This is a genomic window from Pantoea sp. X-Soil-OKNW-556, assembly GCF_059730695.1.
Map to the genome: position 1 here is coordinate 2,129,240 of NZ_AP035990.1, position 57,485 is coordinate 2,186,724.

General features: G+C 55.3%; 55 protein-coding genes (2 of these 55 running past the window's edge). 25 read left to right on the top strand and 30 right to left on the bottom strand.

The genetic code is table 11. The features are described from left to right. From AC6I8T_RS09880 to AC6I8T_RS09935, 12 genes are all read left to right on the top strand, one after another. Window positions 1-544: the 3' portion of a sugar ABC transporter ATP-binding protein gene (locus tag AC6I8T_RS09880; protein WP_208725437.1), read on the top strand. 983 nt of this gene lie to the left of the window's left edge; only the last 544 of its 1,527 coding nucleotides appear in the window; its start codon lies off the left edge, out of view; it ends in the stop codon at window positions 542-544. Window positions 545-566: 22 nt separating this feature from the next. Next, window positions 567-1,667: an ABC transporter permease gene (locus tag AC6I8T_RS09885; protein WP_021183289.1), complete on the top strand. Its 1,101-nt coding sequence runs from the start codon at window positions 567-569 to the stop codon at window positions 1,665-1,667. Continuing rightward, window positions 1,664-2,764, top strand: coding sequence for an ABC transporter substrate-binding protein (locus tag AC6I8T_RS09890; protein WP_021183288.1), 1,101 nt, complete (start codon window positions 1,664-1,666; stop codon window positions 2,762-2,764). Before AC6I8T_RS09885 ends, AC6I8T_RS09890 begins: the two co-directional genes overlap by 4 nt. After that, window positions 2,764-3,591, top strand: a complete 828-nt coding sequence (locus tag AC6I8T_RS09895) for an SMP-30/gluconolactonase/LRE family protein (RefSeq protein ID WP_208725538.1) — start codon at window positions 2,764-2,766, stop codon at window positions 3,589-3,591. Before AC6I8T_RS09890 ends, AC6I8T_RS09895 begins: the two co-directional genes overlap by 1 nt. 276 nt (window positions 3,592-3,867) lie before the next feature. Then, on the top strand, window positions 3,868-4,866 hold the full coding sequence (gene yiaK / locus AC6I8T_RS09900; protein WP_497833771.1) for a 3-dehydro-L-gulonate 2-dehydrogenase: 999 nt from the start codon (window positions 3,868-3,870) through the stop codon (window positions 4,864-4,866). Window positions 4,867-4,880: 14 nt separating this feature from the next. Further along, window positions 4,881-5,357, top strand: a complete 477-nt coding sequence (locus AC6I8T_RS09905; RefSeq protein WP_021183285.1) for a NanQ anomerase/TabA/YiaL family protein — start codon at window positions 4,881-4,883, stop codon at window positions 5,355-5,357. Continuing rightward, complete coding sequence (locus AC6I8T_RS09910; protein WP_021183284.1) at window positions 5,354-6,649, top strand: MFS transporter; 1,296 nt, start codon at window positions 5,354-5,356, stop codon at window positions 6,647-6,649. The genes AC6I8T_RS09905 and AC6I8T_RS09910 overlap by 4 nt, the downstream gene beginning before the upstream one ends. Beyond that, a complete protein-coding gene (locus AC6I8T_RS09915) occupies window positions 6,646-8,127 on the top strand; it encodes an FGGY-family carbohydrate kinase (protein ID WP_208725439.1) in 1,482 nt (493 codons plus the stop codon). The genes AC6I8T_RS09910 and AC6I8T_RS09915 overlap by 4 nt, the downstream gene beginning before the upstream one ends. Next, complete coding sequence (ulaD, locus tag AC6I8T_RS09920; protein WP_208725440.1) at window positions 8,124-8,780, top strand: 3-keto-L-gulonate-6-phosphate decarboxylase UlaD; 657 nt, start codon at window positions 8,124-8,126, stop codon at window positions 8,778-8,780. Before AC6I8T_RS09915 ends, ulaD begins: the two co-directional genes overlap by 4 nt. Further along, window positions 8,777-9,637: an L-ribulose-5-phosphate 3-epimerase gene (locus tag AC6I8T_RS09925; RefSeq protein ID WP_021183281.1), complete on the top strand. Its 861-nt coding sequence runs from the start codon at window positions 8,777-8,779 to the stop codon at window positions 9,635-9,637. Before ulaD ends, AC6I8T_RS09925 begins: the two co-directional genes overlap by 4 nt. Next, window positions 9,634-10,332, top strand: coding sequence for an L-ribulose-5-phosphate 4-epimerase (gene araD / locus AC6I8T_RS09930; RefSeq protein ID WP_497833772.1), 699 nt, complete (start codon window positions 9,634-9,636; stop codon window positions 10,330-10,332). The genes AC6I8T_RS09925 and araD overlap by 4 nt, the downstream gene beginning before the upstream one ends. 169 nt (window positions 10,333-10,501) lie before the next feature. After that, a complete protein-coding gene (locus tag AC6I8T_RS09935) occupies window positions 10,502-12,763 on the top strand; it encodes a TonB-dependent receptor (protein WP_208725442.1) in 2,262 nt (753 codons plus the stop codon). 40 nt (window positions 12,764-12,803) lie between these two features. Here AC6I8T_RS09935 and kbaY read toward each other — a convergent pair whose 3' ends face one another. The 7 genes from kbaY to kbaZ all read right to left on the bottom strand — a co-directional run bounded on the left by kbaY (window position 12,804) and on the right by kbaZ (window position 19,592). Further along, a complete protein-coding gene (gene kbaY / locus AC6I8T_RS09940) occupies window positions 12,804-13,661 on the bottom strand; it encodes a tagatose-bisphosphate aldolase subunit KbaY (protein WP_497833773.1) in 858 nt (285 codons plus the stop codon). Beyond that, window positions 13,661-14,821: an SIS domain-containing protein gene (locus AC6I8T_RS09945; RefSeq protein WP_021183277.1), complete on the bottom strand. Its 1,161-nt coding sequence runs from the start codon at window positions 14,819-14,821 to the stop codon at window positions 13,661-13,663. The genes kbaY and AC6I8T_RS09945 overlap by 1 nt, the downstream gene beginning before the upstream one ends. Before the next feature lie 86 nt (window positions 14,822-14,907). Continuing rightward, a complete protein-coding gene (locus AC6I8T_RS09950; protein WP_497833774.1) occupies window positions 14,908-15,270 on the bottom strand; it encodes a hypothetical protein in 363 nt (120 codons plus the stop codon). Continuing rightward, entirely contained in the window at window positions 15,245-16,228 is a 984-nt protein-coding gene (locus AC6I8T_RS09955) for an IS110 family RNA-guided transposase (protein WP_497833775.1), read from the bottom strand. Before AC6I8T_RS09955 ends, AC6I8T_RS09950 begins: the two co-directional genes overlap by 26 nt. A gap of 525 nt (window positions 16,229-16,753) precedes the next feature. Then, entirely contained in the window at window positions 16,754-16,990 is a 237-nt protein-coding gene (locus AC6I8T_RS09960) for a hypothetical protein (protein ID WP_021183275.1), read from the bottom strand. 181 nt (window positions 16,991-17,171) lie between these two features. Further along, window positions 17,172-18,299 (bottom strand): N-acetylglucosamine-6-phosphate deacetylase, encoded by a 1,128-nt coding sequence (gene nagA / locus AC6I8T_RS09965; RefSeq protein ID WP_497833776.1) that lies wholly within the window; start codon window positions 18,297-18,299, stop codon window positions 17,172-17,174. A 12-nt stretch (window positions 18,300-18,311) separates the two neighbouring features. Then, entirely contained in the window at window positions 18,312-19,592 is a 1,281-nt protein-coding gene (gene kbaZ, locus AC6I8T_RS09970) for a tagatose-bisphosphate aldolase subunit KbaZ (protein WP_497833777.1), read from the bottom strand. Window positions 19,593-19,906: 314 nt separating this feature from the next. Here kbaZ and AC6I8T_RS09975 point away from each other — a divergent pair, with 314 nt between their 5' ends. Continuing rightward, on the top strand, window positions 19,907-20,713 hold the full coding sequence (locus AC6I8T_RS09975) for a DeoR family transcriptional regulator (protein ID WP_208725448.1): 807 nt from the start codon (window positions 19,907-19,909) through the stop codon (window positions 20,711-20,713). A 33-nt stretch (window positions 20,714-20,746) separates the two neighbouring features. On the opposite strand, the gene AC6I8T_RS09980 is transcribed toward AC6I8T_RS09975, so the two are convergent. From AC6I8T_RS09980 to AC6I8T_RS10010, 7 genes are all read right to left on the bottom strand, one after another. After that, a complete protein-coding gene (locus tag AC6I8T_RS09980; RefSeq protein WP_208725449.1) occupies window positions 20,747-21,910 on the bottom strand; it encodes a Gfo/Idh/MocA family protein in 1,164 nt (387 codons plus the stop codon). Between the two features lie 16 nt (window positions 21,911-21,926). After that, window positions 21,927-22,697 carry a transcriptional repressor AgaR gene (agaR, locus tag AC6I8T_RS09985; RefSeq protein ID WP_021183270.1) on the bottom strand — a complete coding sequence of 257 codons (771 nt, stop codon included), beginning with the start codon at window positions 22,695-22,697 and terminating at the stop codon, window positions 21,927-21,929. Continuing rightward, on the bottom strand, window positions 22,694-23,611 hold the full coding sequence (locus AC6I8T_RS09990) for an ROK family protein (RefSeq protein ID WP_208725450.1): 918 nt from the start codon (window positions 23,609-23,611) through the stop codon (window positions 22,694-22,696). Before AC6I8T_RS09990 ends, agaR begins: the two co-directional genes overlap by 4 nt. 5 nt (window positions 23,612-23,616) lie before the next feature. Next, window positions 23,617-24,741, bottom strand: coding sequence for an ABC transporter ATP-binding protein (locus AC6I8T_RS09995; protein ID WP_208725451.1), 1,125 nt, complete (start codon window positions 24,739-24,741; stop codon window positions 23,617-23,619). 23 nt (window positions 24,742-24,764) lie between these two features. Continuing rightward, on the bottom strand, window positions 24,765-25,547 hold the full coding sequence (locus AC6I8T_RS10000) for a carbohydrate ABC transporter permease (RefSeq protein ID WP_415173561.1): 783 nt from the start codon (window positions 25,545-25,547) through the stop codon (window positions 24,765-24,767). A gap of 98 nt (window positions 25,548-25,645) precedes the next feature. After that, window positions 25,646-26,581: a carbohydrate ABC transporter permease gene (locus tag AC6I8T_RS10005; RefSeq protein WP_208725452.1), complete on the bottom strand. Its 936-nt coding sequence runs from the start codon at window positions 26,579-26,581 to the stop codon at window positions 25,646-25,648. 81 nt (window positions 26,582-26,662) lie between these two features. Beyond that, complete coding sequence (locus tag AC6I8T_RS10010) at window positions 26,663-27,928, bottom strand: ABC transporter substrate-binding protein (RefSeq protein ID WP_051337939.1); 1,266 nt, start codon at window positions 27,926-27,928, stop codon at window positions 26,663-26,665. Window positions 27,929-28,381: 453 nt separating this feature from the next. Here AC6I8T_RS10010 and AC6I8T_RS10015 point away from each other — a divergent pair, with 453 nt between their 5' ends. Further along, the gene (locus tag AC6I8T_RS10015; protein ID WP_497833778.1) at window positions 28,382-30,052 is read left to right on the top strand and encodes a DUF4091 domain-containing protein; all 1,671 of its coding nucleotides are present in this window, start codon (window positions 28,382-28,384) and stop codon (window positions 30,050-30,052) included. 89 nt (window positions 30,053-30,141) lie between these two features. Here AC6I8T_RS10015 and AC6I8T_RS10020 read toward each other — a convergent pair whose 3' ends face one another. Continuing rightward, a complete protein-coding gene (locus AC6I8T_RS10020; protein WP_208725454.1) occupies window positions 30,142-31,062 on the bottom strand; it encodes a carbon-nitrogen hydrolase family protein in 921 nt (306 codons plus the stop codon). 86 nt (window positions 31,063-31,148) lie between these two features. Between AC6I8T_RS10020 and AC6I8T_RS10025 the strand changes: the two genes are divergently transcribed. Then, window positions 31,149-32,075 (top strand): LysR family transcriptional regulator, encoded by a 927-nt coding sequence (locus AC6I8T_RS10025; RefSeq protein ID WP_208725455.1) that lies wholly within the window; start codon window positions 31,149-31,151, stop codon window positions 32,073-32,075. A gap of 78 nt (window positions 32,076-32,153) precedes the next feature. On the opposite strand, the gene AC6I8T_RS10030 is transcribed toward AC6I8T_RS10025, so the two are convergent. The 8 genes from AC6I8T_RS10030 to AC6I8T_RS10065 all read right to left on the bottom strand — a co-directional run bounded on the left by AC6I8T_RS10030 (window position 32,154) and on the right by AC6I8T_RS10065 (window position 42,567). Next, entirely contained in the window at window positions 32,154-33,401 is a 1,248-nt protein-coding gene (locus AC6I8T_RS10030; protein ID WP_208725456.1) for an NAD(P)/FAD-dependent oxidoreductase, read from the bottom strand. Between the two features lie 4 nt (window positions 33,402-33,405). Continuing rightward, window positions 33,406-33,753: a RidA family protein gene (locus AC6I8T_RS10035; protein WP_021183257.1), complete on the bottom strand. Its 348-nt coding sequence runs from the start codon at window positions 33,751-33,753 to the stop codon at window positions 33,406-33,408. Between the two features lie 11 nt (window positions 33,754-33,764). Continuing rightward, a complete protein-coding gene (locus AC6I8T_RS10040) occupies window positions 33,765-35,264 on the bottom strand; it encodes an amidase (protein ID WP_497833779.1) in 1,500 nt (499 codons plus the stop codon). 44 nt (window positions 35,265-35,308) lie between these two features. Continuing rightward, on the bottom strand, window positions 35,309-36,520 hold the full coding sequence (locus AC6I8T_RS10045; protein ID WP_208725458.1) for an MFS transporter: 1,212 nt from the start codon (window positions 36,518-36,520) through the stop codon (window positions 35,309-35,311). 189 nt (window positions 36,521-36,709) lie between these two features. Beyond that, window positions 36,710-37,642 carry a LysR family transcriptional regulator gene (locus tag AC6I8T_RS10050; RefSeq protein ID WP_208725459.1) on the bottom strand — a complete coding sequence of 311 codons (933 nt, stop codon included), beginning with the start codon at window positions 37,640-37,642 and terminating at the stop codon, window positions 36,710-36,712. 17 nt (window positions 37,643-37,659) lie between these two features. Beyond that, window positions 37,660-38,388: an amino acid ABC transporter ATP-binding protein gene (locus tag AC6I8T_RS10055; RefSeq protein WP_021183253.1), complete on the bottom strand. Its 729-nt coding sequence runs from the start codon at window positions 38,386-38,388 to the stop codon at window positions 37,660-37,662. Beyond that, a complete protein-coding gene (locus tag AC6I8T_RS10060; RefSeq protein ID WP_497833780.1) occupies window positions 38,385-39,617 on the bottom strand; it encodes a M20/M25/M40 family metallo-hydrolase in 1,233 nt (410 codons plus the stop codon). Before AC6I8T_RS10060 ends, AC6I8T_RS10055 begins: the two co-directional genes overlap by 4 nt. After that, window positions 39,610-42,567: an FAD-dependent oxidoreductase gene (locus AC6I8T_RS10065; protein WP_208725461.1), complete on the bottom strand. Its 2,958-nt coding sequence runs from the start codon at window positions 42,565-42,567 to the stop codon at window positions 39,610-39,612. The genes AC6I8T_RS10060 and AC6I8T_RS10065 overlap by 8 nt, the downstream gene beginning before the upstream one ends. 88 nt (window positions 42,568-42,655) lie before the next feature. Here AC6I8T_RS10065 and AC6I8T_RS10070 point away from each other — a divergent pair, with 88 nt between their 5' ends. The 6 genes from AC6I8T_RS10070 to AC6I8T_RS10095 all read left to right on the top strand — a co-directional run bounded on the left by AC6I8T_RS10070 (window position 42,656) and on the right by AC6I8T_RS10095 (window position 47,872). After that, window positions 42,656-43,552, top strand: coding sequence for a dihydrodipicolinate synthase family protein (locus AC6I8T_RS10070; RefSeq protein ID WP_021183250.1), 897 nt, complete (start codon window positions 42,656-42,658; stop codon window positions 43,550-43,552). A gap of 36 nt (window positions 43,553-43,588) precedes the next feature. Further along, a complete protein-coding gene (locus tag AC6I8T_RS10075) occupies window positions 43,589-44,419 on the top strand; it encodes an ABC transporter substrate-binding protein (protein ID WP_208725462.1) in 831 nt (276 codons plus the stop codon). Window positions 44,420-44,436: 17 nt separating this feature from the next. Further along, window positions 44,437-45,186 (top strand): amino acid ABC transporter permease, encoded by a 750-nt coding sequence (locus AC6I8T_RS10080; protein WP_021183248.1) that lies wholly within the window; start codon window positions 44,437-44,439, stop codon window positions 45,184-45,186. After that, window positions 45,183-46,598, top strand: a complete 1,416-nt coding sequence (gene hydA / locus AC6I8T_RS10085; RefSeq protein ID WP_497833781.1) for a dihydropyrimidinase — start codon at window positions 45,183-45,185, stop codon at window positions 46,596-46,598. The genes AC6I8T_RS10080 and hydA overlap by 4 nt, the downstream gene beginning before the upstream one ends. A 45-nt stretch (window positions 46,599-46,643) precedes the next feature. After that, a complete protein-coding gene (locus AC6I8T_RS10090) occupies window positions 46,644-47,327 on the top strand; it encodes a GntR family transcriptional regulator (protein ID WP_021183246.1) in 684 nt (227 codons plus the stop codon). Window positions 47,328-47,512: 185 nt separating this feature from the next. Next, on the top strand, window positions 47,513-47,872 hold the full coding sequence (locus AC6I8T_RS10095; protein ID WP_208725464.1) for a cupin domain-containing protein: 360 nt from the start codon (window positions 47,513-47,515) through the stop codon (window positions 47,870-47,872). Window positions 47,873-47,924: 52 nt separating this feature from the next. Here AC6I8T_RS10095 and AC6I8T_RS10100 read toward each other — a convergent pair whose 3' ends face one another. The 7 genes from AC6I8T_RS10100 to AC6I8T_RS10130 all read right to left on the bottom strand — a co-directional run bounded on the left by AC6I8T_RS10100 (window position 47,925) and on the right by AC6I8T_RS10130 (window position 55,008). Next, window positions 47,925-48,818 (bottom strand): hypothetical protein, encoded by an 894-nt coding sequence (locus AC6I8T_RS10100; RefSeq protein ID WP_497833782.1) that lies wholly within the window; start codon window positions 48,816-48,818, stop codon window positions 47,925-47,927. Window positions 48,819-49,235: 417 nt separating this feature from the next. Further along, window positions 49,236-50,072: an urea carboxylase-associated family protein gene (locus AC6I8T_RS10105; protein ID WP_208725466.1), complete on the bottom strand. Its 837-nt coding sequence runs from the start codon at window positions 50,070-50,072 to the stop codon at window positions 49,236-49,238. Next, the gene (locus tag AC6I8T_RS10110; RefSeq protein WP_021183242.1) at window positions 50,072-50,794 is read right to left on the bottom strand and encodes a GntR family transcriptional regulator; all 723 of its coding nucleotides are present in this window, start codon (window positions 50,792-50,794) and stop codon (window positions 50,072-50,074) included. Before AC6I8T_RS10110 ends, AC6I8T_RS10105 begins: the two co-directional genes overlap by 1 nt. Before the next feature lie 9 nt (window positions 50,795-50,803). After that, on the bottom strand, window positions 50,804-52,312 hold the full coding sequence (locus tag AC6I8T_RS10115) for an amino acid ABC transporter permease/ATP-binding protein (protein ID WP_021183241.1): 1,509 nt from the start codon (window positions 52,310-52,312) through the stop codon (window positions 50,804-50,806). Between the two features lie 23 nt (window positions 52,313-52,335). Beyond that, entirely contained in the window at window positions 52,336-53,151 is an 816-nt protein-coding gene (locus AC6I8T_RS10120) for an ABC transporter substrate-binding protein (protein ID WP_208725468.1), read from the bottom strand. Between the two features lie 179 nt (window positions 53,152-53,330). Further along, window positions 53,331-53,867: an NADPH-dependent FMN reductase gene (locus AC6I8T_RS10125; RefSeq protein WP_021183239.1), complete on the bottom strand. Its 537-nt coding sequence runs from the start codon at window positions 53,865-53,867 to the stop codon at window positions 53,331-53,333. Window positions 53,868-53,883: 16 nt separating this feature from the next. After that, window positions 53,884-55,008, bottom strand: coding sequence for a porin (locus AC6I8T_RS10130; RefSeq protein WP_208725470.1), 1,125 nt, complete (start codon window positions 55,006-55,008; stop codon window positions 53,884-53,886). A gap of 241 nt (window positions 55,009-55,249) precedes the next feature. Here AC6I8T_RS10130 and AC6I8T_RS10135 point away from each other — a divergent pair, with 241 nt between their 5' ends. The 4 genes from AC6I8T_RS10135 to AC6I8T_RS10150 all read left to right on the top strand — a co-directional run. Further along, window positions 55,250-55,465: a DUF1471 domain-containing protein gene (locus AC6I8T_RS10135; RefSeq protein ID WP_415174219.1), complete on the top strand. Its 216-nt coding sequence runs from the start codon at window positions 55,250-55,252 to the stop codon at window positions 55,463-55,465. A gap of 230 nt (window positions 55,466-55,695) precedes the next feature. Then, window positions 55,696-56,532: an alpha/beta fold hydrolase gene (locus AC6I8T_RS10140; RefSeq protein WP_497833783.1), complete on the top strand. Its 837-nt coding sequence runs from the start codon at window positions 55,696-55,698 to the stop codon at window positions 56,530-56,532. 297 nt (window positions 56,533-56,829) lie between these two features. Then, complete coding sequence (locus AC6I8T_RS10145) at window positions 56,830-57,198, top strand: hypothetical protein (RefSeq protein WP_021183236.1); 369 nt, start codon at window positions 56,830-56,832, stop codon at window positions 57,196-57,198. Window positions 57,199-57,465: 267 nt separating this feature from the next. Then, window positions 57,466-57,485, top strand: the 5' portion of a protein-coding gene (locus tag AC6I8T_RS10150; RefSeq protein ID WP_208725473.1) for a response regulator transcription factor. Its footprint extends 601 nt past the window's final position; only the first 20 of its 621 coding nucleotides appear in the window; its start codon is at window positions 57,466-57,468; its stop codon lies off the right edge, out of view.

Genomic DNA, 57,485 nt, shown 5'->3' on the forward strand with positions numbered 1-57,485 from the left:
ACAGGCGATGGCGGCTGGCGTGTCGCTGGTGGCGGGGGACCGCACCGGCGAGAGCCTGGTGATGTCGATGAGCGTGCGTGAAAACCTGTTTCTTAATCCCTGCGCCAGTGGTCATCGGCTTTTGTCACGCTACGGACGGCGTGCCGAAATCGGTGCCAGCTGGTGGAAAGTTCAGTTATTCGATGTGCGTCCGAAAGACGTCAATCTCGACATCAGCGCCTTATCGGGCGGCAACCAGCAGAAGGTGGTGATGGCGCGCTGGATGCATCTCAATGCGCCGCTGCTGATTCTGGAAGACCCCACCGCAGGCGTCGATGTGGGCGCGCGCGAAGAAATCTATCACCTGCTGAATAAAGCGCTGACCGAGGGCGTGGCGGTACTGGTGATATCCAATGACCTCGAAGAGATCGCCCATATCTGCAACCGCGCGCTGGTGTTTAACCGTGGTCAGGTGGTCGGCGAATTAAAAAATGAACAGGTTAGCTTTGCCGGTTTGCTGGAGCTGGCCTCTGCCAGCAGCGCTGCCCCATTAACCACCGTCTGAAAAGGAAGGCAGGAGAAAAATTATGTCAAAAACATCCGTCAAATCCACCGCGCTGGAGCAGCGGGTCAGCCTTGCGCAACATGGCTTTGCCCCCTGGTCGATGCAGATAATGACCCGCTACGGCCTGTTGCTGTTATGTGTGGTGTTAACCCTGTTGTTCTCGGCGCTGTCACCGTCGTTTGCCACCATGCTGACCTTACAGGCGATCCTCGCCAGTAAAGCCAAGATTGCGCTGCTGGCGCTGGCGGCGACCTTGCCAATGATTGTCGGCAAGATCGACCTGAACGTCGGTTTCGGCATTGTGCTGTGGCATATCCTCGCCATTACCCTTCAGGTGGAGTACGGCTTCTCATGGCAGATGGCGGTGCTGACGGTGCTGGTGATCTCGGCGCTCTACGGGTTACTGAACGGCATCCTGGTAGCGCTAGCGGATATTGACAGCTTTGTCGCCACCCTCGGCTCCGGCACCGTGCTGTACGCCGTGGCGCTCTGGCACTCCGGTGGTCGGCAAATTGTTGGCGATCTGCCGGATGCCTTTAGCGCGCTGCATCATACCGAGTTGTTCGGCATTCCCATCGGCGCGTTTTATGTGTTGATCGTTGCGCTGGTGCTGTGGCTCGTCACCGAACATACCCCGTTGGGCCGTTGCATGTATGCGGTAGGTGGCAACCCCACTGCCGCGCGCCTCAACGGCATTGCGGTGAATAAATACATCATCGGGACCTTTATCGCCTCCAGCGTGTTGACCGGTTTCAGTGGCGTACTGATTGCGGCTGAACAGGGCGTAGGCCAGGCCAGCGTCGGGATGGATTATCTGTTGCCAGCGCTGGTGGGGGCTTTCCTCGGTAGCACCACCATTCGTCCGGGACGGGTGAACATCTGGGGCACCGTGGTGGGTATCGCCATTCTCGCCATCGGTATTGCCGGGATCCAACAATTTGGCGGCGACTTCTGGGTCGAACCGTTATTTAACGGCGCGACCTTGTTGCTGTCGATTACGCTTGCCGGTTACGCCCAGCGTCGCCGCCTGCTGAACCAAAAAGCCGTGGTGCGCAGTCAGAGCGCACCGACCTCTGCACCTGACCATAAACAAAAAACCATCACACCAGGGAATTCATTATGAAAAATCAGGCATTGAGTCTTACCTTGGCCGCTTTGCTGGTGGCCTCCGCCTCCGCGCAGGCTGACAGCTACCTGGATCAGGCGACCGCTGCCGTGGCGAAGGCCACCGCCAGCTCGAGCACCTGGGATGGGCCGACCACCGGCCCCAAACTGCAACCGAACAAAAAAATCATTTTTATCGCCTCTGATATGAAAAACGGTGGGGTGCAGGGGGTGCAGCAAGGGCTGAGTGAAGCGGCGAAGGTCGCGGGATGGAAACTGGAAACTCTGGATGGTGGCGGTTCGGTGAAAGACCAGCTCGCGGCGCTGAATCAGGCAATTGCCCAGCGCCCGGATGGCATCGTGATTGGTGGCTGGAACCCGAACGTGGCAAAAATCCCGCTGAAGAAAGCCAAAGAACAAAAGATCGTGCTGATGGCCTGGCATGCTGAACCGCAGCCGGGACCGATTGCAAAATATGGCGTGACGGACAATATCACCTCCGATTCCAATGATGTGGCGCGGCTGGCGGCGCAATATGCCGTGGTGAAATCCGGTGGTAAGGCGCAGGTGTTGATCTTCACCGACTCGCTGTACCAAATCGCGCTGGACAAGGCCAATACCATGAAGCAGGAGATTGAGAAGTGCAGCGGCTGCAAGGTGGTGGAATTTATCGATACGCCGCTGGCGGATACCGCCAACCGTATGCCTTCCATGACCTTCAGCCTGTTGCAGAAATACGGCGATCATTTCCAGTACGCGCTGTCGATCAACGATCTCTATTTTGACTTTATGGCTCCGTCGCTGAAAACCGCGGGTAAAGGGGGCAGCAATGCGCCTTTCAATATTTCTGCCGGTGACGGTTCCATCTCAGCTTTCCAGCGTATCCGTAACAGCGACAGCCAGATCGCCACAGTAGCTGAGCCGCTCAAGCTGCACGGCTGGCAATTGCTGGATGAGTTCAACCGCGCCTTTGCCGGTCAACCTTCCTCTGGCTATGTAACGCCGGCGCATCTGATCACCAAAGACAATATCGCCAACGACGGCGGCCCGGAAAACAACTACGACCCGGCGAACAACTATCAGGGACACTACAAAACCATCTGGGGCGTACAGTGATGCAGCCGGAAAAACTCTGTTCACCCGCCATCTGGGCCGAAGGCCCGGTATGGCTGCCGCAGCAGGATGCGGTGGTGTTTAGCGATGTCAAAGGCAACCGGATGTTCCGCTGGCAGCGCAACGGTGAGTTGAGCCTGTGGCGCGCCAACGCCAACTATGCCAACGGTAACGCGCGTGACCTTGAGGGGCGAGTGGTGAGTTGTGAACATGGTCGCCGCGCCATCAGCCGTACCGAGCATGACGGTAGCGTGACGCTGTTGATTGATAAGGTCGAGGGCAAACGCTTTAACTCACCGAATGATGTGGTGGTACGTTCCGATGGCACCCTGTGGTTCACCGATCCGCCGTACGGGATCGTCAACGATGAGGAGGGGTATCACGCCCACAGCCAGGTGATCGGTTGTTATCTCTACTGCTTCGATCCGGCCAGCGGGCAGCTCAGTATCGCCGCCAGCGATCTGCAACGTCCCAACGGCCTGGCGTTTTCGCCCGATGAAAGCCTGCTGTACGTGGCCGATATGTCGGTGGTGGATTTCCCCACGCTGGGGCGTCGCCAATTGCGCGTCTACAAGGTGGATGGTCGCGAGTTGATGGCGGGGCAATTCTTTGCCGAGGTGGCACCGGGTTTTCCTGACGGCTTCTGTGTCGCGGCGAACGGCGATATCTACTGTAGCTGTGCCGACGGCGTGATCATCTTCGACAGCAGCGGTAGGACGCGCGGCAAAATTGCGTTACCGGAGCGGGTATCGAACTGTACGCTGGGCGGCCCGCAGGGTGACGAGCTGTATATCACCGCCACCACGTCGTTGTATCGGGTGCGTTTGTAACGGCGCGATTAATCGCGCGGATTTTTCCGGCATCGCGCGATAAATCGCGCCGCTACGCATCGGGGCAGGATCGTCTGTCCCGGCTTCCCCACGTCTGAAATCTGGCCGATTTGCGGCCGATCACAAAAGTCGATCAAAGTTTTATTTGATTGATTTTAAACGATAAATTTTCCAGCCATTTCTTTGACTCCTCTTTGCTTTCGCCATACGATTTATTTGGAACGACATTCCAACATATGAAATATAGAGCGTAGCGCTGGGGAGACAGTAGCCGTTATGAGAATCAGCTATCAGCAATTATATGAAGAATTCCTGCGCGTCTTGCTGAGTCGCAAGGTGCCAGAGGAGAAGGCCACCGCGTGTGCCGCCATGTTTGCCGAAACCAGCCTGAATGGTGTCTATTCCCACGGCGTGAACCGTTTTCCCCGTTTTATTCAGCAACTGGATGCCGGACATATCGTGCCGGAGGCCACGGCCAATAAAGTGTTGTCACTGGGTGCTATCGAGCAGTGGGATGCGCACCGCGCCATCGGCAACATTACCGCGCGCAACATGATGGATCGTGCCATCGAACTGGCGACCGATCACGGCATCGGCCTGGTTGCCTTGCGTAATGCTAACCACTGGATGCGCGGCGGCAGTTACGGCTGGCAAGCGGCAGAGAAGGGCTATGTTGGCATCTGCTGGACCAACTCGATTGCGGTGATGCCGCCGTGGGGGGCGAAAAACTGTGCTATCGGCACCAACCCGCTGATTGTTGCGGTACCGGGTGAACCCATCACCATGGTGGATATGTCGATGTCGATGTTTTCCTACGGCATGTTGGAAGTGAATCGCCTGGCGGGCAAAACCCTGCCGGTGGATGGCGGTTTTGATAACGACGGCAACTACACCCGCGATCCCGCCACCATCGAAAACAACCGTCGCATCTTACCTATGGGTTACTGGAAAGGCTCGGCGTTGTCGGTGGTGCTGGATATGCTCGCCACGCTGCTCTCCAACGGCGCGTCGGTGACCGAGGTGACCGAAGACAACGGTGACGAATTTGGTATCTCGCAGGTGTTTATCGCTATCGATGTCGATCGCCTGATTGACGGCGCCACCCGCGACCACAAACTGCAACGCATTCGCGCCTCGATTACCGGTGCCGAACGTGCCGACAGTCAACAGGCGGTACGCCTGCCGGGTGAGCGCTTCCCGGTGCTGCGGGCGGAAAACCTGCGTCTCGGCATCCCGGTGGATGAGCGTGTCTGGACGCGTATCCAGGCGTTGTAACGGAGGATAACCCCATGATTACCGGACATATCGCCAACACCGATGCACGCCACTATCCGCCCGCTATCGCCCGCGCCATTGCGTATCTGGCCGGTCACGATCTGGCAACGATGGCCGCCGGACGCCATGTTGACAGCGCCACCGGTTGGCAGGTGCAGGTACTGGATCTGCAAACCGCACCGGCTGAGGAAAACTATCCTGAAGCGCACCGCCACCATATCGATGTGCAATATCTGGTGTCGGGGGCGGAGGTGATTGGCGTGGCGAATCAACCCGCCAGCCTGGCGGTGCACCAGCCGTACAACCCCGAACGCGACATTATTTTTTACCAGCACGCAGCGGATGAAACTCTGATTCGCATGGTGCCAGGCACCTTTGCGGTGTTCTTCCCGCAGGATATTCACCGACCCAACTGCGCACCGGATTTGCCGGGTGCGATCCGCAAAGTGGTGGTGAAGATCCCGACAACCGCGCTGGAGGAGGTCGCATGAGTCTGACATCAACCGCACTGACGCGTGAAGGCGTTCCGGCACTGCGCTGGCTGCGCATCATCCCGCCGATTTTGATCACCTGCATCATCTCCTACATGGATCGCGTCAATATCGCGTTTGCCATGCCGGGCGGGATGGATGCAGAGCTGGGCATCAGCGCTTCGATGGCTGGGTTAGCCGGTGGCATCTTCTTTATTGGTTATCTGTTCCTGCAAGTACCGGGCGGCAAGCTGGCGGTGTACGGCAACGGCAAACGTTTTATTGGCTGGTCGTTGCTGGCATGGGCGGTGATCTCGATCCTCACCGGGTTAGCCACCAGCCAGTATCAGTTGTTGGCGCTGCGCTTTGCCCTCGGCGTCGCGGAAGGCGGCATGTTGCCGGTGGTGCTGACGATGATCGGCAACTGGTTCCCGGATAAAGAACGTGGTCGCGCCAACGCCATCGTCATTATGTTCGTCCCGATTGCCGGGATCATTACCGCACCGCTGTCAGGCTGGATCATCACCAACTGGGACTGGCGCATGCTGTTCTTTGTTGAAGGGGTGCTGTCGGTGTTCGTTATGGCCTTGTGGCTGTTCACCATCAGCAACCGCCCGCAGGAAGCGCGCTGGATTTCACCCGCCGAGAAGCAGTATCTGATCAAGACCCTGCACGATGAACAACTGATGATTAAAGGTCAGAACACGCGCAAAGCCTCGCTGAGCCGGGTGATGCGTGAGCCGGTGATGTGGCGTCTGATCCTGGTGAACTTCTTCTACCAGACCGGGATTTATGGCTACACCCTGTGGCTGCCGACCATCCTCAAAGGGCTGACCAACGGTAATGCCGAGAAGGTAGGGATGCTGGCGATTCTGCCGTATGTCGGGGCGATTTTTGGCATGTTCCTGTTCTCGGCGCTGTCCGATGCCAGCGGTCGCCGCAAGATTTTCGTGGCGCTGCCGCTGGCCGGGTTTGCCCTGTGCATGGCGCTGTCGGTGCTGCTGAAAGCACACATCTGGTGGTCGTATGCCGCCCTGGTGGGTTGTGGCGTGTTTATCCAGTCGGCGGCTGGTGTGTTCTGGAGCATTCCGCCACGCCTGTTTAACGCTGAGGTCGCCGGTGGTGCGCGCGGTCTGATCAATGCGCTGGGTAATCTCGGTGGGTTCTGCGGTCCGTATATGGTGGGCGTCCTGATTGCGGAGTACAGCAAGGATGCCGGGGTTTACAGCCTGGCGATCTCGCTGGCGATTGCCTCGCTGCTGGCACTGACGTTACCGGCGCGCTGCGACTCCGCCAAAGGGGAGGCCGCATGAAGAGTTGGTTAGGGCTGGACTGCGGCGGCACCTTTATTAAAGCCGGGTTATATGACGCCCAGGGGCGCGAGCTGGCGGTGGCACGACAAAACCTGCCGGTGCTGGTACCACAGCCGGGCTGGGCGGAACGCGACATGACCCAGTTGTGGCAACAGGCGGCGGCGGTGATCCGCGAAGTGCTGCACCAAAGCGGGCAACAGGCGGCGCAGGTGGCGGGTGTCGGGATCTCTGCTCAGGGCAAGGGGCTATTTCTGCTGGATAAGCAGGGGCAGCCGCTGGGTAATGGCATCCTTTCCTCGGATCGTCGCGCGCTGACGCTGGTGCAGCAGTGGCAGCGTGACGGTATGCCACAACAACTCTATCCGCAAACGCGGCAGACGTTGTGGACCGGCCATCCGGTGTCGTTGCTGCGCTGGATCAAACAACATGAGCCACAGCGTTACGCGACAATTGGCAGCGTACTGATGGCTCATGATTACCTGCGCTTCTGCCTGACCGGTGCGCTGGCCTGTGAAGAAACCAATATCTCCGAATCCAATTTGTATGACATGCAAAGCGGTGGCTGGTCGGCGGCGTTGGCTGAAACCTTAGCGATCAGCGAAATCGTCCCGGCCTTACCACCGATTATCGGCCCGACCGAGGTGGCCGGGTATGTCACCGCGCAGGCTGCGGCCTTGTGTGGACTGCGGGAAGGCACGCCGGTGGTTGGTGGGTTGTTTGATGTAGTGTCGACGGCCCTGTGCGCCGGATTGCATGACGCGACCCGCCTGAACGCGGTAATGGGGACCTGGTCCGTCACCAGCGGCATTACCGACCGCATCATCGCTGAGACCGATTACCCGTTTGTCTATGGCCGTTATGCCATCGACGATCAGTTCATCATCCATGATGCCAGCCCGACTTCCGCCGCCAACCTTGAGTGGTTCTGCCAACAGTGGGGCATCGAAGATTATCAGCAACTGAACGACTGGGTGGCTGCTCTGCCAGCGGCTAGCAGTTCGCTGTTGTTCCTGCCTTTCCTCTACGGCTGCAACGCCGGGACCGACCTGCACGGCAGTTTCTTTGGTATGCAGGCGGGGCACACCCGCGCGCATCTGGTGCAGGCGATCTATGAAGGCGTAGTGTTCTCGCATCTGACCCATCTCAACCGGATGCGTCAGCGTTTCCCGCAGGCCAGCGCGTTGCGTCTGAGCGGCGGGCCGACCCGTTCTGCCCCCTGGATGCAGATGCTGGCCGATGCCAGTGGCTTGCCGGTTGAGGTGCCGCAAATTGCCGAAAGTGGCTGCCTGGGCGCGGCGCTGGTCGCGCTCACCGGCACCGGTGCCTATGTCTCGCTGCAACAGGCGCAGCAGGCGCTGAATCCCGACATCGTCACCTGGCAACCCGATGACACCCGGCACGCCCGTTATCAGCAGAAATATCAACGTTATCAGCAACTGGTCAATGCGCTGGCGGCTGCACAAGGAGTTAACCCATGAGCCTTCCTTTGCTCCAGCTGGCGCTGGACCACACCGACCTCGATGCCGCGCTGAGTACCGCGCAGCAACTCCATCAGGAGGTCGACATCATCGAGGCAGGCACCATTTTGTGTTTCAGCGCCGGGATTGAAGCGGTACGCCGCCTGCGTCAGCAGCATCCGGCGAAAACCCTGGTGGCCGATTTTAAAGTCGCCGATGCCGGTGCCACCCTGGCCAGGATGGCGTTTGACGCCGGAGCCAACTGGATGACGGTGATCTGCGCTGCGCCGCTGGCGACCTTTGCCACCGCACTGGACGTGGCGCGCAGCTATCAGGGCGATATCCAGATCGAGCTGTTTGGTCACTGGACACTGGAAGATGCCCGCCAGTGGCGCAGCCTGGGCCTGACGCAGGCCATCTACCATCGCGGACGTGATGCACAGGCCAGCGGTCAACAGTGGAGCCAGCAGGATCTGGCGGCGATGCAGGCGCTATCCGATATGGGGTTTGCCCTGTCGATCACCGGCGGTATCACCCCGGAAGAACTGCCGCAGTTCCGCAATATCGACGTCAAGGCATTTATCGCCGGACGCGCATTGAGTGACAGTGTCACCGGCATTGCCACCGCTAACCAATTTCATCAGGCCATTGCCAACATCTGGGGAACCGCATGAAACGCCAGCATCCACTGGGAATTTATGAAAAAGCACTGCCGGCCCATCTCACCTGGCCAGAGCGACTGGCCCTGGCGAAAGCCTGTGGTTTCGATTTTGTCGAGATGTCCGTCGATGAGACTGATGAGCGTCTGTCCAGGCTGGACTGGAGTAAAGAACAGCGCCTGTCACTGGTCAACGCGATGATTGAAACTGGCGTCAGCATTCCGTCGATGTGCCTGTCCGGCCATCGCCGCTTTCCGTTCGGTAGCCATGATGCGCAGACACGTCAGCGTGCCGATGACCTGATGGATCGGGCGATTCAACTGGCGAAGGATGTCGGCATTCGCACCATCCAGTTGGCAGGTTATGACGTCTACTACGAACCGCACGATGAAGGCACGGTGGCGCGTTTTGCGGCGGGGTTGTCCCGCGCGGTGGAGCGTGCCGCAGCCGCACAGGTGATGCTGGCGGTGGAGATTATGGACACCGAATTTATCAACGCCATCAGTAAATGGAAGGTGTGGGAGCAGCAACAGGCGTCGCCTTGGTTCTCCGTCTATCCCGACGTTGGCAACCTCAGCGCCTGGGGCAATGACGTTGCCGCCGAACTGACGCTCGGTATTGATCGCATTGCCGCTATCCATCTGAAAGACACCCAACCGGTCACCGCCAGCTCGCCGGGGCAGTTCCGCGATGTGCCTTTTGGTCAGGGCTGCGTTGATTTTGTCAGCGTGTTCCGCACCCTGAAGCAGCTGAATTATCGCGGGGCGTTTCTGATTGAGATGTGGACCGAAAAAGCCGAGGAGCCGGTGGCGGAGATTGTGCAGGCACGGCGCTGGATTGAACAAAAAATGCAGGAAGGGGGATTATTGTGAGCGTATTAACCTTGAAACAACAGGTACTGGAAGCCAACCTGGCGTTGCCGCGCCATCATCTGGTTACCTTTACCTGGGGCAATGTCAGCGCCATCGATCGTGCCAGTGGTCTGGTGGCGATCAAACCCTCCGGCGTGGAGTACGACGGCATGACGGTGGAGGATATCGTGGTGCTGGAGCTGGAAAGCGGGCGTATCGTGGAGGGCAGCAAGAAACCTTCATCGGATACCGCCACCCATTTGGCGCTCTATCGCGCGTTTGCCGACATTGGCGGCATTGTGCATACCCATTCGCGTCATGCCACCATCTGGTCACAGGCCGGGCAGGATTTACCGGCCTGGGGCACCACCCATGCCGATTACTTCTATGGCTCCATCCCCTGTACCCGGCTGATGACCGAGCAGGAGATCGTCAATGACTACGAATACAACACCGGACAGGTGATTATTGAAACCTTCCGCACCCGCGGCATCAGTCCGACGGCGATTCCGGCGGTATTGGTCAATGCCCACGGTCCCTTTGCCTGGGGCAAAGATGCCGACAACGCGGTGCATAACGCCGTGGTGCTGGAAGAGATTGCCTATATGGGAATTTTTTCGCGCCAGCTAACGCCGGGGATCAAAAGCATGCAGCAGGATCTGCTGGATAAACATTTTCTCAGAAAGCACGGCGCAAATGCCTATTATGGGCAGTAACTTGTTTACGTCGCGGCGCGATAAATCGCGCCGCGACGGGGCATACTGAACGATTCGGTTATATTTGCTGGCAAAAAAATTACGCAGAAATTACCAGACCAAAACAGAAAATAAAGCTAATCACTCTCATTATCATTCATCTTTTTTGACACCAGTGATTACTTTATTCATGAATAATAAACCTGTTCTTATGCGCGGGAAAAAGTTCCCTGCGCCCAGCAGCCTGGCGATGATGATCAGTGTCTGCTGTAACTTTGCGGTGCACGCTGCATCAGCGGCTGACACCACCACGCAGGTGACTCCGGCGAAAAAAGTTCCACAGGAAAACACCCTTACCGTCACCGCCACCCCGGTTAACCGCTTCAATCCGGGCGGCGACGCGCTGGTGCCGGCGTATCTTGACGGGCAGGTTGCCAACGGTGGACGCCTTGGCATCCTTGGCGAACAAAGTGCCATGAACGTGCCGTTCAGCATCGTGGGTTACACCAATAAAGCCATTCAGGATCAGCAGGCGCGCTCGGTGAGCGATGTGGTGCGCAACGATGCCTCGGTCGCGACCGGTTATGGTTACGGCAACACCCAGGAAATCTATAAAATTCGCGGCTTTGAGCTGGCCAGTGAAGATATCTCATTTGGTGGCCTGTATGGCGTATTGCCACGTCAGTTTATGCCGGTGGAACTGGCCGATCGCGTGGATATTCTGAAAGGCGCGAGCGCGTTCCTTAACGGTGTGCCGCCGGGCGGCACCGGCGTGGGTGGCACCATCAACCTGGAACCGAAACGGGCCGGGAGCGAGCCACTGACCCGCGTCTCCCTTGACTACACCTCGAAATCCCAGGTGGGCGGGGCGCTGGATATTGCCCGTCGCTTTGGCGACAACGATCAATGGGGCATTCGCGTCAACGCGGTGCATCGTGAAGGGGAAACGGCGGTGGATAATCAGAAACGCCGCCTGACGCTGGGCACCATCGGCCTCGATTATCATGGTGATCGCTTCCGAGCCTCACTGGATGCCGGTGCGGAAAAGCAGACGGTGCACGGTGCGCGTTCGGTGGTGTACACCAGCGGTATGACCAGCATTCCCAAAGCGCCGTCGGCCACCACCAACTACGGCCAGAAATGGGCCTTTACCGACACCAGCAGCCAGTTTGCCATGCTGAAAAGCGAATATGATCTCAGCGACAACTGGACGCTGTACGGCGGTATTGGCGGCAACCATACCCATGAATACGGTTCTTACTCCTCACCGACCGTTAATGACAGCAACGGTGATGCCACTATGGGGCAGATGCGCGTGCCGTATTTCTCCGACGGCCTGTCAAGCCAGGCCGGGATTCGCGGCAAGTTTGACACCGGGTTTGTAAACCACAGCATCAACTTTGGTTACTCCAGCACCTGGAGCCGCATCCGCAGCTCGTATGCGATGTCTTCCGCCAGCATCAGCACCAATATCTACGATCCAACCTATGTTGATGAACCAACCGATGTGGCTTATACCGGCGGCCATATGGACGACCCGCGAGTCACCAGCCGCACCTTCAACAGCGGTGTGTCGCTGGCCGATACCATGTCGATACTGGATGATCGCGTGCAGCTGATCACCGCGCTGCGCCGTCAGTCGGTCAACGTTACTAACTACGATTACGATGGCGTGCAGTCGGCCAATTTTAGCCAGATGAAAGTCACTCCAGCATTTGGTCTGGTGTTGAAACCGTGGAAAAACATCTCCTTCTACGCCAACCATATTGAAGCGTTGCAGGCCGGTGAAACCGCCAGCAGCAGCTACGGCAGCGGTACGGTGGTGAACGGTGGTCAGGTCACCGGTATCGAAACCTCCAAACAAAACGAAGTAGGGGTGAAAGCCGATTATGGCCGTATCGCCGGTTCAATCGCCGTGTTCGAGATCCGCAAACCGGTAGCGACCTATCGCTATCTCGGCAACAGCAGCGGCACCGATCAATATGAATACGGTAACTACGGCGAAGAACGTAACCGTGGTCTGGAACTGAGCCTGTTTGGAGAGCCGGTGTACGGCGTGCGCCTGAACGGTAGCGCCACCTGGATGGACCCGGAACTGACCAAAACTCAGGACGGTACCTATGATGGCAAAGACGCGATTGGCGTACCGCGTTATCAGTTGGTGCTGGGCGGGGAATGGGATATTCCGGGCTTGCAGGGCGTGACCGCGACCGGGCGCGTGATCCGCACCGGTTCGCAATATGCTGACGAAGCGAACACCCTGAAAGTGGATGGCTGGACACGTCTGGATCTTGGCGTGCGTTACGATATGCAACTGCCGAAAAACAACATCGTCTGGCGCGCTACGGTGGAGAACGTCACCAACGAAAACTACTGGGCATCTGCCAGCGATGGCTACCTGACGCAGGGCGACCCGCGTACCCTGAAACTGTCGATGACCGTGGATTTTTAACCGATAAAGGTTCCGGCGCGATAAATCGTGCCGGAACGCATTATTTCAGTCGATCCGCAGAACCACATACCAGGATCTTATCGCGCACCACAGCCTTCATCGCGTCCATACCGACCCGCAGGTAATAACGGGGATCGTTACCTTGCGGATTCTCGCCGAACCAGTTTTTTACCGCCCCGGCAAAGGCAATTTTCAGCTCGGTTGCCACATTGACTTTGCACACCCCCAGGCCGATGGCGCGGCGCACATAATCATCCGGCACATCGCTGGCACCGTGTAACACCAGTGGGATAGTGACGCGCTGATGGATCTTTTCCAGCCGTTCAAAGTCAATCTTCGGCGTATGAGTATAGAGGCCATGCGCGGTACCAATCGCCACCGCCAGGCTATCAACGCCGGTTTGATTGACAAATTCCAGCGCTTCGTCGGGATCGGTCAAAAACGCGCTTTCGTCACTGACCGCCATATCATCTTCCGCACCACCCAGACGGCCCAACTCGGCCTCAACGCTGCAATCATGACGATGGCAGAAGTTGACCACTTCGCGCGTCAGTTTAACGTTATCGGCAAAGGGGACATGACTGCCGTCAATCATCGCGCTACGCACGCCAGCGTGGACTTTGTTGCTGATATCCGCCAGCGTTTCATGGTGGTCAAGATGCAACGCCAGTGGCAGGCCATAACTGCGCGAGTAAGCCTGGCACAGGGCAAAAATCTCCTGGAAGGCGATATGTTTAAAGGTTCCCGGCGTGCCCGCCAGAATCACCGGCGATTGCATCTCTTGGCAGACATCAAGGATCGCCTGAATGGTTTCTGCGTTGTGGATATTGAACGCGGGCACGGCATAGCCATTGGCCTGAGCATCCAGCAGCAGATATTTGGTGGAGATAATGCCCATCAGCGTACCTCCGGCCAGCTATGGATCACCACGCCTTGCACCACACGATTCACCGTCCCACTGGCAGAAGGGGTGTCCGGGGTGATACCCGCTTTCAGCGATGCGGTCAGGGCAAAGATCTGTGCGTAAACCAGGAAGCAGAAGGCCAGCTCGATATCGTTAAAGGTGCGCGAGGCAGGCAGGTAGAGATGTGGACCGGCTTCCATGACCGTTGCTGGCGTATCGCTAATCGCAACCACGCGCAGCGCAATGTTTTCCCGATGCAGCTCAGCCAGCAGATCAAGATCGTATTGGCGGGTATAGGGATGGCTGGAGACAAACACCACCACCAGGGTTTCATCATCAACCAATGATTTAGGACCATGACGGAAGCCCACCGGCGATTCGTAGAAGGCCGCCAGTTGCCCGGCAGTGAGCTCCAGCACTTTGAGGGCAGACTCGCGCGCTGCTCCCTGCAAGCCGCCGCTACCGAGATACACCACGCGCCGCCAGTTGAGATCGCCAAACGCCGACTGGCTGAAATCGCCGTGGCTGGCAATGATCGCCTCACAGCATGCCGCTACGCTGGCAAAGCTGTGGCTGTTGAACAGTTGAGGGGCAAAAATCGCCAGACAACTCAGCATCATGGTGCTGATGCTGCTGGTCATGGCAAAACCACGATCGTGAGTCTCTGCGGGCATCAGGCGCACCCGCGCGTTGTCATGCTCGCAGGCGTAATGATACAGATCGCCGGTCGCGTTGCAGGTGATAATCAGGTGACGGCAATTCGCCACAAACTGATTTGCCAGTTGCACCGCAGCCACGCTTTCCGGACTGTTGCCGGAACGGGCAAATGAAACCAGCAGCAAGGGTTGCTCAGCGTGAAAGTAATCCATCGGGTTGGTGACGAGGTCGGTGGTGGGGATGGCCACCACGTTGGCTTGTAACTGACGTGCCAGGCAAGGCGCGATAATGTCGCCGATAAAGGCGGAGGAACCCGCGCCGGTCAGAATAATTTTCCCGCCAGGTTGCGCATAGAAGGTGTTCAGCCAGTCATCCAGTTCTGCACGCTGGGTGTCGAGATGGTGCAGGGCGGTCATCCAACTGGTCGGTTGCTGGCGAATCTCTTCTTCGGTCCAGGTTTGAGTGCCCGACGTGTTGGCCGCAAGGGTTTCATTCATAACACTATCCTTAAGATTAAGCCGTGACAGAAAGGCAATCAGATGGTTTCACTACCTTTCTTTTTGCGGTGTTTTTGTTATTTCAATTAATAATGCAATCTACAAGAAAGAAAGTGAAAGCACAACATGAAAAAGGAAGAAAACGAAAGGTGATAATAATTAGGATGTGCCGAAACCGCGTGATAAATCACGCCGCTACGGATCATGCGGAAGTAGCGGCGCGATTTATCACGCAACGCCGTGAGATGCAGCCAACAATTGTAGCCGCGCGATTTATCGCGCAACGCCGTGAGATGCAGCCAACAATCGTAGCGGCGCGATTTATCGCGCAACGCCGTGAGATGCAGCCAACAATCGTAGCGGCGCGATTTATCGCGCAACGCCGTGAGATGCAGCCAACAATCGTAGCTACCGTCTTGAACGTCAAGCGGTAGCTGCGTAATTTTCATCCCACTTCATCCGCGTTTTCAGCACCCCGAAGCACTGATGAACCAGCTTGCGCATCACCGCTCCAGGCGCGGCCTTGCTGGCTTTGCCCTTCGCGATTAGCCTCTGGTACAGCGCCTTCGCCGGGGCATTCCACCTGATCGCTACGATCGCCGCCATATACAGTTTCGCCCTTACGTCTGCCGGGCCTGTTTTTGACATCCGCGCACGCCCCCTGACTGAGCTCCCGGACGTTTTTTCCACCGGTACCACACCCAGCCACGCAGCGGCCTGTGAAGCACACCGGAACGGACACGAGCGCAGCACCGACAGCATTGTCGTGCCCACCACGCTGCCTATTCCTTTTATCGATTCCAGCAGCTCACGGTCTTCCTTCAGACCCGGATGATTATCTGTGTGGTCTGAGATGAGCGCTTCAATACGCTTCAGCTCGTCCCTGTGGGCTTTCAGGGTTCTCTCCAGCGAGTCAATGATTTCAGGCGCTGTGCGGGTTGAATGGGCTTTTTCCAGTCGGTTCTCCGCCCGCTGGACATCAGCCTGAAGTGAGTCCCGCAGACGCACCAGCTCCCGAAGTTTACGGACCTCCGGGGAGGGTGGCACCCAGGCATCAGGCTGTTTCAGCTCGCCATAACGGGCCAGGATGTAAGCATCAACGGAGTCGTTTTTAGTCAGGATAGCCATTCCACGGGCGAACTCCCTGACCCGCTGAGGATTGCTGATGCAGACCGTGACGGGGGTATTTTCATGAAGACTGAAGGCGACGTTTTCGTGATAAATGCCGGTCGCTTCGAGCACCACCATCACCTGTTCAGGATGGCATTTTTGCCTGATTAACCAGTCATTTATCTCCCGGCCGGCGTCGGGATGATTTTTGAGGGTTTTGGTTTTCTTTTTCCCGTTGCCGGGCAACAGGCAGAGGTCGAGTTTGTTTTTACTGACATCAATACCGAGATAAATCATAAGACAGCTCCCTTTCACATGAACCATCACGCCATCTTGCCTTGTACATACGAAGTCAGAGCTTCTGGTTACCGTTCAGAGTAGATGCTGGCGTGAAAGGAGAAACGGAGGACTTTAAGCTACGGCACAAGATCGGGTCTTAAGCGGCGCGACAAGCTGCCTCCGTTTCGTGTAACGGGTAGCTAACCAGTTACAACTTCAAGATACAAGCGGCGCGATTTATCGCGCAACGCCGTGAGATGCAGCCAACAACCGTAGCGGCGCGATTTATCGCGCAACGCCGTGAGATGCAGCCAACAATTGTAGCCGCGCGATTTATCGCGCAACGTCGTGAGATGCAGCTAACAATTGTAGCGGCGCGATTTATCGCGCAACGCCGTGAGATGCAACCAACAATCGTAGCGGCGCGATTTATCGCGCAACGCCCAATGGAGAGAAAATAATTAACAGGCAGGCAAAGGAGAAATAATAAATTATTATATTTAACCTGGCGATAACAATATCACCATAATAATTTCGTATTGATTAACGGGTAATGAACAATAACCAACTCATAATAGTAACTGCCGACGTCAGAATATAGCCGATGCCTTCACCCGTCATATATCGGCGCATGGTCATATGCATATGACCCACCTGAATTTTTTCACGCTTCTCTTCGTGCGTGGCGTTGACGATGGTACGGAACGCGGCAATACCATTGGTCAGCAACAGTGAACAAAAAGCAGCAACGGCGAGGGTTAGCATGTTATGCATGGTCATGGATTTCATTAATTCTGTCAGTCAAAGCGGAAGGCTATTTTATTTCAAGTGCCCGTAGATTGCAGGTAAAAATTAACTATCAATATCATCGTCCCAAACTTCAATAAATATTTTCGCGATAAATCGCGCCGCTACAAAGTGTTATGTCGCGGCGTGATTTATCCCGCCTTGCCGTATTCAGTCAGGCAACCGCAACGCCTTTTACCCAGAGCTGCTGTGGAATCAATTGATTATCCAGCGCCAGAATATTGGCCTGTTTTCCAGGCGCGAGGGTGCCCAACTGGTGAGACAGGCCCAGCAGACGTGCCGGATGCAGGCTTGCCATGTGAATCGCCTGTTCGCTACTGACGCCGCCATAGCTCACCATATTGCGCACCGCCGCATCCAGCGCCAGTGTACTCCCCGCCAGACCGCCCGCTGCGCTGCGCACCACGCCTGCACGCATCTCCACGTTGTGGCCGCAGATGGCGTATAACCCATCGGGCATGCCCGCGGCGCGCATGGCATCGGTTATCAGGATGATGCGGTGCGCGGCGCACTGGCAGGTGACACGCATTACCGCCGGATGGACATGATGACCATCCGCAATCAACTCCAGCCAGGCGCGGGAATCACTCAACCCGGCTCCGACCATACCAGGTTCGCGATGGTGTAAACCACTCATACCGTTGAAGCAGTGCACCAGCCCATCGGCACCGGCATCCAGCGCCGACTGCGTCTGAGCGTAACTGGCGGCACTGTGGCCCAGCATCACGCGAATACCCCGCGCTTTCAGGTGGCGAATTGCCGTCAGTGCATCAGGTTTTTCCGGTGCCAGCGCCACCATACGCAGCGTGCCTTGCGCGGCCTCGATCAACTGATCAATTTCGGCCACCGCCAGCTCGCGAAACCACTCAGGCAGATGCGCGCCACGGTTTTCGGGCGTAAACCACGGCCCCTCGAGGTAGCTGCCAAGTAACTGTGCACCCCGGGGATCATGCCGGTAAACGGCAATCCGTCGTAACGCCGCGTCAATTTCCGCCAGCGGGGCGGTGACCGTCGTCGCCAGCCATGCCCCCACACCTTCACACGCTTTGTGTCGTGCCAGGGTGGTGAGCACCGCCGGATCGTCATCCATCACATCGACGCCCGCGCCGCCGTGAACGTGGGTATCGATATAGGCCGGACTTAACAGCTCGACATCGCGTCGGCTATCGCCCACGGCAATCGGCTGAATGACGGTGATGATGCCATCAACGATATGGAGTTGCTGATCGTCGCGCCAGCCACCTTCACACAGCAACCGCCGCGCGCGAATGATCTGTTCCATCAGTGGATCTCCTTATGCTGGCTGACAGGCCTGGTGATACTGCTGCAACACATCCTGGATATGGTCGATCAGCAGGGCATGGGGCGTTGCCGCCAACTGGCCCTGGCGCACCTTGCCATACTGTAACGGCAGATATTGGCTGATCAGCGGTAACGGTAGCGCGGTATCGGCCAGATTGCGGATCAGCACCTTAAACGCCTCGGCAATCTGCGCATCTGGCCAGTAATAACGCACGCGGTCTGAATAGCTGAAGCCACGAGCCAGACGGCGGGTGGCACTGTCGCCGTGATAATGGCTATGCCAGTAGTCCGGTTTGTCGAGCATCACGCCATCCAGAACAGTGCGCAGGTGAGAGCAGGCTTTAGCGCTCAGTAGTTCTTCTTCAATACCCGCCAGGGCAAACAGCGCTTCCCGCAGGGCAAACGTCAGTGCAGGCCCGACTTTAAGGATGGCGAAATGGTCGATCACCAACTGCCGCAAGGCTTGCGGGGTTTGATAATCGGTGGAGTGGGCTTCAAACAACGGGCGTCCGGCGCTTTCCGCCCACTGGCACAACTGTTGGGCTTTTTGTGGCTGATAATCAATGATATGGGTATGGTCAAACTCGACGCCAGGCTGTACCACCAGGCCGATGATACGCGGCCAGAGTGCTGACAACCCGTGCTGCTCAAATGCCTGATGGTGCGCCATCAGCGTCGCCTGTGCCGCTTCCGGGGTGGTGACGGCTAATTCGGTCAATGTTTCGTGCGCGCCGCCGGGTACCGGGACTTCAGTGCCAATTACATACACCAGGTCGCGGCAACCAAAGTGCTGCTGGCAGGTGGCTTCGGCAATCGCCGCCAGGCGGGCGGCGCGCTGTGCCATGATTGCATCGGTCAGCGGCACCGGATCATCAGCGCAGGACATGCTGCAATCCAGGTGGATCTTCTTGAACCCCGCCTGCACATAATGCGCAATCAACACCTCCGCGTGCTGCATCGCAACCTCGGCAGGCTGTTTTTGCCAGCGATTCGGGCCGAGATGATCCCCACCCAGAATCAGCTGCTCACGCGGGAACTGGCAGCTATCCGCCAGTTGCCAGAGAAAATCTCGAAAGTCAGCGGGGGTCATCCCGGTGTAACCGCCGGTCTGATCGACCTGATTGGAGGTGGCTTCAACCAGAAGCGGTTGCTGATGGTCACGGGCAAAGCACAGCGCCGCTTCCAGTACTAACGGATGGGCGGAACAGACGGAGAAGATTCCGTTCTGCTCACCCTGGCGATGACGTTCGATGATTTCAGTTAATAGTTTCACTTTAGGCTCCACAGGGTCAGATGCCACCCATTCACCTTTCATAATCTTTCGTTATGTGCCGGGTAGCGACTTATGAAAACAAAATGAAAGCTATCAGAGGTCGTAACAGAAAGGCAAGGAAAAGATAACGCAAGGTGTGTAGGTTGTTGTGGCTTACTGTTGCGCTGACAGAGGTTGCATTTCACCGAAAGAAAGGTGTTAATAGCGCAATCGAAATAAAACGAAAGACTGGATTAACTAATGGCACAATCCATAGCGGCGCGATAAATCGCGCCGCTACCAGTCTTAAAAGACCAAACTGGCAGGTAAACTCAATGCAGCATTCCGATAACCCAATGGAAAAAAGCGTGGCGGCCACCAGCGAGCGTCGCGAGCAGATCATTCAGAAATTACGCCAGCATGGCAGTGTGCAGGTGAATGACCTCGCCACCCTATACGGTGTTTCGACCGTGACCATCCGTAACGATCTGGCGTTTCTGGAGAAGCAGGGCATCGCGGTGCGGGTCTATGGCGGTGCGCTGATCTGCGATAACGGCACGGCGGCGGAACCTTCGGTCAAAGATAAAAGCGCGCTTAATGTGTCGGCGAAACGCAGCATCGCCAGCGTTGCCGCTGAGCTGATTAAACCGGGCCACCGGGTGATCCTCGATTCCGGCACCACCACCTTCGAGATTGCGCGTCATATGCGTCAGCATCAGGATGTGATCGCCATGACCAATGGTATGAACGTCGCCAATGCGCTGGTTGAAGCGGAAGGGGTCGAGGTGCTGATGACCGGCGGCCATTTGCGTCGCCAGTCGCTGTCCTTCTATGGCGACCAGGCCGATCAATCGTTGCAGAATTACCATTTTGATCTGCTGTTCCTTGGCGTGGATGCCATCGACCTGGAGCGCGGCATCAGTACCCACAATGAAGACGAAGCGCGTCTGAACCGCCGCATGTGTGAAGTGGCAGAACGCATCATCGTGGTGACGGATTCCAGCAAATTTAACCGCTCCAGCCTGCACAAAATCATTGATACCCAACGCATCCACATGATCATCACTGACGACAGCATTCCGCAAAACAGCCTCGAAGGGCTGCGCAAAGCGGGGATTGATGTAGTGCTGGTCAGCCAGTAAATGGCGCGGGCATGGATCTGCCCGCGTCACGACTCAGGCTGGCTGCGGTGCAGTCAGCAAACGATCGAGTTTTTCCCACACCGGTGCCAGGTCCACCAACTTACGCTGTTCGCGTGCTTCATCCATCGCCAGTGCCAGAATCCCCGCTTCGATCGCATCCTGCGGCGACACCGGCAGCGGGCCGCCCCGCAGCACATGATCCATCACTTCCTGCGCCATCTGTTCATCGGCCCCATAATGTTGCGACAATGCGGTGCGGGTGGCATAGGTGTTGTCGACGGTTTTCTTGCCGCTCATCACATCGTGCACCCACAGGAAGCCGCGAATAAAATCGCCCTCAGCCTGACCGCGTGAACCCATGATACAGAAGCGGCGGAACTGGTCCGGCGCGTTGAGATTGGTGTGGAAATTCAGCGCGACGCCGTTGGCGTATTCCACAATCGCAACCTGGTGGTCGACAATGTCACCATCGCTGTCGAACACCTTGTCATCACCCAGCCAACCCGAGGGTTTTTGATGAAACAGCGCCATATCGTCCACCCCTTGCTGACGCGGATCGTTTTCCGGCACAAAGTTGCGGCGACCACCGAAGCTGGCGACGCGCATCGGGCGCGAACCGATCAGGCTGTTGTACAGATCGAGGTCGTGGCAGCATTTCTCCAGCATAAAACTGCCGGAGTAGCGCGAGTAGCGTCGCCAGTCACGCATAAAAAACGCGCCGTGGTATGGATAGATATGTTCCGACGCTTCCACCGAGACGATATTGCCTAACGCCCCTGACTGACGGGCCTGCATCACATCGCGATACATGGGGGCATAGCGCAGCACCAGGCCGATCAACAACTGCTCCTGACCATACCGGGCCAGCAGCTCCGCCAGTTGGAAGCTTTGCTCCATGCTGGCGACCACCGGTTTTTCGCAGAACACCTTCACACCTGCCGCCAGCCCGATACGGATATGCTCAAGATGCAGATGGTTGGGGGAGCCAATCATCAGCAGGTCAAGCTGTTGCGCCGCCAGCAAGGCTTCGGGTGTGTCATAAGCAACACCGGCATCAATACCATGTTGTTGCAGCGTTGCCAGCCCGGCAGGAGCCGGGTCGACATAGCCGACGATGGTGAAGTCTGGCGACAGGCTGCTGAACACATGCCCGAGGTAGCCGAGACGAAATCCTAATCCAATAATGCCCACTTTCATGACGTTCTCCCGCGTTTTAGCGATCGGCGATAATGATGTCGACGCCCATTTTCTCCAGGGCGCGCACGTATTGTTCGGATATGGCGCTGTCAGTGACCAGCCGGTGAATGCGTTCCACTTCGCGGATCAGACAGAAACTGGTACGGCCAAACTTGCTGGAGTCGGCTACGGCGATGATTTCACGCGAGACATCGCACATCGCCCGGTTAATCTGCGCTTCGCCCAACTGTGGCGTGGTGATTCCGGCGGCGAGGTCAAAGCCATCGACACCGAGAAACAGTTTGTCGAAACGGTACTGACGGATATGTTGCTCGGCGGTGGGGCCATCAATTGACCATGAGGCGCTGCGCACGTTACCACCCAGCACCATCAGATGGATGTTCTCGCGGCTGGCCAGTTCATAAGCGATGTTGATGGCATTGGTCATCACTACCAGCTCCTTTTTGCTCTCCAGATGCTTGGTCATCAGACTGGTGGTGGAGCCGGAATCGATAATCACCGCCTCTCCGTCGTTGATCAGGGCGGCGGCGGCTTTAGCGATAGCGAATTTGACGTCGCGATTGATTTTGCCTTTGTCTTCCAGCGGGCGATCAAAGACAAACTGGCGATTGAGCTGCGCGCCGCCATAGCCGCGAATGGCGCAGCCACTTTTCTCCAGCCAGCGCAAATCATTGCGGATGGTGACGGAACTGACGTTGTACAGGGCGCTGAGATCTTCCACCCGTACCACACCTTCGCGCCTCAACTGCTCAATAATCGATTCACGACGTTGCTCGGTATTGATCATAGGGACTCTCTTTCAGCATCGTTGAGGAGGGCAGCACCGCGTACGCCGCTGCTGTCACCAAAAACCGGGGCCAGAATCGCCGCCGGAGGACAGATGGCAAATAAATTTTCGCGCATCGCTTCCGGCAGCAACGGGTAGATTTCAGGAATATTCGACAAACCGCCGCCCAGCACAAAGGCGTCAATATCCAGCAGCATTTGTAACCCCGCCAACGCACTGGCAAGCACGGCGATAAAGCGATGGAATATCTGCTGTGCCAACGCATCGCTGTCACGATAGCTGTGCATCAGTTCCGGCAGGTTGCTGGCCGGATGGCCAAAGTGCTGACTCAGCGCCAGCAGGCCGCGACCGGAGACATAGCGCTCGTAACAATCGGTCAGGCCGCAGTTGCAACTGAACGAGGGCAGTGCGTAACGTCGGAACAACTGCGCGGGCACCGGCAAATGCCCCCACTCACCGGCCAGGCCGTGTTTACCGCGGAACAACTGCTTATCCACCACCAGACCGCCACCGGCGCCGGTGCCAATAATCGCGCCAAACACCACCGAATAATCCTGCGTCTGCGGCGAATGCGCCTCTGACAGGGCAAAGCAGTGGCAGTCATTGGCGATTGCCACAGGGCGGTTGAGCAGCGTCTCGATATCCCGTTTCAGGTTGCGTCCGGTCAGACAGGGAACGTTGGCCGCCAGTTGCTGCCGGGTATGCGGGTCAGTGATACCCGGCAAACCGATCCCCACTTTCCCTTTTCCTCCAAATTGCTGATCCGCCTCCTGTGTGAGCTTCACCAGGCAATGCAGAAAGGCGGAGTAATCCTCACCAGGGGTCGGCACCCGTTGGCGAAACAGCGGTTGCATGCTGTCATCAAAGGCGGCGATTTCAATTTTGGTGCCGCCGATATCAAAGCCGTAGCGCATCGGTGTTATCTCGCCATCGGGCGGAGTACGCGCCCGTGATTGATATCAAACAAATGCGCGTGCTCCAGCGCCAGGTGCAGGCCGATACGCTCACCGGGTTGCAGCGACCAGCCGGGCGAGGAGGGGAAGCGCGCGACAAAGTGACGACCTGCGACATCGCAATGAACGATCTCCTCATTCCCCATATGTTCCAGCGTCTGCACCGTTGCGGGCAGCGCGGCGGGGGCATCTGCCGTGGTGATTGCCACATGTTCCGGGCGAATACCGAGGCAAATCTGTTCCTCGTTATAGTCGTTAAGACGCTCGGCGACGCTGGCTGGCAGCGGTAAATGTCCGGCATCGCCAAAGGAGAGCGTTAACGCATCCGCGTTACGCATAATAGTTACATCATGCAGGTTCATAGCCGGGCTGCCGATAAACGCGGCCACGAATTTGTTTGCTGGCTGATGATAGAGGGTCACCGGCTTATCAACCTGCTGAATCACCCCGCGATCCAGGACGCAGATACGGTCGCCCATCGTCATCGCTTCCACCTGATCGTGCGTGACGTAAATCATGGTAGAGGGAAGTCCTTCCGCTTTCAGTTGCTGATGCAGATTGATCAGTTGCAGGCGCATCGAGACGCGCAGTTTGGCATCGAGGTTGGAAAGCGGTTCATCAAATAAAAACACGCGGGGGCGGCGTACGATGGCGCGGCCCAGCGCGACACGTTGGCACTGGCCGCCAGATAACTGGCCCGGTTTACGCTCCAGCAGGTGACTGATCTCCAGATTTTCTGCCGCTTCACGCACCCGGCGATCGATCTCATCACGCGGCATTTTGCCTTGCAGGCTAAACGCCATATTTTTGTACACCGTCATATGGGGGTAGAGCGCGTAGTTCTGGAACACCATCGCCACTTCGCGGTCCTTGGGTAATACCTGATTTACGCACCGGTTCTGGATCACGATCTCGCCTTCGCTGACGCTTTCCAGTCCGGCAATCATGCGCAGCAGCGTCGATTTGGCGCAGCCTGATGGCCCGACAAACACCATAAATTCGCCTTCCTGAATCGACAGCTCAATACCGTGCAGCGCCTGGAAGCCGTTGGGATAAATTTTCTTCACATCATGTAATTGAATACCAGACATAGCTGCTTCCTCTGAGTGGTGAATTAGCCTTTCACACCGGCGCTGGCAATGCCCTGGATGAAATAGCGTTGGAAAAAGATGAATAAAATCAACATCGGTAATACCGCCATCAGTGCACCTGCCATCAACATCGGATAGGGCACACCGGCACGGCTGGCAAGGGACGCCAGGCCAACGGGTAACGTGAGTTTATTGACGCTGGTATTGACGATCAGTGGCCACATCAGGTTATTCCACGCCCACAGACCATTGATGATGGTGCAGGCAATCAAACCCGGACGAATCAACGGCAACAAAATGCGCCAGAAAATGGTGAAGTGGTTGTAGCCGTCAAGTAACGCTGCCTCTTCCAGCTCGCGCGGTACGCCAAGGAAGAACTGCCGCAGCAGAAAGGTGGCGTAGATACTGAAAATGCCAGGCAGGATCAGACCGCTCAGGGTGTTCACCAGGCCGAGCTTTTGCACAATCAGAAACTGTGGGATCAGAAAGGCTTGTGCTGGCACCATCAGAATCGAGACGCACAACATAAACACCGTATCGCGCCCGCGAAAGGTCAGGCGCGAAAAGCCGTAGGCGGCCATAGCAGCAATCAACATTTGCAGCGTGACGGTAAAGAAGGTGTAGAGAAACGAGTTGATATAAAAGGTGGTGAACGGAATCTCGGTCAAAATGCGGTGATAAGCCTGCATCGAGGGATGTGCAGGCAGGATCGCCATAGGAATCTGAATGCTTTCCGGCTGCGTTTTCAGTGAGGTCAGCAGCATCCAGATAAAGGGTACCAGCGAAATCAGGCTGGCGAGCGTCATCAGGGCATAGACGGTCAGGCGGCGCAATTTTTCCTGATGTTGACGGCGGAACCACGCCAGTTCTTCGGATTGGGGTAACGTGCTCATGACTGGCTTCCTCAGGTCACTTTAATTTTTTTGCCAATAAACATCTGAACCAGGCTAATCACCAGGGTCACGACAAACAGCACCACGGCAATCGCTGAGGCATAGCCTTTTTCCTGTAAATAAAACGCGTATTTGTAGAACAGGAAGGTCACGGTCATGGCATCGCTTTCAATCATCGAGCGGTCGAACATGAGAAAGATGACGTCGAAGATTTGCAGCACTTCGATAAAACTCATAATCGAGACGAAAAACAGCGTGGGTAGCATCAGCGGCAGCGTAATAAAGAAGAAGCGTCGTAAGGTGCCAATGCCATCAATATCGGCGGCTTCATAGACCTGACGGGGAATATTCTGTAAACCGGCCAGCAGGATAATGATTTTTAGCGCCAGTGATGACCAGATGATAATAATCGACACGCTAAGATGAACCACTTTGGGGTCGGACAGCCAGTCAACTGAGGGCAGGCCAATAAATCCCAGCAGGTGATTCACCAGACCAAAATCACCGTTGAACAACCATTGCCACACCATCGCGACCGCCGCAGGCATGGTGATGGCGGGCAGAAACAGCAGGGTGCGGAACAGCGTCTTGCCGCGAATGGGTTGATTCAGGCCAATCGCCAGCAGCAGCGAGAGCGCCAGACTGACGGGCACGCACACCACCACATAGAACAGGGTATTGAAGGCAGCAGTATAAAAATCATCATCGCTGAACAGATCACGATAATTATCCAGACTGACTTCAGTCCAGTTCATAAACTGGTTGAGGTCGGTAAAGCTGTAAAATAGCGTCTGGAGAAAAGGGATGAAATAAAATACCAGCAGGCCGATAACCAGCGGAGCGATCATTATCCAGCCCCAGAAACGCTCGGCTCGTTCCAGACTACTGACATTTTTTACCGTTTTAACCGCAGGAAGATTTACGGTGACGGGAGAGATATTTTCCATCTTTATCGGCTCGGTAGCGGCGCGATTTAACGCGCAGGTTGTCGTAACGGCGCGATAAATCGCACCGTTACGGATTGCGTCTTACTTTTCCATCACCCGGCTAATTTTCTTCACCGATTTATCCATCTCTTCTTTGGCATCCGCACCCATAAAGATTTTCTTCAGGCTGCTGATCCACATGTTTTGCCACTTCGGTGTATTGGTGCCTGCCGTCGGGTAAGCGGTGGCGTGGTCCAGCGCAGTGAGATAGGCAGTAACATCGACCTGCTTAATATTGGCGGCCCAGGCAGGCATCGCCTGTTTGTTGGCGGGGATCACCGCGGCGGCCAGTTCCTCCTGTGAGGATTTCTGCGCCATAAAGGAGACATAACGCCAGGCGGCATCTTTATGCTTGCCGTTCGCATACAGGGCGAAGCCGAGGCTGTGCGCAACACCCGCTTCTTTATCGATGCGTGGCATTTCGATCACGCCGATATGATCATTAATCTGTGGGTTGCTGGCGAACGGGGCCGCCTGCCAGGAACCGGCGTACACCATTGCCGCGCGGTTGGAGGTAAACACCGAGTCGGTTTTCAGCTCGCTCATCTGGTTGGCAGTCGGCAGCAAGCCGCCTTTCATCATTTGCTGCAACTGTTGGTAAACCCAAATGGCGTTATCGCTGGCGATATCCGTCGGTTGGCCATTGGTCGGAACAATATGGACGCCTTTCTGATACAGCAGGTTCAGGTAGCTTTCCTGACCGTCATTGCTCAGGTCCATATACAGCGGGAAAGCATCGCCCTTCAGTTTGGCTTTCAGCGCGGTGGCGGTGGTTTTCAGATCATCCCAGGTCCAGCCTTTTTTCGGATAACTGACGCCAGCCTGATCAAACAGTTTTTTGTTGTACCAGACAGCGATGGCATCCACATCACGCGGAATCGCCAGTTGGTTGCCGTCAAACTGATAGGCCTTCACCGAACTGGCAACGATGTTGTTAAGATCGACTGATTTATCGTTCAGGTAGCCGTTCAGTGGGGCCAGGACGTGGTTCTGCGCATACTGAATAAAGTAGGGCATGTTGACCCAAAAGATGTCCGGTGCGACGCCCCCTGCGACGGCAGAGTCCAGTTTGACGAAATACTGAGATGCAGGCACCACTTCAATATCAATATTGATATCCGGGTTGGCCTTCTCAAATGATTGCGCAATTTTTTCTTCCGCAGGAAGTTGATTACGATCCCATATTGCATAACGTAAGGTTATTTTATCTGCGGCGTGGCTGAGTGCAGGAATTAAAAGTGCGACAGCTAATGCAATTCCGGAAATTACTGGTCTGGCGTGAGACTTATTGTTTTTAGCAGACAGCATGACACAACCCTCATCAATAAGAAGTATTTCTCTGGAAAGACCCGGTGTGGATAAATGATTTTGTAAACCATCCGTAATCTGGCTGTCAACAACGAAAAAGTGTAAGCACAACCCATGATTTTCCTTTCGATCTTTCGAAATCGAAAGGTTTTTTGCGGGTTTACAGCACTGTTTTCGTAACAGAAAGAACGAATCGAAAGGCCTGGCGAGGGCTAATGATCTAATTAGCAAGGCTTTTTTTTGACGCTGTTAAGAGGTTTTACCGGAGGTTGATAATTGTAATTAAAACCAGGCTGACGCCTTTATTTTCGCGCTGCTTTCGCTATTGGCAGGAAAATATTATGTTTTGCGAGCTGCGTCATCTTATTTTCTTATTACCTTTTTTTTCTATTTTTTCTTGTCTGTTTGCGTGTTATTAAATTGCAAAATTTCTGACACTGTAAGGGATGAACCATGACGTTACATCTGCGGCTGACTTCGTCGCTGGAAAAAATGTTTCACCAAAAAACAATTGCCGACGTAAAGCAACTGGCAACAACCAGCATTCTCGCCAATGAGACACTCTCATTTCAGGCGCAATATTTTCTACCTTCCACCGAGCGCAAAACGCGACGCACCTTGCATTGGTCGGTTGAAGGGGAGTTAGCACCGTGGTTGCAGGTGTATCAGGTCACGTCTGTGCCGGGACATTTACCCTGCTACAACACCGTGGATGACCATTATTTGACCACGGAGCCAGGTCTGTTTCCCGATCTGCTGATGCCGTTGACCGGCCCGACCATGCAAATCACCTGCAATTATCAGGGCGCGTTGTGGCTGTGCCTGACACCGCCGCCGGAAGGTTTACCGCCTGGCGAACATACAATAACGCTGCGCTTCTATGAAGAAGCCGAGAACAGCGTGATGAGTGAAGCGGCACTGGTGGTGACGGTGTTACCTGCCACTCTGCCTGCACAACAGCTTTACCATACCGAATGGATTCATACCGATTGCCTGGCGAATTATTATCAACTGACGGTGTTCAGCGAGGAGTACTGGCAGGCGGTGCGCAAATTTGTGCAAAGTGCCATGGCGCATGGCGTCAATATGATGTTGACGCCGCTGTTTACGCCACCGCTCGATACCGCGCCAGGGACGGTACGTACTGAGGTGCAACTGATTGACGTCTTTGATGACGGGCAGGGTGGCTATCGCTTTGGCTTTGAACGGCTGGCCCGCTGGGTAGATTTATGCCGTACCGAGGGCATCCGCGATTTTGAGATCGCCCACTTTTTTACCCAATGGGGAGCGGCGCATGCGCCGCATATTGCGGTACAACTGCCGGATGGCAGCCGTGAGCCACGTTTTGGCTGGCATACCGATGCCTTTGGTGAGCAGTGGCGGCAATTCCTGAGCGCCTTCTTACCACAACTGACGGCGTGGTTTGATGAGCAGGGTCTGCGTGATCGGGTGTGGTTCCATATTTCCGATGAACCGACCGATCAACATCTGGAAAATTACCGTAAAGCCAGCGATCTGCTGCGGCCGTTAATTCCCGGCTACCGTACGCTGGATGCCTTGTCCGATTATGACTTTTATCGCCTTGGCTTGGTGGAAAAACCGGTCACCGCCTCTGACCATCTGGAGCCATTCCTGGAAAATCAGGTGCCAGGGCTGTGGACGTATTATTGCTGCGCCCAGTATCTCGATGTGGCTAACCGTTTTATGGCGCAACCGTCGCTGCGTAACCGTATCCTCGGGGTGCAGCTTTGGCTATACCGGATTGAAGGGTTTCTGCACTGGGGCTTTAACTTCTACAACAGCGAATTGTCGCGTGAGGCAATCGATCCTTTTGCCGTTACCGATGGTTTGCAGGCATTCCCGGCGGGTGATCCATTCCTTGTTTATCCCGGCAAAGACTTCACGCCGCTGCCTTCGATTCGCCTTAAGGTGCTGCTGGAAGCGATGCAGGACTTGCGCGCCCTGCAATGTCTGGAAGCGTTGCAAGGTCGTGCGGCCGTTGAGGCGTTGGTTGATGACGTGATGGGGATGCGTATTACCTTCAAAGCGTGGCCGGCCGATGCGCAGAAGTTATTGCATCTGCGTGCCGAGGTTAACCGCCGTATTGGCACATACATGGAATAATTCCCCATTGTAGCGGCGAGATTTATCGCGCGATCTTTTTCCGGCATCGCGCACAGAATCTGCGCGATAAATCGCGCCGCTACGGTGATTTATTGAAAAGTGACGGTTTTTTTGGGTTTTTGGTCAACCGCCAACGAGAACACATCCGGGCGGGCATAATGTCCGACCACGTCAAAATCATAGCGGGCGCGAATCAGTTCATCGGTGTCGATTTGGGCCGTGAGTAATCCTTCGCTGCCGCGCAACGGTCCTGCCAGCACATCCCCAAGTGGACCGATAATCACACTTCCCCCCTGAATCAGCGGGCGCTGGCTGTCCCAGCCGGGGATCTCTATACCCAATTCGGCTGGCGAGGGTTGCAACTGGCAGGCGCTTAACACAAAACAGCGACCTTCGTGGGCGATATGCCGCATTGATGCCTGCCATACATCACGTTCATCTACCGTGGGCGCGCACCAGATTTCTACCCCTTTGGCATACATGGCGGTACGCAGCAACGGCATATGGTTTTCCCAGCAGATGGCGGCACCGATACGTCCGGCCTGAGTATCCACCACCGGCAGCGTAGAACCATCGCCCTGGCCCCAAATCAGGCGTTCGGTTCCGGTTGGCATCAGCTTGCGATGTTTTGCCACCAGACCATTTTCCGGTTCGAAAAATAACGCGCTGCAATACAGGGTGCTGCCTTCACGTTCAATCACACCAATCACCAGTGCGGCCTGGGTGCGGTGTGCCAGTGCGGCCAGCGCCTCCGTTTCTTTACCCGGCACATCAATGGCGTTGGCAAAATATTCTGCCCAGGTTTCACGTCCCTGTGGCAGACGATAGCCCAATTGGGTGCCAAAGGTTTCACCTTTCGGATAGCCGCCAAGCAGGGCTTCGGGCATCACCACCAGGCGCGCCTGGCTGGCAGTAATTTGTTGTTCATAAGACAGAATCTTCTCTAACGTCTGCGCTTTACCTTCAGGTGCGGAGCCAATTTGTAGCACCGCCACGGTTGAGGATGTCATGGCAATTTACCTGTGAGCGGGGAGTTGAAGCCAAGGTATACCTTGGTATAGTGCTATGAATCAATCCTCAAAAATGACTATCAGATATGAATACAATTAATATCGAGTCGCTTGACCTGAATTTGTTTAAAGTTTTCGAAGCGTTGTATGAAGAGGGCAGCGCCAGCCGTGCTGCGCTGCGTCTTGGCATCACCCAGTCGGCCGTCAGTGCCGCGCTGGGCCGGTTGCGGAAAATTTATGGTGACCCTATGTTTGAACGCACGGGACGCGGCTTACGCCCGAGCCGTCGTGCGGAGGAATTAAAACCCATTGTCAGTGAAGCGTTAAATCGCTGTCGTCAGAGTCTGGCGCTGGCGCAGCGGGAACAGGCGGAATTCGAGGGCAGAACCCTGGTGTTAGGCTGGTCCGACGATTATGAAATCGCGCTGGCACGCCAGTTGATCAACCGTGTGGCAGAGGCGTATCCCGGACTGCGGCTGATCTTCCGACAAATTCACAGCCGCATCGCTGCCGGGATGTTGATGAACCGGATGGTCGATTTGGCCGTGACTTCTGGCAGTGGCAACTCGGCGGCGTTGAGTAAAGAGTTGGTCGGGGTCAATGGTTACGCCTGTGTACTGGACTTTGCACCGCCAACGGGTGAATTGACGCTGAGTGACTACACCCAACTGCAACATATTCTGATCTCTTCGGGGGGCGTGGTGGGGATCGTTGATGAAGTGTTGGCTGAGCTGGGCCTGAAACGCACGGTTGAAGCGGCGGCGACCCACTTTTCGGCGGTGCCTTATCTGATCAAAGGTTCGCGCTCGATTGTGACGTTACCCAGCCATGCCGCTCAGGCTATGGCGATGATGTTTGATTTGCGGCTGGTTCACTGTCCAATTGCCTTACCCGATTATCCGATCGAGTTATCCTGGCGAACTGACAGCCTGAGGGACCCGGCGGTGGCCGGGGTCAGGAATATTCTGCGGGAGTTATTGAAAGCCATCCCCCCGGTAGCGGCGCGATTCTGAGCGCGCTGCCAGAAAAAACCGCGCGATAAATCGCGCCGCGACGGAAGTGGTGAAGTGTTAAATCGCGCCGCGACGGATTCAGAAGCGTCTGGCCGGGCTAAACGGCTCCATCGCAATGCTGCTGCGTTCACCGTGCATCATCTCTGCCAGCAGCATCCCGGTGGCCGGGCCGAGGGTAAATCCCTGATGTCCATGACCAAAGGCGCACCACATGCCGCGTTGTCCCGGAACTGCGCCAATTACCGGTTTCATATCCGGCATGCAGGGACGGGCACCTTTCCAGGGTTCCGCTTCGACCGCCTCTCCCAGCGGCAACAACTGCCGCGCCACCTGTTCCACCGCTCTGAGCTGATGAGGGGTGGCGGGGGCATCAATATGCGCCAGTTCCGCCCCGGTGGTGATACGCAACCCGCGTGCCATCGGGGCCACCAGATAGCCGCGCTCTTCATCCAGCATCCAGTGACGTGGCGTAGCGCCAGCGACCGGCTGGAAATGTTGATGGTAGCCGCGCTTCACAAACAGCGGCGGACGGTAACCGAAATCACCGGTAAGCTGTGGACTCCAGGGACCGAGAGCCACCACCACCTGACGCGCTTTCACCGCTTCACCATGCTGATTATCAACCTGCCAGCCACCCTCAGTTGTCTGACGCAACGTCTGCGCGTTGCCCTGATGCCAGGCTGCGCCACGAGCAAATAACAAGGCGGCATAGGCTTTTACCAACGCGCCCGGATCGCGCACCGTCAGGGGATCGCTCCAGTACACCGCACCACTCAGTTCAGCCCGCAGCGCTGGCTCGGTGGCGCGCAGTTGGGCTGCATCCAGTTTGCGATGATTCACCCCCAGCGCCAGCAGGTTATCAGCCTCAACAAAGGCCGCATCACGCTGTTTATCGCTGCGAAACAGCATCAGCCAGCCACGTTCGCCTAACAGATGGCGGGCATTAGCCGCATCGAGCAGGGCTTCATGGGTGTCGATCGACAACGCAATCAACGAGGCGTAAGCCGCCGCAATCGGGGCATAAGCGCGGGGTGCTGAGCGAGCATAGTAGCGCAGCAGCGGTGACGCCAGCGCCGGAATGGCACGCGGATGATAGCGTACATCCAGCCGACGGTTGCCTGCCACGCTAAGTAGCGTCTTGATATCACGCGGGAAGGCGTAAGGATGCACCGCCTCCCGCTGGATGATCCCCGCGTTACCGTAAGAGGTTTCCTCGCCGGGTTCGCGCCGGTCCAGCAGCGCCACATCGTAGCCGCGCTGTTGCAGGTGGAGGGCGCAACTGACGCCGACCATTCCCGCGCCCAGCACTAACACATCATGTGCCATCGCTTCACTCCGTTTTGGGTTTCTGTGCCACCACGGTAATTTCCAGCAGCGCCTCCTGCAACACTAATCCAGCCAGTACCGTGGTTCGCACCGGCAATGGATCGCTAAACCATTTGGCATAAGCCAGGTTAAAGGGTGCAAACAAGTCCGCGTCAGTTAAATAAACGGTGCAGGAGAAGATATCCGCCAGCGTGCAACCCTGTTCTTGCAGCGTGGCTTCGATAGTTGACATGACGCGGTCGGTCTGACGGCTGACTTCCGCCGCCAGCGTGCCATCTTCTTCAAAACCGATCACGCCGGATAACCACACCTGGTCACCGACCAGACGCACTTTGGAAAAAGGTAAATTCATACGATCCTCGTTTACTGGCCTAAAGGGAGATAAAAATCCGCCATGCTGGCGATGGGGCGCGCCTGACGCAGTGCGTCAAGGTCCGGCACTGGCCGCGCCAACTGCGAATCGTGCTTAAACTTCTGTTCCAGCGCCTGCGCCACGCGGAGTACACCGCTGTCATCACCGCGCTTGCCGATAATCTGTAAACCAAACGGCATTCCCAGTGCATCCTTGCCAACGGGTAAGGAGAGGGAAGGCAGCCCCGCCAGCGAGGTGACATAGGCCAACGCCAGCCAGTGATAATAGGTGCGCGTCGGCTGGCCGTTGATTTCTCGCGGGTAAAGTTCGGTCCACGGACGCGGGCTGATGGTCACCGCCGGTGACACCATATAATCATAGTCGTGGAAGAAGGCTTCCCAACGACGATACAACTGGGTTTGCAGATCCAGCCCACGGGAAATATCCAGCGCGCTGTAGCGCAAGCCTTCCTCAATGTTCATCCGAACATTTTCCCCCACCAGTTGGGGATTCTGCTGATATAGCTCCCGCGTGCCGGTGAGAAACAGCAGCGAGCGCAGCGTCTCAAAGGCTTCATTTGCGCCGTGACAATCGGGCGTCGCTTGCTCGGCACTGGCGAACAGTGGGGCGATATGCGTCATCTTCTGACGGAAGCTGTCAGCAACGCCTTGCTCAGTAGGCGCGAAACCAAAATCGCTACTCCAGGCAAGGCGCAGCGACGACAAATCGGTTGTGGGTAGCGGGAAAAACTCCTGTGGCTGGCGTAGCTGACGCCCCGGCACCACATGGGAGAGCGGATCGCGCGCATCCTCGCCCTGCATCACGCTTAACATCAGCGCGGCATCCGCTACCGTGCGTCCCATCGGGCCAAGGGTGGAGATTTGCAGCCAGGCACAGCCGCGTTTTTCTGCCGGAATCAAACCTGCCGTGGGGCGAAATCCCACCACGCCATTAAACGCCGCCGGGTTACGCAGCGAACCGCCGGTGTCGGAACCGGTCGCCAGCGACACCATGCCGCAGGCCAGCGCAGCCGCCGAACCGCCAGACGATCCTGCCGCTGAACGGGTGGTATCGAACGGGTTGCCGGTGGTGCCATACACCGCGTTGCGCGAGTTACCGCCTGCACCCCATTCTGGTACGTTGGTTTTACCCACCACGTTGGCACCGGCGGCACGCAGCACTGCCACCAGACGCTCATCCTGGGGTGCGAGGTTATGGCGCTTCGCCACGCTGCCAAAGGTGGTAGGCAGGCCGGCCACATCAATCATATCTTTGACGCCGAGCGGTAAACCGTGCAGCGGGCCAAGCGGTTCGCCGCGCAGTACCGCCTTGTCCTGCGCCTGTGCCGTGGCACGCGCGGCGGCGAAATCACAGGCGACCATCGCGTTAACCGCGGGGTTGACCTCTTCAATACGGTTGATGCAGCTTTCCAGTAATTCACTTGGGGCAATGCTTTTTTCCCCAATTAACCGACGGGCTTCGCTCGCCGGGAGATCACATAACGTTTCCATCGTCAGATCCTTTATCAATTAAACCCGCGCGATTTATCGCGCCGTTACGGAGTCGGCATAATTGCCTGGGTGCTTGTTTTCTCGGTGCGGATGGTCAGGCTCATCAGGGTTGAGAACAGCGCTGCGCCCATCAGGAACAGAAATGCCGACCCGAAGCTGAAATGTTGCACCATCAGGCCGATCGCCAGTGGGGCGATAAATCCAGCCGCCTGGCCGCCAAAGTTGATCACCCCGATGCCCGAACCCACCATGCGCGGCGCCAGAATTTTGGTCGGAAGCGCGACGGCGATCGCCAGCACAAAGGATTTAAAGAAGTAGGTAAACGCCTGGGCGATAATCACCCCGGTGAGGGTTTCCGCCCGGTACATGCAGCCGATGGCAATGGCGGTAAATAACGCGCTGAACAGCAACATCAGGTTTTCGCGGCCATTGAAGAATTTCACCATCACCCAACCGCCGATGGCAGTGGCGATACCGGCCATCAGATAGGGGATCGGCAACAATACGCCGACGGCTTTGAGGTCAAGATGGCGTTCCGTCATCAGATACACCGGCATCCAGGAGTCGAGGCCTTTGTTGATCAGGCTGAGGCCAAACCACACCGCAGCAATCTTCCACAACAGCGGATGTTTCATGACGCTTTTGACGTCACCCAGGTTGATGCGGCTACGTTGCTGACTGTCACTGGCCGGGGTGTTACGCACCGTCAGACTGTATATCAGGACAAACGCCAGGCCCAAAATCCCAATCAGCATAAAGGTGTGACGCCAGTGAAAATGCAGCAGCAGTGGGGCAATCAGTAGCGGGGCGATCATGCTGCCGATGTAATTTGACGAGACCAGCAGCGAGGTGATTTTCGGTTTTTGTTCCGTGGTGTAGTTTTCCGCCGCGTTTTTGATCGCCGCAGAAGGAAAGGCACCTTCGCCCAGACCAAACAGCAGGCGAATCACCAGCAGCGAGGCCAGTGACCAGGCCAGTCCGGTCAGCAGGGTGAACAGCGACCAGAAGCCAATCGCCATAATCACCACCATCTTGGCACCGTAGCGATCGGCCAGCCAGCCGCCCGGCAGTTGCATCAGCCAGAAGCCAAAATAGAACACACTTAACACCAAACCCAGCTCAGACGGGCTGAGATGCATCTCAGCGGTGAGCGCCGGTGCGCCCATACTCAAGACAACGCGATCAATAAAAGCGATACACCAGGCGATATACAGCAAAATAACCACCCAGTGCCGGTAGAACGATGAATCTCGCATGGCTGTTCCTTAATAACCGGTGAATTGAATTTCGCAACGCAAATTCATCCTGCCATGCGTTCAGGGTTATCACCATTTCAACTTTTTCACGCCAGCGATATCAAAAAGGCAAAGATAACGCCATGATAAGTCATGGTTATCCTGAAGGGGCAAAATCAGCCCCTCAGCGCGATTTTTAATAAGTGGCGGTTATGATGTGACGGCGGAAATAAACGGAAAGGCGTCCATTTCGCGAATAAAATGATCGATAAACGCGGTTACCGCTTTCGGCATACTGCGTCCCGCGAGGGTATTTAGTTCGATATTGATGCCGTGCAGATCCTGACCCACCAGCGGTACGGCACACAAATTATGGGTACGAATATATTCCCGCACAGTCATTTCGGAGGCCACCACCATGCCTTGCTCATAACGCACAAAAGCCAGCAGGGCGCTGATGGAGTTGGTGACAAACACCGGGGAGATGGTGATGCCCTGGCGGCTACAGCAAGCGTCAAACAGGCGGCGCAACATGATCGGCCGTTCCGGCAAACCCAGCGGATAGCCACTGAGCTGCGACAATTGCAGGCCGCTGCGTTTCGCCAGCACATGGTCCGGTGGCATCACCGCCACCAGCCGTGACTGCAAACGCCAGGCAACGTGAATATTCTCTTCCGGGATCTGGCTGAAGGTCAGCCCGAGATCGCTTTCCCCCTCGCGTAATCGCCGCACCACCTCTTCGGCGTGGGTAACATGCAGGCGAAAATGGATATCGGGATAGTGGCGGCGAAAGGAGGCGATCATCATCGGCAAAAAATCGACGCTGAAACCGGCGGAGCTGTCGATACGCACCTCGCCTTTCCGTAATCCATTGAGTTCCGCCAGCTCGTGCAGCACTTTTTCACTTTCCAGTTGCGTGCGGATCGCCCACGCCGCCAGCAGTTCACCGGCAGCGGTGGGGATCATCCCTTCCTTGCGACGTTCAAACAGCGTTTCGCCCAGCCGATCCTCCAGCCCGCTAATCTGGCGACTGATCGCCGAAGCGGCGACATTCAGTTTCTGAGCCGCCAGGCTGAGTGAGCCGGAGCGCACCACTTCAAGGAAGTAACGTACCGAGTTTTCCTGCAAGTGGCGTACTTTCATGCTGATCCTTGTGCTATTTAATGTTGGATGATTTGATCGAGGAAGTTCCTCGCCCGGGGTGATACCGGTGCGGTGAAGAAGGTTTCTGCCTCAGCATCTTCAATAATTTCGCCGCCGTCCATAAAGATAACGCGATCGGCAATTTTACGCGCAAAGCCCAGTTCGTGGGTGACACAACACATGGTCATGCCTTCCGCCGCCAGTTCCGCCATCACCGCCAGCACTTCGGCGACCATTTCCGGGTCCAGCGCTGAGGTTGGCTCATCAAACAGCATCACTTTAGGGTTCATCGCCAGCGCGCGGGCAATTGCCACACGCTGCTGCTGACCGCCCGAGAGCTGCGCCGGGTATTTGTGGCCGTGCCGCTCCAGTCCGACGCGTTGCAATAATTCCTGGGCCTTATTTAACGCCTCCGCGCGCTGGCGTTTCAAAATCCGCATCTGCGGCACCAGCAAATTATCCAGCACCGTCATATGTGGAAACAGCTCGAACGACTGAAACACCATACCGACTTGCTGACGCAGGCTGGTGAGATTGGTTTTTTTATCACTTAACATCATCCCATCAACATTGATTTCGCCGCGCTGAAACGGTTCCAGCGCATTGATGCATTTAATTAAGGTCGATTTACCGGAACCAGACGGGCCGCAAATCACCACCACTTCGCCTTTTTTGATATTGAGGGTGCAATTTTTTAACACCGGCAACTGACCATAATATTTCGACAGATTATTAATGGCGATCATGCAGATTTCTCCTGCAAAAGGGTTAACAGGCTATTCGCCACAATCTGCGTGGCACGATGTAAATCATCCAGGTGTACGCGCTCATCGGCGCGATGTCCGTTGGCCTCAAGGAAACTGCGCGGCCCGGCCCCGTACATAATGGTGGGAATACCGGCGGCACTATACAGACGGGCATCGGTATACAGCGGCAGACCCACTAACGGGATAGGTTCTTGCAGGATAGCTTCGGCCTGCTGGCTGAAAATGTTCGCCAGTTCGATACTGGCAGGCGATGAGGTGAACGGACGCGCCAGCAAAATACGTTTCACATCACAGGTGATACCGCTGAGCTGTTGTTCAACATCCCGAATCAACGCCAGCAACTCCGCTTCAACCGCTTCCGGCTGCTCTTCCGGGATAATGCGACGATCGAGGCGGATCACCAGGTTATCCGACACCACGTTGGTGTTGATGCCGCCCTCAACCAGGCCAATCACCAGCGTGGGGGAATCGATACCCGCTACCGCAGAATGTTTTTCCGCCAGCGTGTCGCGATAGCGATACAACGCGGTCATTAAACGGTTACCGGCTTCAATGGCGTCACAGCCGCTGGACGGGAAGGCGGCATGGGCGGATTTGCCCTGCACGGCAATTTCCAGATGCAAACACCCATTATGTGCGGTAACGACAAAGTAGCTCAGCGCGGCGCACACCGCGTAATCGGGTTTACTGATGCCATTCTCCAGCAGCCAGCCGGGACCGGTGGCGCCGCCCGTCTCCTCATCGTATGTGATGTGCAGTTCGATGGTGCCGTTTAACGCCGCCCCGCTGTGGATCAACGCCAGCAAGGCATAGGTGTAGGTGGTGATATCCGATTTAGACACCGCCGCACCGCGTCCATACAGCCAGCCATTTTCAATTTCCGCACCGTAAGGATCTTTGCTCCAGCCGCCGCCCGGCGGCACGACATCGCCGTGCGCATTCAGCGCGACCGTCGGCCCCGGTCCGAAACGATGGCGCACGATCAGGTTAGTGGCGCTGCGCATCCCGGCTGCCAGTACCACCTCATCTGGCACGGTAAAGGTTTCAACCTCCAGTCCAACGTCGCGCAGTAGCTGCGCGGTGACCAGCGCATGTGGGGTGCAATCGCCCGGTGGGTTGTCGGAAGGCGTCTGCACCAGACGTTTTAACATCTCAACCTGTTGGGAGAAGTGACTTTCAATCCATGTGGCGACACGTTGTTTACTCATTGACTGCGGTCCTGTGATTATCGAAACGGGAAAGGTGGAAAGGCGACAGATCGATGTCGCTGCTGCCGCGCAAAATGAGCTGCGCCAGACTGTGGGCCACCACTGGCGACAGGGTGTAACCATTAGAAGTGACGGCGTTGTAAAAACCGGGCAGGCCGGGGACGTCGCCAATGATCGGCGCGCCATCAATATTGATATTCATCCCGGCCCAGCTACGTACCATATGCAGGCCACTTAAGGCAGGCAGGACGCGATTGGCGACCCATAAATTGCCTTCGATACTTTCGCGACACGGCTGATTCAGGCGCATCGCCGGGTTAAATTGCGCGCTCCAGCCGCCGCCAATTAATAAACTGCCGTGGGCGGTTTGCTTCAGGCTGAGGTGACGCCCGGCGTGGGCAATCAGATGATCGACCAGCGGCACGGCACGTTCGGTGACGATCATTTGCAGCGGTGCGCCTTTCACCGGCACATTGATGCCGACCATTTCACCCACTTTGGCCGCCCAGGCACCGGCTGCGTTAATCACCCGTTGGGCTTCAATCACGCCACGGCTGGTCTGTACCCGATACCCGCCATGTGACATGCGTTCAATCGCTGTCACATCGGTGCCGCGCTGAAAGCGTGCCCCCTGGGCACGCGCCAGTTTGTTCACCACATAAGTGGCGCGCAGTGGGTTGATTTTGCCCTCCATTGGGCAGAATTCAGCGCCGATCAGCTGCGGGGAAAGGTGAGGGGAAAGCCGTGCCAGTTCACTGGCATCCAGCAGCGTCGCGTCGATGCCAAAGCGGCGTTCCAGCGCGATCTTCTGCTCAAGAAAACGCATCTCCTGCGCGGTTTCCGCCACCATCAGACCACCGGTGATTTTGATCTCCAGCGACTCACCGCTCGCCGCTTCCAGTTCCTGCCACAGCCGCACCGAGAGCGGCCCAAGTGGTAGCGTTTGCGCAGCGGGACCACCGCCTTGCTCGGCTTTGGCACCAAAATCAAACGACAGCAGCTGGACATGCAGGCTGCCCGCGTTGGCGCCGGAAGCCTGTAAATTGATGTCGTCGCGCTCCACCACCAGGGTATCCGCGCCGCCAGCGGCAAGGTAATAGCCAAGACAATTGCCCATGACGCCGCCGCCGATCACCAGCACATCCGTTTTTTGCGGCGCTATCGGTGAATTTTCGACCGGGCGCGCCAGGTTAGGGGTGATAGCCGGTTTGTGGCCGCCCCATTCCTGTTTCTCAAACGTCAGCGCGGCGATCGGCACCGGACGAACCGGGAAGCGCGGGGCATAAAACCCGGCGGTGTGGTGGTGACGCCCGGTCATTTCGCTCACCAGTTGCGCCACCATCCCGGCGCAGGTGCGCCCCTGGCATAATCCCATCCCGACGCGCAGGTTACGTTTCAGCGCGGCGGGTGTGTCGATACCCTGACGGATCGCGCTGCGCAAGCGGCCAAGGGTGATATTTTCACAACGGCAAATCACCGTCTCATCGGGTTGCGCTTGCAGGGTGACCGGCGGTGCCTGGTACACCTGCCACAATGCCTGCTGGAATGATTCGGCACGGGCAACCTGTTTTTTCAACTTATGCGTATCGATGCCGCTCGCCGTTTTCCCCAGCGCGCTGAGTGCGCGATAACCGGCCAGCTGACCGCGAGCCTGGGCAATCTGCGCGCCACCCAGCCGTGCGCCATCACCGACAACGTACACGCCGGTCACGCTGGTTGCGCCCTCGGCGTCGGTTTTGATCGTCGGGGTGCTGAAAGGTGTGCTGGCGAGTTGCTGTTCACAACCCAGCGAACGCGCTAAATCGGTGGAGGGAATAAAACCGTGTCCCAGGCACAGCACATCGCACGGGATTTCGCGACTGGAGCCAGGAATGCGTTGTCCGGCTGCATCCACCCGCATTACGGTAATGCGTTCGAGGCGATCCTGCCCGTGTGCGGCAACCACTTCATAACCCCAGCTTACCGGCACGCGGTTTTTCTTCAGGATGGAGAGATAGTACTGGCCCTTGAGCAACAACTCAGGGGCTACTTTGGTCATGGTGAGGATCTGGCGCAGCAAGCGGATGCCGGGTTTTGCTGCGCGTTCCAGCACCTCAACCACCTGACCTTCGCTGGCAACCAGTTCAGCGGCAAACTGGAGATTCAGCGGCCCGTTGCCACTTACCACCACTTTTTCGCCGGGGATCACCCGATAAGCTTTTGCCAGCGTCTGGCCTGCGCCGGTGGTCATCACCCCAGGCAAAGTCCAGCCGGGAAAGGGCACCGGGCGTTCATACGCACCGGTAGCGATAATCAATTGCTTCGGGCGAATCAATAATGACGTGTCACGCCAGATAACCCCGATCTCCTGTGCGGAGAAGGCGGCCCAGACCGTGGCCTGTTGCAGGATCTCAACCCCGGCTGCCAGGGTTGCTGACAATAACTGCTCGCCATCACGCCACTGCTGCGGCGCTTTGCCGTGCAAGGTATGAGAAGGGGCCAGCGGTTTAAAAAACTGGCCGCCGCTTTGTGGTCGCTCATCAATCACCAGCACCGTTGCACCCGCACTGGCCGCGACGCGGGCGGCTGAAAGTCCGGCGGGTCCGGCACCCAGCACCAGCAAATCGTACTCGCGTGTTTCCGGTGCGATGTTGTCTGGCACCGATGTCAGAGGAATGGCCGGGGGTTGGTCGGCGCGCTGGCTGTGCACCTGCATACCGTCCTGCACTAACGTCATGCAACTGCGTTGCGATCCTTTGCCATCCACCTGCACCACGCATTCGTAGCACGCCCCCATGCCACACCATAAGCCGCGTTTTTCGCCCGGTGTTTCCTCGCGGATTGCCACAATATTTTGCCGCGCAAGGGCAGCAGCAATGGTTTCGTCAGGCAGCGCCGGTACGGCTTTGCCATCAAACCAGATGGTCAGGCGGTCGCCCGCAGGAGTGATATTTGGTGATTTGAGTTCCATAACGCTTGTGATCCAGCAACGCTTGTGTATACAGTATGTATACGGTATACAAACGGTATGCATCAAGTATTTTCTTAAGGAACTCAATATGGCAGCGTTTCGCGGTACTTATACGGTGTTGATTACCCCCTTTACTCAGGATGGTTTAGCAATTGACGTGCCAGCCCTGGAAAAATTAGTCGATTGGCAAATTGAACAAGGAATTCATGGGCTTATCCCGCTGGGCAGTACCGGTGAATTTTTATCCATGACGCGTGAGGAACGACAACTGGTCACCGAAACGGTGATTCGCACCGCCAGAGGGCGTGTGCCGGTGTTGATGGGTACTGGCGCAGAATGGACGCCGGAATGCGTTGAATTGAGTAAAGAAGCCGAAGCGATGGGCGCGGATGGCGTGATGATTATCCCGCCGTTTTATAGCTGCCCGAACGAAGACGAGTTGTTTGCCCATTATCGTGCAGTGGGTGAGGCCATCTCGATTCCGATCATGATTTACAACAACCCGGCCACCGCCAATGTCGATCTGCTGCCGAAAACCGTGGCGCGTTTATCGGAAATCGACACCGTCAGCTACATCAAGGAATCCACCCTTGAGGTGACGCGTGTACGCGACATCATCGAACTGTGCGGCGATCGCATGAACGTTTTCGCGGGCATTCTGGGTTACGAATCTTTCTGGCTGGGTGCCTGTGGCTGGGTGGCGGTGGCGTCCAACCTGTTACCGGCGCAATGCGCACAGATGTTTGAAGCCGCGTGCGATCGTCTTGACCGCAATGAAGCGCTGGCGCTGTACCACAAAATTCTGCCCGTGGTGCGTGCCGTTGGCGGGCCACATTACGTGGCCGCCAGCAAAGCGGGTCTGGCGATGATGGGACTGGAGGTGGGGATCCCGCGCGCTCCACGTCTGCCGCTTGCCAGCAACCTGGAACAGGTGCTGCGACATGAATTAGAAAAACTCAACGTGCTGAACAGCTTCAAGCACTGATAACCGGCCTGATTGTTACTTATTCGGAGAATGTAAATGAACGCGAAATTAACCCTGATTGCGGCTGCGTCTCTTCTGACCGGTAGCCTGTTTGCACAGACCAGTTTTGCCGCCTGTACCCCGGTGCAGGGCGCAACGCTGGTGACCGCGGGTGAGTTAAAAATGTCCACCAACCCGACACTGCCGCCACTGCAATATGTTGACGGTGAAGGACAATTAAAAGGAATGCGTATTGAGCTGGGCGAGGAGATTGCCAGGCGCCTGTGCCTGAAACCTGACTATACCCGCATCGAATTCTCCGCAATGGTGCCCGGTTTGCAGGGTGGCCGCTGGGACATGATCAACACCGGCATTTTCTTCACCCCGGCGCGCGCCAAAATGATGTACATGATCCCGTATGAAAGCCAGGCCATCAGCGTTTCGGTGGCACCCGCCGATAGCGGCAAGATCCAGAAGGTTGAAGATCTGGCAGGTAAAAGCGTCGGGGTAGAAATCGGCGGCTTTGAAGAGACTACCATCCGTAAGATCAGCAAAGAACTGGAAGCGAAAGGCCTGAAACCGGTAGATATCCATACCTTTGATAACTTTACCGTGGCGTTCCAGGCATTGCGTGCACAACAGGTGAGCGCGGTGATCAGTATCGATGCAGTCGCAGCCGATTATCAGCACAAAGGCATGTTCAAACAGGTGCTCTCTGGCCTCGAACCCACGCCGGTGGCCATCGCCTTTAAAGATGCCCATCTGGCTGACGCCACCGCCAAAGTGCTGAACCAGATGAATGCCGATGGCAGCTTACCTGCGCTGTTTAATAAGTATGGCGCGAAGATGATCACCGGAACCTTTAGTGTTCAGGGTCCTAACTCTTAAGCGAAGGAAATTTCATTATGATTCAGGGCTGGAGCTGGGAAGGGTACTTCCATTATCTCACCAACTATTTCATTTTCATGGGGGCGGTGAACACCGTCCTGTTAACCCTGGCGGGTATGGCTGGCGGGCTGGTACTGGGAATATTACTGGCCTTTGCCCGGCTCTCGCCCTGGTCCTGGATTAATCAGATCGCACGGGCTTATATCTGGGTTTTTCGCGGCACGCCGTTACTGGTGCAGCTGATTATTATCTATACCGGCCTGCCACAAATCGGTATCCGCTTTGGCGTGATTGAGGCGGTGGTGATGGGCCTGGTATTGAATGAAGCCGCTTACCTGGCGGAGATCATTCGCGGTGGAGTGCAGGCGTTGCCGAAAGGGCAAATCAATGCTGCCAAAGCGCTTGGTTTTAACCATCTGAATGTGGCGCGCTATGTGATTTTCCCGCAAACCATGCGCTTAATTCTGCCCTCTTTGGGGAACAGTTTTAACGGGTTACTGAAAACCACCTCGATTGCCTCGGTGATTTCCGTGGAGGAGTTGTTACGTCGTACGCAAATCCTGATGCAGGAACAGTTCATGGTGTTGGAGCTATTTATGGTTGCCGCCACCTATTACCTGCTCCTCACCACCTTGTGGGACTTTATTCAGCGCAAGATCGAACGTCATTACGCCAAAGCCTACCAGAGTGCCACCCACACCAGTGAACCGGCACAGCCGAGCTTTAAAGAAGTGTCCAGCGCTTACACCAGGGAGACGCAGCCATGAAATCCTTTGATCTGATTGTGAAAAATGCCGATATCGTGACGGCATCCGATCGCTATCGGGGTGATATTGGTATCCATAATGGCCGCATCAGCGTGATCGCGGCTGAGCTGGATGCCGCGCAGGCACAGCAGGTGATTGATGCTGAAGGCCGCATGGTGACGCCTGGGGGTGTCGATGCCCATTGCCATCTCGACCAACCTTCCACCGATGGCTCGGTGGGGGCCGATGACTTTATCAGCGGTACCCGTTCAGCAGCCTGTGGCGGTACCACCACCATCATTCCGTTCGCCATGCAGTTTAAGGGGCAGAGCCTGAAGCAGGCGATCGCCGATTATCATCAACGGGCGGAAGGCAAAGCCAGTATCGATTATGCGTTCCACGTCATTATTACCGATGCCAGCCAGGCGGTGATTGACGAGATCCCGGAAGTGATTGCGCAGGGTTATACCTCGTTCAAGATTTATATGACGTATGACGCGTTAAAACTGACCGATCATCACATCCTCAATGTGCTGGAAGCCGCACGCGAGGCGGGTGCGATTTCGATGATTCACGCAGAGAATGATGATTGCATCAGTTGGCTGACGGAACGCCTGAAAAAACAGGGGAAAACTGCACCGCGTTATCATGCGCTGGCGCATTCGCCCATTGGTGAGCGCGAAGCGACGCACCGCGCTATTTCTCTGGCGGAGTTGGTTGATGTGCCAATTCTGTTAGTTCATGTATCAAGCCGCGCCGCCATAGAACAGATTTACTGGGCGCGGGGTCAGGGCATCAATATTTTCTCCGAAACCTGCCCGCAATATTTGTTTCTGACCGCTGAAGATCTCGGTATTGATGACAGTTTCCACGGCGCGAAATGCATTTGTAGCCCGCCACCGCGGGATACCGATAGTCAGAATGCGGTATGGAATGCCTTAGCCAACGGCACCTTCACTATTTTTTCCTCGGATCATTGCCCGTTTAATTTTGATGATCCTCGCGGCAAGAAATTACACGGCGACAATGCCTCTTTCGACCTGGTGCCGAACGGTATTGCCGGGCTGGAAACGCGTATGCCGCTGTTGATGAGTGAAGGCGTATTGCAAAACCGTATCTCGGCACAGCGTTTTGTCGATTTGACCGCCACCGCACCGGCAAAACTCTACGGACTTTATCCGCAGAAAGGCAGCATCGCGGTGGGTTCAGATGCGGACCTGGTTATCTGGGATACCGATCTCGATAAAACCATTACTAACAATGATTTGCATACCAATGCTGATCACACTCCGTATGAAGGCAAACGGGTGCAGGCGTGGCCCGCCCTCACGCTTTCGCGCGGTGAAAAAGTCTGGTCAGAAGGGCAATATCACGGCAGAGCGGGCAGTGGGGCGTTTCTGCCCTGCGCGGTGCCTTTCCCTGTGAGAGGATAATCCGGTAAACTCACACCCAATTTTACTCCTGGAAACTGCATAAAGATGACCGACTATCAGGATCATACTCTTGCTGCGATTATGGCTGCGAAGCCGTTGTATATGAAATCAGCCAGTCTGTCTGAACAGGTTTATGCATTGCTGAAAGAGTTAATTCTGGAGCGTAAGATCCCCGGCAGCAGTGAAATGCTGGAGTCGCGCCTGGCGGAAGAGTTACAGGTATCCCGCACGCCGATGCGTGAGGCACTGGTGCGCCTGGCAGGTGAAAATCTGCTGGAACGCCGCGGTGCCCGTTCTTATACCGTGCGCACCATCGATATCAAAGAGTATCTGGATACTATGGCGCTGCGTGAGGTGCTGGAGGCAGAGGCGGTGGGTAAGGCGCTGGACAAAATCAGTGCCGCCACCCTCGACAACCTGATTAAAGAGTTGCAGGAGTTGATCGCCAGCGAAACTGAGCAGGAGCATCTTTACTGGCGCTTCGATGAAAAGCTGCATAACACCATTGCCGAAGCCAGCGGCAATCTGGTGCTGGCGCAGGTATTGAAGGGATTGCGGGTGAACGTGCGTCTGTTTCGTCTGCACAGCCCGTTGCACCGGCAGCAGGAAAATCACGCTGAGCACCTTGATCTGTTGAATGCCATGCGTGAAGGCGACCGGGAAAAAAGCCTCGCCTCAATTCGTAAGCACATCATTAACCTGCGCACTGACGTAATCTCTTCGCTGTAAACGCCATTGATAAAGTCATAGCTTGACGGCTATGACTTTTTTGTCGCCTGACAAAAGTTTCTGCTAAACCCCTGCGGATTTACACCCAAAAGTTTCTTCTGGCGCGTGAAAACTGCCGCCATTTCGCGCATGCATTGTTTAAGCTGACTTCAGCCTAACAAGTTGAAAATGAGGAAATTTTTTATATGAAAGTGCAAAAATTAACGCAGCCAGCGGCCATTAAACAGTTGGAAGATTGGGGCAGCGTTGAGGGTTTACCCGGCACTGCCGCCATTCAGCTTTCCGGTATTCAGACGGTGATTGCTGGTAAGGAAGACATTGATTGCGGCATCTTTGCCTGCACCGCGGGAAGCTATCGTCGTGGCGTGAAACAGGCGGAGGTCATGCATTTCCTCGAAGGGATTGGCAGCTTTACGCCAGACGGTGAGGCTACTTTAACCTTCAAACCGGGCGACAGCTTTTTCTTTGAAGCCAACACGCAGGGCACCTGGGTGATGGAGACGCCAATGCGTAAGTTGTATGTGATTTTTGATGCTACTGCGTAATTGCACTGATGGGTAACGGCGCGATTGATCGCGCCGGAAGTGGGCGAGGGGATTACGCCCGTATTGGGCCAGGAGGTGGGATGACGAGGGTGTTTAACGACTGGAGATTCTCTTCCAGTTGGGTAACAACCTTATTTAGCTTGTTAAGCGTGAGTGTAGCAGCGTCGAATTGATCCCAGACGGGACTAAATCTTTCACTGTTGCAATGCCTCTGTAAATTGCTCACGATATCCGCCTCCTTACTTTCAACTTGTCGAAATAGATTCTCCAATAAATCAAGGTCATCGATAATATTATTTATGAAAACATTGTTTTGTTTTACAATGGACTGGTCGCCATACTTATTATTCGCTTTGAATGTCTGAAGGTATTTCCTGCATTCCAGTATTTTATTATTAATTTCATCGCCTGCGGTGTTGAAACATCTTTCGAATGAGATGCTTTTTAAGTCCGGACTGGCATTTACAATTTCCCCGTCAGGAAGCCTGACGTTGGTGAGTCTGACGTTTTTTATTTCGCTAATGATTTCACGTAAGGTATCACAGGCTATTGTCTTATGTCGTATTGCGGTGGTTAAGATATCCCTTTCATTTTTTGTTGACCTGGCGCAGCGCTGCGTTATCTCATTTTCTACTATTTTATTGGCTTTTTTCAGGATGCCTGACGTTGCGTCAACTTTTGCTGACTCTTTACGCGACAACCATTCCTGGGTGGTTTTAATGTTTTGTTCGCAAACATCCTGGGGCATACCAAAAGACTTAATAAATTCGGAATATGATGTGGAGCAGGAAGCCACGCCCTGATTAGACACCATGCTGTTACCACGATCATTATTTATAAACTTCATAGATGAAACCATATTGCCATCATTATTCTCATTGGGCTGACTGGCAATACGTGTAACAGCCAAAAGGGGCATCAGGAGGAATTGAAATGATGACCTCATTATTTTTCTCCATTGGTTTATGTCGAGACATGAAAACATAGCATGAGGATGAGTTGTCTCCATTGCCGTTCAGAAAAATATCAGGGAAGTGATGAGATATAAGGTTTAGATCAGGCATCGCTACGTGAATTCTGAGAGAAGCGCAGGGGGATTGGGCGGGAGATTTTGCGTAGCGCTGCCAGGTGTGTTCCGGTTATTTCGTAGCGGCGCGATTTATCGCGCATCATCCAGCAGTGGTGACGTAAAACCTGCGCGATAAATCGCGCCGTTACGGGATGGGGTGGCGTTGCGGGGTTAGCCGGATATCGTATTTAACATAATATACATTATGCGCCATTGATCGTGATTTTATCCCCAGACCAGAAATTCAGATTATGTTAAGAACCAGCCCCCGCGGCTGGCTCTTGCTTGTGGCAATTACCAGCTCACTGGCTTCAACTGCATACCATGATTACCCCGATAATTCGGCGATTCTGATGGCTTCCAGTTTGTCAGTAACGCTTCCTGCGGTTTATAGATTTCTACCCCCAACGGACGGCACACTTTCAGCGTATCCTCTGCTTCATCACCCCACATTGGCAATGACAGATCGCCACCCGGACAGGTTGACAGCGCGCATAACAGATCGATCTCGGCAAAGAACTCAAGGTAGTCGCCTTTCTGCGCCGGACAGGCTTTCATAAAATATTGGTCATCATCATTCAGACCAGTGCACTGGAAAACGTTCATCACATCATGAACATCAAATTCCGTCAGCCCCCACGGCTGCACGGCACGCACCAGGTTTGAATGACAATGGAAATCAAAATCCTCACCGGTCAGCAGCTTGTTAACATAAGGATCGCAACGTGTGCCCAGCAGATCATGCACGCGCCCACCGTCGCTATCGATACCATAATCCGCCAGTGAATCTGCGGTAATGGTCGCCATAGGCCGGATAAACGGCAAGTTTGACCACAGACGATCATAAGTAGAAAGATGCGCCCGTTGTAGCTGGCGTGTGCGGGAAACCCACATTCTTTCACGCGGATCGCGGCGGTTCCAGATATTCAAATCCCCTACCTGCGGGCCTTCTGGCGTGGTGATACGGAACAGATGTCCGGCCGGGACTTCCCAGGCAAAACCCGTACGGATCGGGATCAAATGGGATGCGGTCAACTCGCGTGGCCCTTCGGCCAGCGCCTGATAAAACGCGCGATCAACATCCAGTGCAGAGCCGGATGTGCTCTGATAAGCGGCAGGATAATTCGACATCAGTATGATTCTCCTTGAGAAAGAGGATGGCTAAAGGTGGCGGTCAGTTGACGCTCCGAGTAATCGAGATAGTCAATCAGCGCACGACACGCCGCCTCACTTTGTTGTTGGCTCAGTAATGCCAGGATTTCGCGGTCACGCGCAATCCACGGCAACTGAAAGTCACGTTCGCCGGCTCCGCTGCAAAACAGCAGACGTAATTGCGCCAGCAGCACGCTGAAAAAATCATTAAAACGCGCACAACCCAGCATCTGCACGATGCTTTGATGAAAACGCAGACTGTGGGTACCGACGCTGCGCCACGCCTCGTTCGCCGCAGCTTGGGCGGCGTTATCCAGATGCTGCGCCATACGCGCCAGGTGAAAATCACTGATCGGGCTGTTGACCGTCAGCGCCAGTACTTCCAGATGCCGACGCGCCTTGAAAATGTCACGCACATCGCGCTTATCGAGCTGACGAACAAACACCCCGCGATTCTGGTGATAATTCACCAGCCCTTCGCCATGTAAAAAGCGCAGCGCTTCGCGAAGCGTGTTACGTGAGCTATCGCATAACGCTGCCAGTTCGATCTCCGCCAATGCCTGTCCCGCAACCAGGTTGCCGCTGATGATATTTTCTCGCAGCAAAATCGAAATCCGCTCAAAGGCAGGCAAACCCGATAGATCAAGATGTTCTGGAATTTCAATGGTTAAGGTACGGGTTTCTCCGGCAGAACCTTTCATGCTTTGCCCTCAGGCCGTGGCCATATCGTCAATAAAACGGAAGATGCGGTGATCGCGCATTTGACGAATCTCAGCCGGTGAAGCGTCAATTTCAATGCGCCCTTGCTCCATAAACACCACGCGATCGGAAATGGCAAAAGCAAACTTCATCTCATGGGTGACGATCAGCATGGTAATCCCCTCCTCTGCCAGCTTTTCAATCACCTGCAACACTTCGCTGACGCGCTCCGGGTCCAGCGCGGAGGTCGGCTCATCAAATAACACCACCGCCGGTTTCATCACCAGAGTACGTGCAATCGCCACTCGCTGCTGCTGGCCGCCGGATAACTGATGCGGATATTTGGTGGCATGTTCCAACATGCCGACTTTATCCAGCATCGCCAGACTGCGTTGATGCAGATCTTCACGGCTATCGAGGTTGTGCAGACGCGGAGCCAACATCAGGTTCTCCAGCACCGTTTTGTGCGGGAACAGATTGAAGCCCTGGAATACCATGCCAAGTCGGGTGATCTGCGCCCGATAAGGCAAGGCATTTTCACGCTGACCGGCACGGATAAATTCTTGCCCCAGCAGTTCCACGCTGCCCTGGTCCATCGTCTCCAGACCATTGACCATGCGGATCAAGGTAGTTTTGCCGGAGCCTGAAGGACCGATAATTGAGATCACTTCGCCGGGCTGGACGCTAAGGTTGATATCCCGCAGCACCGTCTTGCCATTAAAGGCTTTGCTCAGGCCGGTTAATTGCAGAATCGGTTTGGCTGACGCGCTATGGCTTTTACGTGTCTGCACCTGCGGAGCCGGTAAACGGGCTCTGGCCTGGGCGACATCAAAAGCTGCCGGGGTGCGATTCTGCACATCCCAACGACGCTCCAGCCAGCCGAATAGCCGTTCGAACAGGGTGACAATCAGAACGTAGTAACAGGCCACCGCCAGCAGCGTTTCCATCACCTTGAAGTTGTCGGTATACAGACGCTCACCCACCATCAGAATTTCTGATAGCGAGATCACCGACACCAACGAGGTCATCTTCACGATGGTGATAAACTCGTTCACCAGCGTTGGCAGTGAGATGCGTAATGCCTGGGGAATGATGATGCTCAAACGGATCTGGGCGTTGTTGAGTCCTAACGCCCTGCCCGCTTCAAACTGCCCACGCTGCACGGACAGCAAGCCACCACGGTGAATCTCAGCGATATAAGCGGTTTCGCTGATAATCAACGCCAGCAAACCGGCGGCGAATGGGTTAGAAAGCACGCCGCTGGTTGCCGGGAAAATTTGCGGCAGGTTAAAGATAAAAATCAGCAGCACCAACAGTGGCAAACTGCGGAACAGCCAGATGTAACAGGCAGCAGCGTTACGCAGCACGGCATTGCGCGACTGTTTTGCCAGCGCGACTCCCAGCCCCAGCACGATTCCGCCTAACCAGGTCAGCACACTGAGTTGTACCACCAGCCAACTGGCCCGCCAGAAGTCTGCGTAGTGAAATAAACTTATCAGGTAAGGCCAGTCAAATTGCATGCTTCCTCCAGTGCTAACCCTTGTTACAGCGTGCCTGCCAGCGCTTTGGCGGTTTCATCGGCATCCGGCATTTGCAGGTTGTATTTCTGCAACAGCGCTCGATAGCTACCGTCGCTCACCTTCTGTGCAAACGAGGCTTTCAGCGCGCTCAACAGCTGTGGATTGTCTTTATTCACCGCCAGCCCCACCACCACGGGATAAATCATCTGCTGAGAAGAGATTTTCAGGCGGTTACCGGTTTTTTCGACGGTGGCTTTGGCGACGGCAGCATCTTCGTACTGCACATCCACCGCGGCTGACAGCAAAGCCTGAGTGGCTTCCGGCGAGGTCGGGAATTCACGTACCGAAATAGCCCCCAGCCCTTTAGGCTGACAGTAGTCAACAGACACCTTATTCAACCGGGCGATCCAGGCTCCGCCTTTGATCGATGCTACCCGCTTACCGCACAGATCTTCCGGTTTCTGCGGAGCAAAACTGGAGCTGGCGGTCACCAGCAGCGAACCCCCGGTCTTCATATACGGCAGGAAATCCACCTGCTGCGCCCGTTCAGGCGTGACGTAAAGCGTGGAAGCCACGACGTCGAATTTGTTGCTTTTAAGACCGAGGATCAGGCTGGCAAAACGGGTGTCCTTCACCACCGGCTTGAGTTTCATCGGTGAGGCGATCAGGTCAATAAACTCGGCATCAAAGCCCGCTGGTTTATCCTGTTTGAGGAAGTTATACGGCGGATACGTCAGGTCAGAGCCAATGGTCAGACTACCGGGTACAAGGGTGGCAGCCTGGGCCACGCTGAAAAACACAGGTGCGGCAAGACAGGCCATGCGTAACATCGTTTTCATAGTGGAGCCTCTGGTGTTGTTTGTTCAACAATGACTAAGCATTAAGTGTGCCAGTTTTATCTTTGCTGATAATTCATGTCAGAAAGAACCGGCGCAGTTGAAAAACGGAGGCGGGGTTGAACCAATATGGGGCAGGAAATCAGGGGTTATGCACCAACATAACCCATCATTGACGAAAATTAGTGTCCGGCAAACTCGGTAAAGGCCACCAGTTGCCGTGTCAGGAAGCGTTTGGTGTCTTCATCCACCAGCACACCGTCAATCACCTTATGGCCGACATCGCCGATCATCGCTTCTGGCTTATTCAGAACTTTGGCGTCGAAATAGCCAAGGATTTGCCGCAGATGCATCTGCGCCCGCACCCCGCCTAATTTGCCCGGCGAAGCGGATTGAATCAGCACCGGTTTCCCGGCCAGTGGCTGGGGATTGACCCGTGACAACCAGTCGAGTGCGTTTTTCAGCAAACCCGGTATCGAATGGTTGTATTCCGGCGTAATGATCACCAGACCATCGGCCTGCTTAATCTGTTCAGCCATCGCGACCACCGCTGCCGGGAATCCGGCCATTTCGGTGTCCATGCTGTAATGCGGGAATTCGCCAGGCGAGCCCAGTGCCTCAAACACCACGCCCTCAGGAGCCAGTTCCGGTAAGGTACTGGCGATGGCGGCATTCACCGAACCACTGCGCAAACTACAGGTTAATGTGACAAACTTCATCGTTTTCTCCTTAACGTTAAAACTGATACACCAGACCGATGGCGAGGACATCGTCAGTGGAGACACCCGCTGCGGTTGTGAAATCGCTGCTATCGATCAGGTTCAGCTTATAGTCGACATAGGCGAGCATATTTTGATTGAAAAGATATGACGTACCGAAATCGACAAATCTCACCAGATCCTGATTGCCATACAGCTTGCCATTGCCCGCCAGACCGAGATCTTTAGCCCGAGCCTGGTTATAGGCGATAAACGGAACAAAGCCTGAGTCAAAGGTGTATTGAGCAAAAACTTCGAAGATTTGCGACTGGTTGGCATAGCCATAGATGTCAGAACCGCTGCGGGAACCAAAGCGTGAAGCGTTGTACGCCTGGGTGTACATGGTGGCGACATACCAGCCATGCGCATCATATTTCAGTGCGGCCGAGTAAGCTTCCGCATGATCGCCCCGCCCCATGATGCCGCTGGCGGTGCTGTTCTGCTCGCGGGTGCGGTCGGAATGGGTAAAGGCACCGACGGCTTTAAAGCCATCGCCAAACGCCCAGGCAACCGACATCCCGTAGCCGTCGCCATTTTGTCGCAGGACATCGCGCGCGCCGGGTTCTCCACCGCCATCATTTTTACCCTGATATTGCAGGGTAAAATCCAGCCCCTGAACCGCACCAAAGAAACCGGTATTGCGGTATGTCGCCAGGCTGTTGCCGCGCCGGAACATAAACTGGTCGGTATTGTAGGTCAGGGCGTCAAACTCGGGCTGCATATCGGTCAGGCTGAGTGCGTCGTATAACACCCCGACGTTGCGCCCATAGTCAAAGGAACCATATTTACCGGCTTTGATCCCGGCAAACCCCAGGCGAGTGAACATCGAGTCGCTTTCACTTTCGGCCTGATTGGTATTGAACTGGCTTTGCCATTGTCCATAGCCGATAAGCAGATCAGAAATCTGTGTCTGCCCTTTGAAGCCGACGCGCATATAGGATTGATCGCCGTCCTGACTTTTATCATCGCTAAAATAGCGCAAGCCGGACACGAGTCCATATAAGTCTAATTTGTTGCCATCTTTGTTATAAATTTCGGCTGCTGAGGCGTGGCTGCCGATAAAAATCCACGGTGCTAACAGCGCCAGTGTTGTGAGCTTCATTTACCCCTCCCCTGAAAGAAACGCGTCAATTATCTGAGGGGGATGGAAAAAAAGTAAGTTATACAGAAGGATAGTTATACGAAGATATAATTGCTCACGCTGCCCTGATGATCTGTTATTCCTTCAAATTATCTGAATGACTTCGCCAGGTATCCGCTATTTTGTTACCTCGCCCCGGTGTTTACAATTTATTCAATCGCAGCCAAGTCTGCTTATAAATTGGATCACACAGGAAATCATCATGAAATCTTTCAACATTATTATTGCCAGTCTTGCCCTGCTATTTTCGGTGGTCAATGTGGCGCAAAGCGCACCGGCCCGCAGCACCCTGTTGGATGATGCCGCTGCTCGGGTCGTGATGCAGTCGAAAGAAGCCGGGGCCACCTGGAAAGTCGACAGTGAACGCTATGTGAATCATATCGAGCCTGGCGCAGAGTTGATTAAATACACCCGGTAACACCGTCTCTCATGTACAAATTGAGCCGTGCTCCCGCCCTGCATTAATCGATGCAACCTTATGAAATACAATTGAAAAACCCTTAAGCCAACCGGTAATCAAGGCCGCCGGGACAGGCTTGTGTCCCGACAGTGACAGGCTTCTCTGACTATACTTTCGCGGGGGAAAAATCGTGTGCCACCCCCGGGGCTGATGAAGAAAACCTTAAGTATCAATGAGGAGTCTGTTCTATGGCATTTGTAACGACACAAGATGGCGTGAATATTTTCTTTAAAGACTGGGGCCCCAAAGAGGCTCAACCGATTGTTTTCCATCACGGTTGGCCGTTAACGGCGGATGACTGGGACAATCAGATGCTGTTCTTTCTGGCGCAAGGTTACCGGGTGATTGCGATTGATCGTCGCGGTCATGGTCGCTCGGACCAGGTCAGTGACGGACATGATATGGACCATTACGCAGCAGATGCGTCAGCGGTAGCGGAACATCTTGACCTGCATCATGCGGTGCATATCGGCCACTCTACCGGTGGTGGTCAGGTGGCCCGCTATGTTGCCAAATATGGCCAGCCGCAGGGGCGTGTTGCCAAAGCGGTGTTGATCAGCGCGGTGCCTCCGTTGATGTTAAAAACCGCCAGCAATCCCAATGGCACCCCGCTGGAGGTGTTCGATAGTTTTCGCGCCGCGCTGGCGGCAAACCGTGCGCAGTTCTACCTTGATGTCGCTTCCGGCCCTTTCTATGGTTTCAACCGTCCAGGTGCAGAGATTTCCCAGGGAACGATTCAGAACTGGTGGCGTCAGGGGATGATCGGCAGCGCCAAAGCGCATTACGAAGGGATCAAAGCCTTTTCGGAAACCGATCAGACGGAAGATTTAAAGGCCATCACCGTTCCCACCCTGGTGTTGCAGGGCGATGACGATCAGGTGGTGCCCTATAAAGCGGCCGCCTTGTTGCAGGATGAGTTACTGCCAAACAGCATCTTAAAGATTTACCCCGGCTTCCCTCACGGTATGCACACCACCCACGCTGATGTGATCAACGCCGACCTGCTGGCGTTTATTCGCGCCTAGTTTTATTATCGAAGCGGTTAATTCAGATGAATCAGGCAGAGGAAGTTAATCATATTTCCCTGCCTGTTTTTTATTGTGTTTTCCTGTAAAGAACATTCCGCAATGGCATCAAATTTTATTTATCATGATAAGAATTAATAGCAATTGATATGATAAGCCTGCAATACATGCCAGACTGATTAAATAGATGAAAAATAGACCATTTTTTCAATAAAAAGCCTGATTGACAAACACCCTTTCCCGACTAGATTTCAATATGTGTCGCTGTTGAAATATAACCGAAGCCAGAGGTGTAACATGAGACTCTCTCTCAAGTCAGACGTGCCCGCATTGCAAGGGAAACTTGCTGAATATGAAAAAGATGAAACCATAACCAATATTGAAGTCCTGGAGTTAAGTAAACTCGCTGATGATTATATGGCGAAAGTGCAGGCTGAATATTTGAATCTGGATAAAGACGTTTTCCAGGTTTGTATTGATGACATTTCTCAGGCAATGCAAAAGATGGCGATTGAAATTGAAAAAAACAAACCATCACAAGAAGATAGTGATAACCTGAATGCCGCCATACAATTTCAGTTAGCGCAACTGGTCATTAATTACAATCGCACCGTGGGTAAAGTGAAATTCAAATCCGGATTCCTGGCCCTCAGTAAAAACAGTTGACCTCCCCTGTAGCGGCGCGATTTATCGCGCGCCCTGGCCATTGATGCGTGATTTATCCTGGGCATTAAAACCAGCCAGAAAACAGCGCGATAATTCACGCCGCTATCAACATTACCTGATGATAATGTTAACAATTGTGCTAACATGCACAGGCATTCTAACTACCATACATCTCGCGCAGGTTGAACCTGCCTTTTTTCGCACTATATTGGCTATTGAGCACGACTTTTAAACATCCGTGAAATTCAGGTTGAGAAGAGATCTTCTATGAATCACATAGTTTACGT

Bases quoted from the DNA above. Each gene is read 5' to 3' on its own strand.
- AC6I8T_RS10065 (WP_208725461.1), bottom strand. From the start codon at position 42,567: ATGGAACTCAAATCACCAAATATCACTCCTGCGGGCGACCGCCTGACC.
- AC6I8T_RS09885 (WP_021183289.1), top strand. From the start codon at position 567: ATGTCAAAAACATCCGTCAAATCCACCGCGCTGGAGCAGCGGGTCAGC.
- AC6I8T_RS09980 (WP_208725449.1), bottom strand. From the start codon at position 21,910: ATGAAAGTGGGCATTATTGGATTAGGATTTCGTCTCGGCTACCTCGGG.
- AC6I8T_RS10050 (WP_208725459.1), bottom strand. From the start codon at position 37,642: ATGAAAGTACGCCACTTGCAGGAAAACTCGGTACGTTACTTCCTTGAA.
- AC6I8T_RS09950 (WP_497833774.1), bottom strand. From the start codon at position 15,270: ATGAAAATTACGCAGCTACCGCTTGACGTTCAAGACGGTAGCTACGAT.
- AC6I8T_RS09990 (WP_208725450.1), bottom strand. From the start codon at position 23,611: ATGCGCTACGGCTTTGATATCGGCGGCACCAAAATTGAAATCGCCGCC.
- AC6I8T_RS09895 (WP_208725538.1), top strand. From the start codon at position 2,764: ATGCAGCCGGAAAAACTCTGTTCACCCGCCATCTGGGCCGAAGGCCCG.
- AC6I8T_RS10000 (WP_415173561.1), bottom strand. From the start codon at position 25,547: ATGACGCTCGCCAGCCTGATTTCGCTGGTACCCTTTATCTGGATGCTG.
- AC6I8T_RS10035 (WP_021183257.1), bottom strand. From the start codon at position 33,753: ATGAATTTACCTTTTTCCAAAGTGCGTCTGGTCGGTGACCAGGTGTGG.
- AC6I8T_RS09995 (WP_208725451.1), bottom strand. From the start codon at position 24,741: ATGTCTGGTATTCAATTACATGATGTGAAGAAAATTTATCCCAACGGC.
- AC6I8T_RS10110 (WP_021183242.1), bottom strand. From the start codon at position 50,794: ATGAAAGGTTCTGCCGGAGAAACCCGTACCTTAACCATTGAAATTCCA.
- ulaD (WP_208725440.1), top strand. From the start codon at position 8,124: ATGAGCCTTCCTTTGCTCCAGCTGGCGCTGGACCACACCGACCTCGAT.
- AC6I8T_RS10025 (WP_208725455.1), top strand. From the start codon at position 31,149: ATGAATACAATTAATATCGAGTCGCTTGACCTGAATTTGTTTAAAGTT.
- AC6I8T_RS10005 (WP_208725452.1), bottom strand. From the start codon at position 26,581: ATGGAAAATATCTCTCCCGTCACCGTAAATCTTCCTGCGGTTAAAACG.
- AC6I8T_RS10040 (WP_497833779.1), bottom strand. From the start codon at position 35,264: ATGGAAACGTTATGTGATCTCCCGGCGAGCGAAGCCCGTCGGTTAATT.
- AC6I8T_RS10015 (WP_497833778.1), top strand. From the start codon at position 28,382: ATGACGTTACATCTGCGGCTGACTTCGTCGCTGGAAAAAATGTTTCAC.
- AC6I8T_RS09925 (WP_021183281.1), top strand. From the start codon at position 8,777: ATGAAACGCCAGCATCCACTGGGAATTTATGAAAAAGCACTGCCGGCC.
- AC6I8T_RS10105 (WP_208725466.1), bottom strand. From the start codon at position 50,072: ATGTCGAATTATCCTGCCGCTTATCAGAGCACATCCGGCTCTGCACTG.
- AC6I8T_RS09890 (WP_021183288.1), top strand. From the start codon at position 1,664: ATGAAAAATCAGGCATTGAGTCTTACCTTGGCCGCTTTGCTGGTGGCC.
- AC6I8T_RS10060 (WP_497833780.1), bottom strand. From the start codon at position 39,617: ATGAGTAAACAACGTGTCGCCACATGGATTGAAAGTCACTTCTCCCAA.
- AC6I8T_RS10145 (WP_021183236.1), top strand. From the start codon at position 56,830: ATGAGACTCTCTCTCAAGTCAGACGTGCCCGCATTGCAAGGGAAACTT.
- AC6I8T_RS10135 (WP_415174219.1), top strand. From the start codon at position 55,250: ATGAAATCTTTCAACATTATTATTGCCAGTCTTGCCCTGCTATTTTCG.
- AC6I8T_RS10070 (WP_021183250.1), top strand. From the start codon at position 42,656: ATGGCAGCGTTTCGCGGTACTTATACGGTGTTGATTACCCCCTTTACT.
- AC6I8T_RS10120 (WP_208725468.1), bottom strand. From the start codon at position 53,151: ATGAAAACGATGTTACGCATGGCCTGTCTTGCCGCACCTGTGTTTTTC.
- AC6I8T_RS10100 (WP_497833782.1), bottom strand. From the start codon at position 48,818: ATGAGGTCATCATTTCAATTCCTCCTGATGCCCCTTTTGGCTGTTACA.
- AC6I8T_RS10125 (WP_021183239.1), bottom strand. From the start codon at position 53,867: ATGAAGTTTGTCACATTAACCTGTAGTTTGCGCAGTGGTTCGGTGAAT.
- AC6I8T_RS10115 (WP_021183241.1), bottom strand. From the start codon at position 52,312: ATGCAATTTGACTGGCCTTACCTGATAAGTTTATTTCACTACGCAGAC.
- AC6I8T_RS10130 (WP_208725470.1), bottom strand. From the start codon at position 55,008: ATGAAGCTCACAACACTGGCGCTGTTAGCACCGTGGATTTTTATCGGC.
- kbaY (WP_497833773.1), bottom strand. From the start codon at position 13,661: ATGGGCATTATCTCCACCAAATATCTGCTGCTGGATGCTCAGGCCAAT.
- AC6I8T_RS09910 (WP_021183284.1), top strand. From the start codon at position 5,354: ATGAGTCTGACATCAACCGCACTGACGCGTGAAGGCGTTCCGGCACTG.
- AC6I8T_RS10010 (WP_051337939.1), bottom strand. From the start codon at position 27,928: ATGCTGTCTGCTAAAAACAATAAGTCTCACGCCAGACCAGTAATTTCC.
- AC6I8T_RS09905 (WP_021183285.1), top strand. From the start codon at position 4,881: ATGATTACCGGACATATCGCCAACACCGATGCACGCCACTATCCGCCC.
- AC6I8T_RS10030 (WP_208725456.1), bottom strand. From the start codon at position 33,401: ATGGCACATGATGTGTTAGTGCTGGGCGCGGGAATGGTCGGCGTCAGT.
- AC6I8T_RS10045 (WP_208725458.1), bottom strand. From the start codon at position 36,520: ATGCGAGATTCATCGTTCTACCGGCACTGGGTGGTTATTTTGCTGTAT.
- AC6I8T_RS10055 (WP_021183253.1), bottom strand. From the start codon at position 38,388: ATGATCGCCATTAATAATCTGTCGAAATATTATGGTCAGTTGCCGGTG.
- AC6I8T_RS10140 (WP_497833783.1), top strand. From the start codon at position 55,696: ATGGCATTTGTAACGACACAAGATGGCGTGAATATTTTCTTTAAAGAC.
- yiaK (WP_497833771.1), top strand. From the start codon at position 3,868: ATGAGAATCAGCTATCAGCAATTATATGAAGAATTCCTGCGCGTCTTG.
- AC6I8T_RS10080 (WP_021183248.1), top strand. From the start codon at position 44,437: ATGATTCAGGGCTGGAGCTGGGAAGGGTACTTCCATTATCTCACCAAC.
- AC6I8T_RS09915 (WP_208725439.1), top strand. From the start codon at position 6,646: ATGAAGAGTTGGTTAGGGCTGGACTGCGGCGGCACCTTTATTAAAGCC.
- AC6I8T_RS10095 (WP_208725464.1), top strand. From the start codon at position 47,513: ATGAAAGTGCAAAAATTAACGCAGCCAGCGGCCATTAAACAGTTGGAA.
- hydA (WP_497833781.1), top strand. From the start codon at position 45,183: ATGAAATCCTTTGATCTGATTGTGAAAAATGCCGATATCGTGACGGCA.
- nagA (WP_497833776.1), bottom strand. From the start codon at position 18,299: ATGGAACAGATCATTCGCGCGCGGCGGTTGCTGTGTGAAGGTGGCTGG.
- AC6I8T_RS10090 (WP_021183246.1), top strand. From the start codon at position 46,644: ATGACCGACTATCAGGATCATACTCTTGCTGCGATTATGGCTGCGAAG.
- AC6I8T_RS09960 (WP_021183275.1), bottom strand. From the start codon at position 16,990: ATGACCATGCATAACATGCTAACCCTCGCCGTTGCTGCTTTTTGTTCA.
- AC6I8T_RS10075 (WP_208725462.1), top strand. From the start codon at position 43,589: ATGAACGCGAAATTAACCCTGATTGCGGCTGCGTCTCTTCTGACCGGT.
- AC6I8T_RS10020 (WP_208725454.1), bottom strand. From the start codon at position 31,062: ATGACATCCTCAACCGTGGCGGTGCTACAAATTGGCTCCGCACCTGAA.
- AC6I8T_RS09935 (WP_208725442.1), top strand. From the start codon at position 10,502: ATGAATAATAAACCTGTTCTTATGCGCGGGAAAAAGTTCCCTGCGCCC.
- AC6I8T_RS09975 (WP_208725448.1), top strand. From the start codon at position 19,907: ATGCAGCATTCCGATAACCCAATGGAAAAAAGCGTGGCGGCCACCAGC.
- AC6I8T_RS09955 (WP_497833775.1), bottom strand. From the start codon at position 16,228: ATGATTTATCTCGGTATTGATGTCAGTAAAAACAAACTCGACCTCTGC.
- agaR (WP_021183270.1), bottom strand. From the start codon at position 22,697: ATGATCAATACCGAGCAACGTCGTGAATCGATTATTGAGCAGTTGAGG.
- AC6I8T_RS09945 (WP_021183277.1), bottom strand. From the start codon at position 14,821: ATGAATGAAACCCTTGCGGCCAACACGTCGGGCACTCAAACCTGGACC.